This is a genomic window from Rhodocyclaceae bacterium (assembly GCA_020248265.1).
GTDB lineage: Bacteria > Pseudomonadota > Gammaproteobacteria > Burkholderiales > CAIKXV01 > CAIKXV01.
The window spans coordinates 230687-287907 of sequence record JADCHX010000002.1; the positions used below are offsets into that span (position 1 = coordinate 230687).

Consider the following 57221-nt stretch of genomic DNA (forward strand, 5'->3'; position numbering starts at 1 on the left):
GGCCTCCGCTCCGGTCCTCGATCAATGGTTGATGGAAGCGTTCGCGCGCTGCACTCAGGCAGCCGGCGCAGGCGAAGCCTCGGCCGGCGCAGCCGCCGGTGCCGGGGCGCTGTCGCGCGGGCCCTCGCGGCGCGGCCGATCCCCACGATCACCGCGGTCGCGATCCCGGCCTTCCGCAGACGGCTTCGGCTCGCGCATCATCGGCGAGGGCGCGGTCACCGCTTCGGTCATCTTGACCGTAAGGTGGCGCAGCACCGCATCGTTGAACTTGAACGCGTGCTCCAGTTCGTCGAGCGTGGCCTGGTCGCACTCGATGTTCATCAGCAGGTAGTGCGCCTTGTGCATCTTCTGGATCGGGAACGTCAGCTGGCGCCGGCCCCAGTCTTCCTTACGATGGATGAGGCCACCCTTGCTGGTGATAAGGGTGCTGTAACGCTCGACCATGCCCGGAACCTGCTCGCTCTGGTCCGGGTGGACGATGAATACGACTTCGTAATGTCGCATTGATTCTCCTTGTGGGCTGTAGGGCCTCCCGGAATGCGACGCCGGTGAGGCAAGGATATCTTCGGATGTGCGTACCGCTCTGCCCGATCGGAAAACTTCAGAATTCAGGCAAGCCTTTGATTATGGCCGTTTCCGGCCGGATAGGCAACCGGGCATCGGGCCGGGCGGGTAGGGATCAGGGGTAGGCGTCACAGGGGTAGGGGTCAAGTCTTGAGTTTTGCATTGCACGACCGGCAAGTCGAGGGCATGCAAGAATCAAGACCTGACCCCAGCCGCCGCCCGCTGCCGCCGGCTCTCGAACAGGCAGATACCTGCAGCCACCGATACGTTCACGCTTTCCACCACGCCGAACATGGGGATGCGCATCAGTTCGTCGCAGCGTTCCCGGGTCAGCCGCCGCAGGCCCTCGCCTTCGGCGCCCATCACCCAGGCCAGCGGCCCGGTGAGCTTCGCGCCGAACAGGTCGCCCTTGCCCGCCTCGTCGGCGCCGATGCACCAGATACCGCGCGCCCTCAGCGCGTCGATCGCGCGCGCCAGGTTGGTCACGGTCACGTACTGAACCGTCTCGGCGGCACCGGAGGCGACCTTTTCCACCGTGGCGGTGATACCCACAGCGCGGTCCTTCGGCGCGATCACCGCATCGACACCCATCGCATCGGCCACGCGCAGGATGGCACCGAGGTTGTGCGGGTCCTGTACGCCGTCGAGCACGATCAGCAGCGGGTTCTGCGGCAGGTCCTCGACGAGGTCGTCGAAGTGCACGCTGCGCCGGCTGTCGCCATCGATACGCGCGACCACGCCCTGGTGGCGCGCCGAGCCGCCGGACAGCGCGTCGAGGCGCGCCGCATCGACCGCCATCGCGCGGACGGACTTCTCCGCCGCCAGCGCCAGCAGGTCGCGGGTGCGGCCGTCGGCGCGCTTCGCATCGACATAGAGCTCGCGGATCGACTGCGGTGCGGCGCGCAGCCGGGCGGTGACCGCATGCAGCCCGGACAGCGTCCGCAGCGGCGCGCTCATCGCCGCTTCTTCCCACCCTTCGACGCGGCAGCGGGCGGCGGCGCGCCAGCGGCCCTGCCCTCCTTCGCGTCCTTGCCCGCACGAGCGCCGCTGGCGGCGAGCGGCCCCTTCAACTGCGTGCCGGGTGCGAGTACGAAGTCGATCTTGCTGGTGGACAGGTCGACCCGCACCACCTGGACGCCGATGCGGTCACCGATCCGGTAGCGCTGGCCGGTGCGTTCGCCGAGCAACTGGTGGCGGATCGCATCGAAGTGGAAGTAGTCGGTACCCAGTTCGGAGATGTGCACCAGCCCGTCGACATGCAGGTCGTCGAGCGTCACGAAGGCGCCAAACGAAGTGACCCCACTGATCGTGCCGCTGAAGCTCTCGCCGACGCGGTCGAGCATGTAGAAGCACTTGAGCCAGGCCTCGACTTCGCGCGACGCATCGTCGGCCCGGCGCTCGACCTGGGAACAGTGCTGGCCGAGTTGTGTCCAGTCCATTCCGGTCGGCTTGTAGGTCTTCTTCTGCAGCACCGCCTTGATCGCGCGGTGCACCGACAGGTCGGGATAACGGCGGATCGGCGAGGTGAAATGCCCGTAGCCGTCGTAGGCAAGCCCGAAGTGTCCGATGTTGTCCGGGCTGTACACCGCCTGCGCCAGCGAGCGCAGCATCACCGTCTGCAGCAGCAGCCGGTCCGGCCGGTCGCGGATCTGCTCGAGCACCCGGGCATAGTCGCGCGCATGCGGCGACTCGCCGCCACCGATCGACAGGCCGAAGCCGCGCAGGAACTCGCGCAGCGACTCCAGACGGTCTTTCTTCGGGCCGGCATGGATGCGGTAGAGCATCGGATGGCTGTGGCTCGCGAGGAACTGCGAGGCGCAGACGTTGGCCGCCAGCATGCATTCCTCGATCAACCGGTGCGCATCGTTGCGCTCGACGGGCACGATCCGGTGGATCTTGCCGTTGTCGTCGAACTCCATCTTCGTCTCTGACGATTCGAAATCGATCGCGCCGCGCTGCGCGCGTGCCTTCAGCAGCACCCGGAAGACGGCTTCCAGCGCCTTCAGGTGCGGCACCAGGTCACGATAATTCTTCGCGTGCGCCATCGGGCTGCCGTCGAGGATCTCGGCCACCTCGGTGTAGGTGAGTCGCGCCTTCGAGTTCATCACGGCGTTGTAGAACTGATAGGCGAGCAGGCTGCCGTCTGCACCCACGTCGACCTCGCACACCATGCACAGCCGATCGACGTTCGGGTTCAACGAACACAGGCCGTTGGACAGCGCCTCGGGCAGCATCGGGATCACCCGGCGCGGGAAGTAGACCGACGTGCCGCGCGCCAGTGCCTCGGTGTCGAGCGCATCGCCCGGCTTCACGTAGTGGCCGACGTCGGCGATCGCGACGAACAGCTTGTACGCGGCATCGGGCACCGCCTTGCGACCGCTCAGGCCGCTGCCCGGCACGGCGGGCGCCTGCCCGTAGCCAGTCGCATCCTTCACCATGTCGCTGACCGTCTGCGCGATCGAACGGCGCGCGCGTTTGGCCGCCGGCTTGCCCGGATCGGGCCGCAGCACCGGCTCGCAGTACACCGCATCGTCGAAATCGCGCGCGGTCTCGCCGTCGATGGTCACCAGCGGCAGTTCGCGCAGGTCGACGCGGCCGCGCAGGTCGGTCTTGCGCGGCGCCTTCGGGAACTTGCCCGCGAGTGTCTCGACCTCGGCGGTGAACACATGCGGCAGGTCGTGCTTGCGCAGCGCGATCTCGATCTCCATGCCCGGATCGGCATAGTTGCCGAGCACCTCGACGATGCGCCCGATCGGCTGGCTGTGGCGCGACGGCTGTTCGATGATCTCGGCCACCACCACCTGCCCGGCCCTGGCCGGGAAAGAGTCGTCCGGCGAGACCAGGATGTCCTGGCTCACCCGGCGGTCTTCCGCGACCACGAAGCGCACTCCGTGTTCGACCACCAGCCGCCCGACCACGCGCTGGTTGGCGCGCTCGAGCACCTCGACCACCACCGCTTCACGCTTGCCGCGCCGCGGTGCCGCCACCTCGCGGCCGAGCACGCGGTCTCCGTGCAGCACCTTCTGCATTTCGGCGGGGCCGAGGAACAGGTCGCCGGTCGCATCGTCCGGCACCAGGAAACCGAAGCCATCCGGGTGGCCCTGCACACGGCCCCGGATCAGGTCCATCTTCGAGGGCAGCCCGAGCGCGCCGCGGCGATTGGCGATCACCTCGCCTTCGCGCTCCATGGCCGCCAGGCGGCGCGAGAATCCTTCGGCGGACTCCGGGGCGACCTCCAGGATTTCCGACAGCCGTTCCGGCTCCATCGGCACGCCCGCTTCGCGCAGGGCTTCGAGGATCTTGTCCCGCTCGGGAACGATGGTCGTGAAGACCGGTTTATTCGACGTCCGGAGTCCGGAGCGACGACGATATTGAGAGTTCAATTGACAAAGCCTGCGTGGTTGAATACATTCCTCGGCCGACATGCCGAGATGGCGGAATTGGTAGACGCACCAGGTTCAGGTCCTGGCGGTGGCAACACTGTGGAGGTTCGAGTCCTCTTCTCGGCACCATCGTTTCCCGGAGTGAGATCTCTCCGGGATCCGTAGGCAGGTCCAGCCAGGGTTTCCCTGGTGGACGGTGGCACCGGCGGCTCGGGCGTGAACCCGCCCGGCATCGATTCGACGAAGATCCAGCGCGCAGGGTAACACCTGCAGGCCGGTTGTCGGCTGCGCCGGCATGCATGTCCCGGCGCAGCGTTGGCTCGATCACCGGGCAGGAATCACCGGCAGCAGCAGGAAAGGCGCGTCGTCGGCCGGAAAATGCAGCGTATTGGCGCCGCCGAACACATCCATTGGCCGGTCGACCGGATCGTCATGGGTGAACGGGCCAACGCCTTTCATCGGGTATGCGGCGTTCGCGACGCCGAAATCGGTGCCGTCGAACGCATAGTCATGCCCGCGCACGGTCAACCCGAACCGGTAGCCCACCGGCACGACGATGCAGGTCGGCCAGATCTCGACATCCAGCGGCACCGGCACCCCGGGCTGCAGTGGCCAGGCCTCGTCGTGCGGATGCCATGGGCGCGACGGCGTACTCAGCGCCGGGTCGACCTTGCGCTGCGACGCGCGCAGCCAGCCGAGGCCGACCGGCGTGCGCGGATCGTTCGATCCGATGAAGGTGACCTCGCGACCGGACGGGTCGAACACCCGCAGCACCAGGAACACGTCGGCATCGCGGGTCGTCGACGACAGCCACAGGCGAGCGGCGACCTGACCGGTGATCTCGAGCGGCTCGGTCATCGCCGGAGAAAGGAAGGTGAGACCGTCGCCCATCGCCTCGTAGTCGAGCCTGCCGCCCCGCGCCGGCACGTCGGTAGACAAACCCATGCCTTGCGGATCGAGGTAGTACCGTGTGTACTGCGTGCGTGCGAGCGGCCATTCGTCCTCGCCGCGCAGCACGAACCGCTCGCCCGGGTGGCGCACGTTGAGCGAGACCTTCGGCTGCTGTGCCCACCCGGTGTCCTCGTCTTTCAGGAAGTGGCCGAAGAAGCGCTTCTGCAGCGCGATGCCGTAGTTGCTGTAGAAGTGCGTGAAGTGGGTGTCACCGTGCACCTCCAGCCACCTCTGCGACGAAGCGGCGCGCTGGAAGCCTTCGAAGTTGCCGCGGGTATGCAGCCCCATGCCGCCCCAGTTGGCGCAGGAGAGCATGGGCGTCTCCATCTTCTCGAAATCCGGCATGCGGGCGCGGTAGTAGTCGTCGACGAGCGTCCGGTTGCGTGCCTCGCCGCCGAGATCGACGCGATTGGCGGCCAGTTCGGCCTCGGACAGCGTGACCGGGCCGGCGACCGGATCGCCGGTCACCGCACTCTTCGCGCCGCGCTCGCCGACGCCGTACTGCACCGAGGTGACCTGCCGCCGGTACCACGAATCGAGGAAATCGCACAGGATGCCGCCGTGGCGGCAAAGTTCGCGGTAGTAGTCGGACGAGCCTTCCCAAAGGCACAGCGCAGCCAGGTGCTTCGGGCGCAGGCCGGCGACCTGCCACTGGTTCATCGCGTAGTACGAGATGCCGTTCACGCCGACCTTGCCGTTGCTCCAGCCCTGGGCGCCCGCCCACTCGATGCAGGCGGCAAGGTCGACCGCCTCGCGTGCCGACCAGCAGTCGATCACCCCCGGCGAGCAGCCGGCGCCACGCGAGTCGACCCGCACGCAGGCATAGCCGTCCGGCACCCACTTCTCGGGGTCGACCAGCTCCCAGGTCTGGTACTTGTTGCTGGAACCTTCGAGCACTTCCGGCGCCGACTTGACCAGCCGTGCCCAGTTGGCGGGGTAGCCTTCCTTGAATTCGAGTCCTTTCGCATAAGGGCCACTGCTCAGGATCACCGGATGATGCCCACCTCCGAGCGGGCGGAACACGTCGGCGCGCAGCACCACGCCGTCGTCCATGGTGATCGGTACGTTCCACTCCACCTGCATGCCGTCGCGCACTTCAACCTTCATCAGATCCATTGCTTGCCGTCCCCCGGAGTCCGTCCACTTTCCACTCAGATGCCGAACACCCGCTGCGCATTGGCGCCGCGGATCTTGTCGCGGAGCATCCCGGGCAGCGCATCGATGCGTGCCAGGATCCCCACCATGTCGCTGATGTTATGCGGATAGTCGCTGCCGAACAGCACATGATCCTCCCCGAACACCTCGACGGTGTCGCGCAGCGCCTCGTGCGAATAGAGCACCGAGTCGGCATAGATGCGCTTCAGGTAGGTACTCGGCCGCTCGGCGATGCGGGTGCGCGCCGACGCGATCACCTCGTGGCAGCGATCGAGCCGCGGCGCGAGGAAGGGCAGCGTACCGCCACCGTGCGCAACGATCAGCTTCAGGTTGGGGAGTCGATCGAAGAAGCCGTCGAAGATCATCCGGGTGACGGCCAGCGTCGAGTCGAAGGTGAAGCCGACCGATGCCGACAACTGGTACATCGCCATGTCCATCTCGGCACAGCCACAGGGCACGGTCGGGTGCAGGAACACCGGGAGCCCACGCCGGTCGATCTCGGCCCAGACCGGCGCGAACCGCTCTGCGGTCAGGGACTCGCCGCCGATGTTTCCGAGCACCATCACGCCGCAAGCACCGGCATCGATCGAGCGCGCAAGTTCCTCGATCGCGCGTTCCGGGTACTGGAACGGCAACGACGCGATCCAGCGCAGCCGCGACGGATGCTCGGACTGCGCCTGCGCGAAGCTGTCGTTGATCGCGCGTGCGGCGCGCGAACTGGCCGCCTCGTCGCCCCAGTAAACGTTCGGGCCGGTCAGCGACAGCACCGCCATGCCGACGCCGGCCTCGTCCATCGCCTGGATCCGCTGCCCGTAGTCGAACATGCACTCTTCCGGCGTCATGAACGCGATGCCGTCGTAGTGGATCACCTCTTTGCCGCCAGTGACCTGGCGGATCGTGAAGCGCGAGCCACTGTGCGCGCGGAACAGGGTCATCCATTCCTCGCACAGCATGTGGGAGTGGACGTCGATTGCCTGCTGCATGCTGCCTCCGGTACGAATGCGGCTGCAGCCCTGCGGAAGACCGCGCTGCACTGCCGTCGGTTATTCGGGCTTCACGCCTGCGTCGCGGATCACCTTGCCGAAGCGCACGATCTCGCTGCGGATGTAGTCGCCGAACTCGCGCGGACCGACGGCGAGGATCTCGGCACCCTCGGCGGTGATCTTCGACTGCACGTCGGCGAGCTTCAGCGCCCGCACCACCTCGGCATTGAGCCGGGCGACCATGTCAGGCGGCGTCTTCGCCGGTGCGACCACGCCCTGCCACGAATAGAACACCACGCCGGGGAATCCCGACTCGACCATCGTCGGAACCTCGGGCGCGACCGCCAACCGCTTCTCCCCGGTATGCGCGATCGCACGCAGGCGCCCGGCGCGCACGAAGTTCAGGCTGGTGTTGTCGAACAGCATCGCGATCTGCCCGCCCATCAGGTCGGGTACCGCCGGACCGCTGCCCTTGTAGGGCACGTCGATCAGCGAGATGCCGGCAGCGCTCTTGAAGAGTTCGGACGCCATGTACGACGGACTGCCCAGTCCCTGGGTGCCGTTGGCGATCTGCCCCGGCCGTGCCTTAGCGAGCGCGACCAGTTCCTTCGCGGTCTTCGCCGGCAGCGACGGATGCGTGACCAGCACCATCGCCACGCGCGCGATCAACGTGATCGGCGCAAAGTCGGCGACCGGGTCGTACGGAAGCTTCCGGTACAGGTGCGGGTTGATCGCCAGCGTCGTGCTCGTCGCGAGCAACATCGTGTGGCCGTCGGGCGCAGCGCGTGCCACGTACTCCGCACCGATCAGCGTGGCAGCGCCGGCGCGATTCTCGACCACCACCTGCTGGCCGAGCGTCTCGCTCATCCGGGCACCGATCACGCGCGCAATCATGTCGGTGTTGCCGCCCGGGGCGTACGGCACGACCCAGCGCACCGGCTTCGACGGAAAAGCCTGCGCCCCGGCGTTGCCCGGCATCGCGAGCGGCAGGCCGATCAGCAGCATCGCAGCCATCGCAACGGCGAGGGGGCTGGCAGGCGGGCGCGGACGCCGTCGCGGTGCAATCGGGCTGCGGCCGCTTGTGCCTGCAGGCGATTTCATTTCTACTCCCGACGTATGCATGACCAACTTCTTCCCGCCTTCACAGATACGCGATGAGTCTACCCGAACCCACCCGCTTCACCGTCAACGGTTCCGATCACTCGGTCAGCACCGAACCCGATACCCCGCTTCTGTACGTGCTGCGCAACGATCTCGACCTGAAGGGCGCGAAGTTCGGCTGTGGACTGGGCCAATGCGGCGCCTGCACCGTACTGCTCGACGGCCATGCGGTCAACGCCTGCGATACGCCACTCTGGGCCGCGGCCGGCAAGACAGTCACCACCGTCGAGGGGCTGGCTTCGGGCGGCGCGATGTCCCGGCTGCAGCAGGCATTCCTCGACGAACAGGCGGTGCAGTGCGGCTACTGCATCTCCGGCATGCTGATGTCGGCCACTGCCCTGCTCGAGCGCACGCCCGACCCCACGCTCGACCAGATCAAGGAGGCAATGGATCGCAACCTGTGCCGCTGCGGTACGCAGGCCCGAATCCTCCGCGCGATACAGCGTGCAGCCCGCACCGGAGCCCCGGCATGAGCGCCCCCCTCAAGGTACCGCCGATGCTGTCGGCGAACCCGCGGCTCGACCGCTGGGTGAAGTTCAACGAAGACCGCACCGTCACCGTGTTCACCGGTCGCGTCGAACTGGGCCAGGGCATCATCACCGCGATCACCCAGATCGCCGCCGACGAACTCGACCTGACGTTCGAACAGGTGCGTATCGTCGATGCCGACACCCGGCTCACGCCGGACGAAGGTCATACCTCCGGCAGCCGTTCGATCTCCGAAGGCGGCAGCGCGATGCGCTCGGCCTGCGCGGAGGTGCGGGCGCTGCTGCTCGCCGAGGCCGCGCGTCGCCTCGACATCCCCGCCGACCGGCTGGTCGTCGAGGAAGGCAGGATCACCGGCGCCGACCGTATCCGCGAAACCAGTTACTGGGACCTGCCGCATGCGGACCTGCTCGCGCGCGAGGCCACCGGGCAGGTACCGCCCAAGCCGGTCGCCCGCTACACCGTGGTCGGCCGCAACGCGCGCCGGCTCGACATCCCCGACAAGCTCACCGGCCAGCCGCGCTTCGTCGCCGACATGAAGCTGCCCGGCATGCTGCATGGCCGGGTCGCGCGTCCGCCGTCGTTCGGCGCGAAGCTGGTGTCGATCGACGAGGCCGCGATCCGCGCGATGCCCGGGGTGTTGGCGGTCGTGCGCGACGGCGATTTCCTCGGCGTGGTCGCCGAGCGCGAGGAACAGGCCGTGAAGGCCCGCAAGGCGATGATCGCCGGGTCGTGCTGGACCGAGCAGCCGATCCCGACCGATGCCGCAGACATATACCGCTTCATCGAGACCCGTGACACCACCGACACGGTGATCGTCGAGCGCCGCGACGCCGCCGCCCTCGCCCGGGCGGCAAAGACGTTCGAAGCGCGCTACTCCAAGCCCTACATTGCCCACGCCTCGCTCGGCCCTTCCTCGGCTCTGGCCACCTTCGAGGCCGGCGGCATCGAGGTCTGGACGCACAGCCAGGGCGTGTTCCCCCTGCAGCGCGAACTGGCCGAGGTGTTCAACCTGCCGGTCGAATCGGTGGTCGCGCACCACGTGGACGGTCCCGGCTGCTACGGCCACAACGGTGCCGACGATGCGGCACTCGACGCGGTGCTGCTCGCGCGCGCGGTGCCGGGACGGCCGGTGATGCTGCAGTGGATGCGCGACGACGAGTTCGCCTGGGAACCGCTCGGCCCGGCAATGGTGGTGAAAACCCGCGCCTCGGTCGACGGCGACGGCAACATCGTCGACTGGTCGCTCGACCTGTGGAGCAACGGGCATACCCAGCGCCCGGGCGTGGTAGTCACCACCGAACCGAGCGTGTCGCTGCTCGCTGCCTGGCACCTCGAGAAGCCGGTGCCGCGGATCCCGCAGGGCGATCCGGCGATGTCCGGCGGCGGCGGCATGGCACGCAACGCCGAAGTGATCTATGCGCTGCCCAACCAGAAGGTCATCGCGCACCGGGTCGAGGAACTGCCGCTGCGCGCCTCCACGCTGCGTGCGCTCGGTGCCTATGCGAACGTGTTCGCCGGCGAGTCGTTCATCGACGAACTGGCCGAGGCATGCGGCGCCGACCCGGTCGAGTACCGACTGCGTCACATGGAGAACCCGCGCGCCCGTGCGGTGATCGAGCTGGCCGCGCAGAAGGCCGGCTGGGTGCCGAACGAACGGAGCGACGGCACGAAGGGCCGCGGCATCGCGTTTGCCCAGTACAAGAACGGCTACGGTTACATCGCAATCGTCGCCGAGATCGTGCTCGAGCCCGAGTTCAGGGTCACGCGCATGGTGGCTGCGGTCGACGTCGGCCTCGCGATCAACCCGGACGGCATCCTGAACCAGACCGAAGGTGGCATCCTGCAGGCACTGAGCTGGACGCTGAAGGAACAGGTGCAGTTCGACCGAGAGCGCATCCTGTCGCGCGACTGGGAGACCTATCCGGTGCTGACGTTCTCTGAAGTGCCGCAGGTCGAGGTGCACCTGATCGACCGGCGCGACGAGGAGCCGCTCGGCGCCGGCGAGACGCCGACCGGGCCGACCGCTGCGGCGGTGGCCAACGCACTCGCCCATGCACTCGGCGTTCGCGTGCGCGACCTGCCGCTGACCCGTGACCGCATCATTGCGGCACTGGGATGAACATGACCCTGCGGGGATATCCTGCACGCCCGTGCGTCAGGCGCAAGGATCCTCGGGCTACTCCGGCTTGATGTTCGCCGCCTTGCCTGCCCTCTGGTACTTCTCGAAGTCGGATCGGATCAGTTTCGTCATCGCCGCGGCATTGAGCACCATCATGTCCATGCCTGCGCCGGACAGCTTGGTACGCAATTCGGGCAAGGCGGCGACCTTCAGCACGTCCGCCTCGATCTTCCCGGCGACCCCGGCCGGCGTCTTCGGCGGTGCCATGAATCCGTAGTAGGCCTCGAGCGAGAAGTCCTTCAGTTCCGGGATGCCCGACTCGCGCAACGTCGGGATCTCGGGCGCTGAGGACGAGCGCTGCGCACTGAGCACCCCGATCGGCCGCAGGCGCCCGGTCGCGAAGAACGGCACGGCCGGCGGCAGCGTCGCGACCACGATGTCGACCTGTCCGGCTACCGCATCGGCCACCGCCGGCCCGCAGCCGCGGTGCGGGATATGCATCGCGTCGATCTTCATCGCGAACTTGTACATCTCCATCCCGAAGTGGTGCGGGCTGGCGACGTTGCAGCTCGCATAGGAGAACTTGCCCGGCGCCTTCACCAGCATCGAGGTGAAGTCGCGCACGTTCTGTGCGGCGACCTTCGCCGGATTGACGGCGATCACCATTGGAGCGGACGTGACCATCGCGAGCGAGGTGAAGTCTTTGGTGAAGTCGAACGGCAGCTTCGAGTACACGACCTGGTTGATGATGTGGGTGTTCGTACCCAGCAGCAGGGTATAGCCGTCAGCCGGGGCGCGGTACACCACCTCGGCGCCGATCGAACCACCTGCACCCGCGCGGTTGTCGACCAGGACGGGCTGCTTCCAGAGCTCGGACAACCGCTCGCCGAACACGCGTGCGGTCGTGTCGGCGCCGCCCCCCGGCGTGAAGGTGACCACCAGGCGCACCGGCTTGGATGGAAACTCCTGAGCGAGTGCTCCACCAGCGGGCAAGGCAAGCAAGGCCAGCAGCAGCGCCGCCGAGGGCGACAGGCGTCGTGCGGATGAGACGTCAGGCTTGGTCATCGGTTTTCCACGAGCAAGAGATCCGGGACGAACGGTCTCGGACGAACAGCGGCGAAGCAAACGGCATTCCAGTTCATCAATGCCGGCGATTGCGTTGACTGCAGCAGCCTGCGGCCCGCTCAGCCGGCTGCGTCGAGCAGGCTCTCCGGATCCATCAGGTCGTAGCGCTCGAACGGCTGGTGGATCCAGGGGTTCTCCGGCAGGTAGTGCACGAAGTAGTCAGGCTTGACGATGGACACCGCCTTGTACCAGAGCACGGCCGTACGCACCTCCTCGGTGGAAGCGTATGCCTCTTCGAGGTGGCGCTTGACCACGTCGAGCGTGATGCCGGAATCGACGAGATCGTCGACCAGCAGGATGCGCGTGCCCAGGCGGGCGGTGGTCATGGTCAGGTGTTCGGCCACGCGGATATGCCCGCGCACCGTGCCGGCTTCACCGCCATAGGATTGGGTCGAGATGATGGCCAGCGGGATGTCGAAGATCCGCGACAGCGTGTCGCCCACCCGCAGGCCGCCCCGGGCGATGCAGACGATCTGGTCGAACGACCAGCCGGAACGCAGCACGTCGCACGCGAGGCGCTCGTTGTCGCGGTGGTAGTCATCCCAGGATATGTGAAGGTCGGCCATCTTGGCTGTCAGCAGGTACGTTGGACCGGAGCTGCGGATGCTCAGGCGTTGAACGGATGGCGCATCACGATCGTCTCGTCGCGGTCGGGCCCGGTGGAGATCAGGTCGATGGGCACGCCGCAGATCGCCTCGATGCGCTTCAGGTAGTTGCGCGCGGCCTCGGGCAACGCGTCGTAGGTGCGGATGCCGACGGTGCTGTCGCTCCACCCTGCGACTTCCTCGTAGATCGGCTCGCAGCGAGCAAGGTTCTCTGCACCGAACGGCAGGATGTCGACCTCGTGCCCGTCGATCCGGTACCCGACGTTGATCTGCAACGACTCCATGCCATCGAGTACGTCGAGCTTGGTCACGCACAGCCCGGACAGCCCGTTGATCTGGATGGCGCGCTTGATCGCCGCGGCATCGAACCAGCCGCAACGGCGCGGCCGGCCGGTGACCGAACCGAACTCGTTGCCACGAGCCGCGATGTGGCGGCCGATGTCGTCGTCGAGCTCGGTCGGGAAAGGCCCCGAACCGACGCGCGTCGTGTATGCCTTGGTGATACCCAGCACGTAGTGCAACAGGTGCGGCCCCATGCCCGAGCCGGTACCCGCAGCGCCGGCCACGCAGTTGCTCGAGGTGACGAACGGATAGGTGCCGTGATCGACATCGAGCAGCGTACCCTGCGCCCCCTCGAACAGGAGGTTCCTGCCGGCGCGGTGTGCGTCGTAGAGCATGCGCGGCACGTCGGCCACCATCGGCTTGAGCTTCTCGGCGAGCAGCATGGTGTCGTCCAGCGTCCGCTGGAAGTCGACCGTGGGTGCCTTGAAGTAATGCTTGAGCATGAAGTTGTGGTAGTCGAGCACTTCACCCAGCTTGGAGGCAAAGCGCTCGCGGTAGAAGAGGTCCTGCACGCGCAGCGCACGCCGGGCAACCTTGTCCTCGTAGGCCGGACCGATGCCGCGCCCGGTGGTGCCGATCTTGTTCTCGCCACGCGCAGCCTCGCGCGCATGGTCGATCGCGACGTGGTACGGCAGGATCAGCGGACAGGCTTCACTGATGCGCAGCCGGGAGCGCAGTTCGACGCCGGCGGCCTCGAGTTCGACGATCTCCTTGATCAGCGCATCGGGCGAGATCACTACGCCATTGCCGATGTAGCACTCGACGCCTTCGCGCAGGATGCCGGACGGGATCAACCGCAGCACCGTCTTGCGGCCGCCGATCACCAGTGTGTGCCCTGCGTTGTGGCCGCCCTGGAAACGCACCACCCCCTGCGCATGGTCGGTCAACCAGTCGACGATCTTTCCCTTGCCCTCGTCGCCCCATTGGGAACCGATCACAACGACGTTTCTGCCCATGAGTTCCGCCTCGAGATTCTTATGCAGTTGTTCGTTCGGTGCGCGGCGGAGCATACGCGCCGCGCCTGTCGCTAGATGGGTTCGACCAGCCAGCAGCCGTCGCGCAGGACCAGCGCCCGCCTGCAACGGAGCTCCGCTATCGGCCGCTGGTCTCCGGGCAGGTCCATCACGACGATTTCACCCGTCGCACGCAGCGCCTCGATCGCCGCCAGCAGCGCCGCGTCCGTGCCCGTCGGCGCGATTACCGCGCCGGTGGCGGGCTCGGCGCCGACGATGGTCGACACCTCGAGCAGATCGAGGCTGAAACCGGTCGCCGGGCGAGCCCGACCAAAGGCGCGACCGACCTCGTCATAGCGCCCGCCTGCCGCGATCGCGGTGGCATGTCCGGCAGTGTATGCCGCGAATACCACCCCGCTGTGATAATGATAGCCGCGCAGTTCGGCCAGGTCGAAATGCAGCGTCGCGGCACCCGGCGCCGTAGCATCGGCCATCGCGGTCAGTTCCCCCAGCGCGCGGGAAATCTCGGGCAGCGCCGGCAGTTCGCGCGCGGCCGCATCGAGCACGCTACGATCGCCATACAGTTCCGGCAGCCTGCGCAGCGCCTCCCGCCAGGGGGAGGCCACGACCTCGGTGAGCGCCCGGACTTCAGGCACGTCCTTGCCCTGCAGCGCGGCGAACAGCGCGGACTCGAGCGTAGCGTCGATGCCGGCGCGCGCGACGAGCGTACGGAAGACGGCCACGTGCCCGAGGTCGAGGTGCACGTCGGGGACCCCTGCCAGCGACAGTGCACGCAGCATCAACTGCTGCACCTCGACGTCGCTCTCGACCGACGCATGGCCGAACAGTTCCGCTCCCAGCTGGAGCAGCTCGCGCCGGGCATTGTCCGTCGCCGGCCTCGCATGCAGCACGCTGCCGCAGTAGGCGTAGCGGGCCACGCCTTCGCGCTGGGCAAGGTATGCGTCGATGCGGGCCACCTGGGGCGTGATATCGGCGCGCACACCCATCTGGCGCCCGGACAACTGGTCGACCAGCTTGAAGGTGCGCAGGTCCAGGTCGACGCCGGTTCCCACCCGCAGCGAGTCGACGTACTCGAGCAGCGGCGGCATCACCACCTGGTAGCCACGCGTGCGGAACAGCTCCAGCAGTCGGCCACGCAGCGACTCGACCCGCTGCGCTTCCGGCGGAAGAATGTCTTCGATGTGGGCGGGCAGCTGCCAGTTGCGCATGGTCTGGATCGATGGGCGTGACGGGACGATACCGGGCCTGCCCGCAGGATGCAGGCCGGCGCGGCGCGAACCGCCTATTCTAATGGACCCAGTACAAGATCAGTACGCCAGCCAGCATCGAGGTGAGCCCGACGAAGCGCAGCTGGTTGTCGGGCAGGGACACCAGCCGGGTGAAGGTCTCTCGCCACAGCCTCGGGGCGAGGAAGGGCAGCAGCCCTTCCAGGACCAGCATCAGCGCGATCGCCAGCAGCAGTAAGGTACCCGGCTCCATGCAGGCTCAGCCGCCAACAGCTGTCCGGCTTGTCACTTCTGGGGCGAACCGGGCGAACGGAAGTAGCGGAAGAACTCCGAATTGGGCTCCAGGACGAACACGTTGTTCCGGCCGGCGAAGCTGCGCTTGTAGGCCTCGAGGCTCCGGTAGAACGCAAAGAACTCCGCATTCGACTGGAACGCCGCGGTGTACAGCGCCGATGCCTTCGCATCGCCCTCGCCGCGTATCCGCTCCGCGTCGCGGAAGGCCTCGGCGAGGATGATCTCGCGCTGCCGGTCACCATCGGCACGGATCTTCTCGCCCTCCGCCGCCCCGGTCGACCGCAGTTCGTTCGCCACGCTCTTGCGCTCGGCTTCCATGCGCCGGTAGACCGACTCGCTGACCTCCTGCGTGTAGTCGACCCGCTTGATGCGCACGTCGACCACCTCGATGCCGATCGCCCGGCCATCCTTGTCGGCGCGCTCGCGGACCATTTCGGTGATCTTCTGGCGCTCGCCCGAAATCACGTCGTTGACCGTACGCGAGCCGAATTCCGACCGCAGCGCAGAGTTGATGGTCTGCGACAGGCGGTTGACTGCGGCTGCCTCGTTGCCCTGCACGGCGATGAAATACTGTCGCACGTCGACGATGCGCCACTTCACGAACGAATCGACCAGCACGTTCTTCTTCTCGGACGTCTGGTAGCGCTCGGGTTCGGGCGCATCGATCGTGAGGATGCGCTTGTCGAAGTAGCGCACCGAATCGAGGACCGGGATCTTGAACTTCAGCCCGGGCGATTCGACTACCTGCGCGATCGTGCCCAGGCGCAGCACGATGGCCGTCTGCCGCTGGTCGACGACGAACACGCTCATGCTCAAGGCGATCAGCACGATCAGGGCGACCACGAGGGTCAGGGATACGGTCGGCTTCATTGACGCTGCTCCCTCTCGCGGCTGCGGAACGCATCACGAGAGCGTGCGGTTTCGGGGGACGCCGCGGCCGGTTCGGTCGGGGCGGGCTTCGCAGCGGCTGCCGGCGTCGCGGTCGGGTCGCCGGGGTTCACCGCCGGCGCCGTGGCACCGACCGAGGCGATCAGCTTGTCGAGCGGCAGGAACAGCAGGTTGCTGCCCTGGCGCTGGTCGACGACGACCTTGGTCGCATTGGTCATGACCGTATTCATCGCATCGATGTAGAGACGGTCTCGGGTGACCCGGGGCGCACGGTTGTACTCTTCGACCACCAACCGGAAGCGGGTTGCCTCGCCCTCGGCCGTGGCGACCACGCGCTGGCGATATCCTTCGGCCTCCTCGGCCAGGCGCGCTGCCGCGCCCCGCGCCCTGGGAATCACGTCGTTGGCATACGCCTCGCCTTCGCTCTTCTGACGCTCGCGATCCTGCCCGGCACGCACCGCATCGTCGAACGCGGCCTGCACCTGCTCTGGCGGCTGCGCCGACTGCATCGTCACGTTGCTGATCAGGATGCCCAGGTTGTAGCGGTCGAGCAGGCTCTGCATCACCTTCAGCACGTCGGCCTGTACCCCGCCGCGGTCTTCGTAGAGCACGGAATCCATGCGGCGCACACCGACCACCTGGCGGATCGCGGTCTCGGCCGCCTGCAGCACCGACTCGTCGGGGTTGCGCACGTTGAGCAGGAAATCTCGGCCGGAGGAAAGCGTGTACTGCACGGCGAACTGGACGTCGACGATATTCTCGTCGTCGGTGAGCATCAGCGACTCGCGCAGCACCTTGTTGCGCGGGTTGTTACGATAGCCGATTTCAACGGTACGCACGCCAGACACGTTCACTACTTCGGCGCGTTCGATCGGCCAGGGCAGGTGCCAGCGCGGTCCCGGGTTCGTCTCTTCGACGAACTTGCCGAAGCGCAGCACGACGCCACGCTCGGCCGGCCCCACGATGTAGACCCCGCTGGAGATCCAGCCGAGGACCACGATCGCGGCGACCAGTAGCCCGCCATTGCGCCACTGTCCGGAAGAAAGGCCGCCCCCTCCGAACCCGCCGCCGGATGCCCCGCCGACTTCGCGCGGCCCCTGCTTGCGGTTGCCGAGCATGTCGTTGAGCTTGCGGCTGAAGCGCCGCCAGAGTTCGTCGAGGTCAGGCGGCCCCTGGTTGTTGCCCCCGCCTCCGCCACCCCCGCCGCTGCTTCCGCCGCCGCGCTTTCCCCACTGGTTGTCGTTCAAGCCCATCGTTACCTGCTCCCGGCGCCTGTGGCGGCGCCTCCCGGACCACTGGTCCACGTTTCCGCATCGACGATCGCCGGTGCGGGCAGCAGTGCCTTCCCGTTCATCGGCGCGTCGCCCCTCTCATCCGGTTCGAAGCCCGGCTCACGTTCAGCACGATCGAAGAAATCATCCAGGGCCACCCGGAGCAGGTCTACCCCTGCACCGGTGAGGGCCGACAATGAGACACTGGTCAGCCCGCCGAGTTCATCGTGTACCACCTTCGGATCGATCGATACCAGATCGATCTTGTTGTACACCAGCATCTGCGGCACGCCGTCGGCACCGATTTCGGCCAGCACCCGGTTCACTTCACGGACCTGCCGATCGCGGTCGTTGCTGGCGAAATCGACCACGTGCAGCAACAGGTCGGCCTGCGCAGTCTCGGTCAGCGTCGCGCGGAAAGCAGCCACCAGTTCGTGCGGCAGGTCGCGGATGAATCCCACCGTGTCCGAAAGCACGATATTGCGCCCGGCTGGCGAAAACATCCGCCGGCTGGTCGTGTCGAGCGTGGCGAACAACTGGTCGGCCGCATAGGTCCCGGCGTGAGTCAGCGCATTGAAGAGCGTCGACTTGCCTGCGTTGGTATACCCGACCAGAGACACAGAAAGCGCCGCACCGCGCGCGCGCGCGCGCCGCTGCGTGGAGCGCTGACGTTCGACCTTGTGCAGCTTTTCCTTCAGGACCTTCACCCGCTTGCCCAGCAGCCGGCGGTCGGTCTCGAGCTGGGTCTCACCCGGCCCGCGCAGGCCGATACCGCCCTTCTGCCGCTCCAGGTGCGTCCAGCCACGGACCAGCCGTGTAGCGAGGTGGTCGAGTTGCGCCAGTTCGACCTGCAGCTTGCCTTCATGGCTGCGTGCGCGCTGCGCGAAGATATCGAGGATCAGCGTCGTGCGGTCGACCACCCGGCAACAGAGTGCCCGCTCGAGGTTGCGCTCCTGGACGGGGGATAATTCGTTGTTGAATATGACCACCGAAGCGTCGAGTTCGGAGCGCAGCGTGGCGATCTCGGCGACCTTGCCCGATCCGGCATAGGTGGACGGATCGATCCGGTTGCGGCTGCCGCCGACCACGCCGGCCACCTCGAGCGCGGCCGATGCCACGAGTTCGCGCAATTCCGCGAGGCTCTCGTCGTAGTCGCGCTCTGAGGACCCGAGTGCGACCAGCAGCGCTCGGCTACCCGTATCTGGCCGTTCGAACATCCGTCGGCTATCGGCTCGGCGGGTTGGGCAATGCCGGACTCAGCTGTCCGCCGGCGGATCGTACTGGATGCTGACCGCGCGGGCAGGCACCACGGTGGATATGGCGTGCTTGTAGACCATCTGCGTGACCGTGTTCTTGAGCAGCACGACGTACTGGTCGAACGACTCGATCTGGCCCTGCAACTTAATGCCGTTCACAAGGTAGATCGAGACCGGCACATGCTCTTTGCGGAGCGTGTTCAGGAAGGGATCCTGCAGCAGTTGACCTTTAGCGCTCACGTTGCCTTACCTCGCTTATTCTTGACGAAACACTGTACTGGATTTTCCAGACCAAAGCCACCCGTTGCAGTGCAGCATGCGGATGTCCACCCGGCCCCTCTACTTCGGCGTGCGCGGCCTGCCCTCGTAGGGGTTCGTGCCACTCTTGAACTGTATGCGCAGCGGCGTTCCTTCGAGCTTGAACGTGGTGCGGAACATGTGTTCGAGGTAGCGCCGGTAGCTTGCCGGCACCGCATCCAGCGTGTTTCCATGGATGACCACGATCGGCGGATTCATGCCGCCCTGGTGCGCATAGCGCAGCTTCGGGCGCGAGAATCCGGAACGTGGCGGATTCTGCTTCTCGACCGCAGCGAGCAGCGCACGCGTGAGCTTCGGCGTCGGCAGCCGGAGCATGGCCGCGCGAAATGCAGCATCGACCGCAGGCAGGAGCGCGTTGAGCCCGGTACCCCGCCGGGCCGAAACGTAAAGGGTACGGGCGAACGACAGGAAGCCCAGGCGCCGCTCGATGTCGTCTTTCACGCGGCCGCGCGCTTCGGCAGGCAGCCCGTCCCACTTGTTGACGACAACGACCAGCGCACGGCCGGCTTCCAGGATGTAGCCCGCGATGTGTGCGTCCTGGTCGCTGACCGAATCGCGTGCATCGAGCACCAGCACGGCCACGTTGCAGTCGTCGATCGCCTTCAGGGTCTTGATGACCGAGAACTTCTCGATCACCTCGTCGACCCGCGCGCGCCGGCGCATGCCCGCAGTGTCAACCAGCGTGTAGCGTTTGCCCCCGCGCTCGAAGTCGGCCGGTATGCTGTCGCGGGTGGTGCCCGGCAGGTCGAAAACGAGCATCCGCTCCTCGCCGAGCAGGGCGTTGGCGAGTGTCGACTTTCCCACGTTCGGCCGGCCGACGATCGCGATGCGCGGCGCCTGCGGTGCTTCCGGTTCGGAAGAGAGCGGCTCCGGCTCATCCTCGGGGAACCGCGCCAGCACGTCGGCCAGCAGGTCACCGACGCCCTCGCCGTGTGCCGACGAGATCGTCCATGGCGAACCCATGCCTAGCGACTGGAAATCTGCACCCGCGATCGCGTCCTGGATGCCCTCGGCCTTGTTCACCGCCAGCCACACCGGGCGCCCGGTCACCCGCAGCCGTGCGGCAATCTCACGATCCAGCGGCGTCAGCCCGGTGCGATAGTCGACCAGGAACAGGATCGCGTCCGCCTCGTCGATCGCCTGCTCGGTCTGCCGCGCCATCTCGCGCACGATGCCCTCGCGCACGACCGGCTCGAAGCCACCGGTATCGACCACCAGGAACTGCCGGCCGCTGAACGATCCACGTCCATAGTGCCTGTCCCGGGTCAGGCCGGGGAAATCGGCCACCAGTGCATCGCGCGACTGGGTCAGCCGGTTGAAGAGTGTGGACTTTCCGACATTGGGGCGGCCGACCAGGACCAGGGTAGGTTGCATCGGGTCAGGCGACCACGCCCATTGCGTACACACCGCCACTGCGGGTCTGGATCACGAAGCCGCGATCCACCGGCCGGGCTTCGATCGAGATCGCGCTACCGTCCGTCGGGATCCTGGCCATGAAGCTGCCGTCTTCGGGATCCAGCAGGTGCACGAAGCCCTGGTAGTCGCCGACCACCAGCGCCTGGCCGATGATCCGCGGCGCGCCCACGTTGCGCAGCTGCAGTGCTGCCTGGCGCCACAGGCTGGCACCGCTGGCACGGTCGAGCGCATGTATCACGCTGCGGTCGTCCACCACGTACACCGTGCGTGAACCGAGGGCCAGCCCGGCGATGCTCGAAATGTCGCGAGACCAGGCGAGCGTACCGCGCTGTGCATCGAAGCAGGCGACGCGCCCCTGAAAGGCCGCCGCGCACACCTCATTGTTGTCGAAGGCCGGGACGCTGGTGATCTCGACCACGCGTTCGAGTTCGGTAGCGCCGCGTGGCAGCGCCACTGCGACGTCCAGCCCGACCAGGCCTGTCTTGAGGTCGAGGCCGACCAGGCGACCATTGCCGAAACCGGCGAACAGCGCACCGCGCGAAACGGTGAAGCCGACGTGCGTGCGCACGGACAGGGTCGGTGCCGCACCGCGCTGGTAAACCCAGCGCTGCCGGCCGGTATCGGCCTCCAGGCCCCAGATCCGGGAGTCGCCGGTGCGCACCAGCACCAGACCGTCGGTGATCAACGGTGCGGCGAGAACCTCGCTCGAAAGGCGGACCTCCCAGGCGAGCTTGCCCGCCTGCGTGTAGACCTGCACCTCGCCGTTCTGCCCGCCGACCGCAACCAGGCCGTTGCCCGCACCCACACCGCCGGCTGTCGGCCGGATTACCTGCTGGCGCCAGCCGAGCTTGCCGGTGGCCGATTCGAACGCAGCCAGATTGCCGTCGGTGCCAATCGCGAAGACCATCCCGCCATCGACCGCGGGCGTGTACACGTAGCGCCCGGAACTGCCGACGTTGCCCTGCCATAGCACGCGCAAGGGCAGCTTCGCCTGGAACGGCACCAGCACCGCCGGACGCAGGCGCGGATCGACCTTGCGTCCGAACAGGCTGTCGTATGCCCCGCCCACCGTGCCACAACCAGCGAACGCGGCCGGCGCAAGGGTTGCAGCCGACAGCGCACGCAGCAGGCTGCGCCGCGCCGGGCGCGCGAGGGCTGGTGATGCGGTCTTGGTGGATATCGTCCGGCGCATGGGGTTCACCTCGCCTCGCCCAGCGCATCGAGCTTCAGCTGAACCAGATTGCGGTACGGACTCTTCTCTTCGAGCTTGTCGAACGCGAGCTGGTACGCATTACGCGCGGCATTCGCATCGCCCTGCGCGAGCAGCACATCCCCGCGCAGGTCGAGAAAAAGCGCATCGAATGCGCTGCCGCGCTTGGTATCGAGCACGCGCAGCGCGGCCACGAGGTCGCGGTCGTCGACCAGTACCGCCGCGAGCCGCAGCCGCGCGAGGTCGCGGAACTCGTCCTGCTTCGCGTTGGCGATCGCCCATTCGAGACGGGTGCGCGCCGCCTTGGTGTCGCCACCCTCGAAGTCGAGCCGGGCCGCGATCAGTGCCGCGAGCACCGCATACCCGGTGCCAGGATACTTGTCGGTGAGTTGGGCGGCTGCCTCCCGGACCCTGGTCTGGTTGTTGCCCTGCAAGCCCTCCTGGACTGCGAGGTAGAGCAGCGACGCCCCTTCGGTCTGCCGGTTCTGGTACCAGCGCCAGCCGGACAGGCCGGCGGTCGCCAGCGCCACCACGACCACTACGACCGTGACGAGGTTGCCGTGGCGCTCCCACCACGTCTTGATCGCGTCGATCTGTTCCTGCTGTTCCAGGTCGAAATGGGCCATCGGGCTTCCGGGTCGGTTGGGTCGGTTGGGTCGGTGATGCGGAGGAGTTGGATACTGGGTTGGGACGCCGGCGCTGCGCGGGACGGCGCCCGGCAATGACGGCGCCAGCAGGCGTCAGTGTCGTTCGGCCAGCAGCGCGGCGACCGCATCGGGCGCGAGCAACTGCTGTTCACCGGGGATGCGCAGCGGCTTCAGGCTGACCTTGCGTTCGGCCAGTTCAGACTCGCCGACGATCAACGCGTAGCGCGCACCGCTCGCATCGGCGCGCTTCATCTGGGCGGCAAACTTGCCACCGCCACCATGCACGACCACGGTATGGCCGCGGTCGCGCAACCCCTCGGCCACTTCGACTGCAAAGACCGCCGCGGCGTCACCCTGATGCACCACATAGGCTGCCGGCGGCGGCGCCTCGCGTAGTGCGGTAGTACCCTCGATCAGCGCAAGTATGCGCTCCAGACCCATCGCGAAACCACAGGCTGGCGCCGCACGCCCGCCGAGCTGTTCGACCAGCCCGTCGTACCGGCCTCCAGCACAGATCGTGCCCTGCGCGCCGAGCCGGGTGGTCACCCACTCGAACACCGTGCGGTTGTAGTAGTCGAGTCCGCGCACCAGCCGCGGGTTCAGGGTGAAGGCGACTCCGGCGCCGGCCAGCCGTGCTTGCAGCCCGTCGAAGTGGACCGCCGACTCGGCGTCGAGCATGTCGACCAGCTTCGGTGCACCGGCCACCATCTGCTGCATCGCCGGGTTCTTGGTGTCGAGGATGCGCAGGGGATTGGTATGCAGCCTGCGCAGGGCCTCTTCATCGAGCAGGTCTCGATGCTGCTCTAGGTAGGCGACCAACCGCCCGCGATGGGCCGCACGCGTGGCTGCATCGCCGAGCGAATTGAGTTCCAGCGAAATGTCGGTCAGCCCGAGCTCGCGCCAGAGCCGTGCGCAGAGCACGATCTGCTCGGCATCGATATCGGGACCGGCGAAGCCGATCGCCTCGCAACCGACCTGGTGGAACTGCCGATAGCGCCCCTTCTGCGGCCGCTCGTGACGGAACATGGGCCCTTCGTACCAGAGCCGCTGCGGCGTACCGTAGAGCAGGTTGTGCTCGATCGCCGCGCGTACGCAGGCGGCCGTCCCTTCCGGGCGCAGCGTCAGGCTTTCACCGTTCAGTTCGTCACGGAAGGTATACATCTCCTTCTCGACGATGTCGGTGACTTCGCCGATGGTGCGCACGAACAGTTCGGTGCGCTCGAGCACCGGCGTGCGCAACTCGCTGTAGCCGTAGCGTGCGAGCACACCCGAGACGCACTCGACGAGGCGACGGTAGCGCGCGGCTTGCGCCGGTAGCAGATCGTTCATGCCGCGTACGGCTTGGAGGGAAGTACCCATCGGGGACGGTTCTGTTCGGTCGCCGGTGGCGACGGCAAAGCCGCCGAGTATAGCGCGCCCGGAGGTCAGGCCTCGGCGGCTGTCGTGTTGCGTACCGAATAGTGGGAACGGACGTATTCGTCGACGATTGCCTTGAACTCCGTCGCGATGCCGTCTCCCTTCAGGGTCACCGTCTTGCGCCCGTCGACGAACACCGGCGCGACCGGCGTCTCGCCCGATCCGGGCAGACTGATGCCGATGTTGGCATGCTTGCTCTCGCCGGGCCCGTTCACCACGCAGCCCATCACGGCCACGGTCATCGTCTCTACCCCGGCATACTGGTCGCGCCACACCGGCATCTGCGCGCGCAGGTAGCTCTGGATGCCGTCGGCGAGTTCCTGGAAGAAGGTGCTGCTGGTGCGGCCGCAGCCCGGACAGGCGACGACCATCGGCGTGAATGAACGCAAGCCCATGGTCTGCAGGATTTCCTGCGCGACGATCACCTCGCGCGTGCGATCGCCATGCGGCTCGGGCGTCAGCGACACGCGTATGGTGTCGCCGATGCCTTCCTGCAGCAGCACCGCCATCGCGGCGGTCGATGCGACGATCCCTTTCGAGCCCATGCCCGCCTCGGTCAGCCCGAGGTGCAGCGGGTAATCGCAGCGCCGCGCCAGTTCGCGATAGACCGTGATCAGGTCCTGTACCGCGCTGACCTTCGCCGACAGAACGATGCGATCGCCCGGCAGGCCGATCGCCTCGGCCTCGCGTGCGCTGTCGATCGCCGACACCACCAGCGCCTCGCGCATCACCGCCGAGGCCTCGGCCGGCCGGGGCAGCTGGGCGTTCTCGTCCATCAGCCGCGCCAGCAGCGCCTGGTCGAGGCTGCCCCAGTTGACGCCGATGCGTACCGGCTTGCCGTAGCGGATGGCCACCTCGATCATCGTGCCGAACTGTTCGTCACGCTTCGTACCACGACCGACGTTGCCCGGGTTTATCCGGTAGGCATCGAGCACTGCGGCGCACTCGGGGTACTGGGTGAGCAGCCGGTGCCCGTTGAAGTGGAAGTCGCCGACCAGCGGTACGTTGCAACCCATCGCATCGAGCCGGGTGCGGATCGCCGGGACCTGCGCCGCGGCCTCGGGGCTGTTGACGGTGATCCTCACCACTTCGGACCCCGCACGCGCAAGCTGCGCCACCTGCATCGCCGTGCTCTCGGCATCGGCGGTGTCGGTGTTGGTCATCGACTGGACCATGATCGGCGCATCGCCTCCGATCCGCACATGGCCCACCCTGACCTGCCGCGTCGGCCGGCGCGCATCTGCACCGACTGCCTCTGCCCCGGAAGACGTTCCACCGACATTCGACATCACCACCCCCTCCAGATCCGATACCCGACTCTACCTCACCGCGGCGGCCGACGAATTCAGTCGAGCGTGAACCGGGCGACGTCGACGCGGGTGTACGGGCCAAGGTCGACTTCGCGGTCGCCATATGCGAGGCGGACGCTGCGCGCGTTGCCGACCACCAGAGACAACGGCGGCTCGCCCTGCACCACCTGCGACGAGCCCGGCGGATTGAGTTGAGAGAGTATCAGCCGTCCGCGTGCGTCCTTTATCTCGACCCACGACTCCCTGTCGAACGAAAGGCGCACCGTACGCGGCCCCGGGCTGAAGGTAGTGCCGATGTCGGAAGGTAGCGACGAAGACGCACCGACGGGGGCCGGCAGCGCGCCGGACGAACCCGCACCGGGTGCCGCAGGGATCGACGGTACGGGCGATGCAGCAGCAGGATCGCCCCCTGCGTCGCCCGGGGCAACTTCGGTCGCCACGGCTGGCTGCACAGGCACCGCCACCCCGGACTGCACGACCGGCGGCGAGGCGGCGTCGCGCACGGCCTGCACCGGTATGTCCAGGAACCGGGAAGGCCCCAACCATTCGAACGCGAGGAAGCCGACCACCACTGCAGCGACCAGCGCGGCTAGCGAATGCAGGCGGCGCGATGGCTGATCGCCAGTCCGCAACGGGATAGTGGTCGGCGGCGGCTGCCGCATGGCACCTTCGCGCGTGCCCGCCTGCGGAAGCACGACGGCGGGCTGAACCGGCAGGTGCTGGTCGAGCGCCAGCAGCACCTGTGCCGGATCGACCTTCACCAGCCTAGCATAGCTGCGGACAAAGCCTCGGATGAACATCGGCGAAGGAAGGCGGTCGAACGCATCGGCCTCGAGCGCCTCGACCTGGCGCATCGACAGCTTGAGGTAGTTCGCCACATCTCCGACCGACAGCCTGCAGCGCTCGCGTGCCTGCGCAAGCATCACCCCGGCCGAACACATGGCCGGTGCATCCGCCGCCGGCGTGTCGGGCTGGGTGGCGGTGACCGCCGCCGCGCCGTCGCGCGAGAGGGCATCTTCACGCTCGGCGCTGCCGGCGGCGTGCAGGTCGTGGAGCTTCGGGTCTTCGCTCGTATCCATGTTCATCGCCCACCTTGCTGGGTCAGCAACTGCGTCTCCGGCGCGCCCGGGAAGAGGCGCCGCAACTGTTGCGCGTACAGTGCCTCGGCCTGCCGGTCATTGAGCGCCCGCTCGAGACGCACACCGAGCCACAACACCTCGGCGGTAGGTGCCGCAGCCTGCATGTAGCGGTTCAGGAACACGCGCGCCTCCGGCAGGCTTCCGCTGGCGAACGAAAGTTCGGCCAGGTTGAACAATGCAACCGGCTGGTTGCTTCGCACACCCAGCGCCTGCTCGAAGAAACGCCTGGCTTCGGCATTGTCTCCGCGCCGGCGGGAACACACGCCGGCGTTGACCAGCGACCGGTCGACGTTGGTGTACAGCGGGCTGCGCACTGCCACCATGAAGAACCTGATCGACTCGGCATGCCGGCCCCGCTCGCACAGGAACCAGCCGTAGTTGTTGTTGATATCGGGGTCGGAGCCGGCCAGGCGCAGGGCACGCTCGAAATTCACGATGGCCTGCCCGTCTTCCTTGAGCGACATGTTGATCAGGCCGAGCAGGTTGTGGGCCTGCGCATTCTCAGGGTCGAGTTTCGCCGCGGAGTTCGCCTCGTCGAGTGCCGGTCCGACGGAACCCCGGGAAAAGTACAAAGACGCGAGTTCAACGCGCAGCCGGGCGGCTTCCTTCGGATCGGGCTTCTGCTCCGGCGTCTGCGGCTGGGGGCCTGTACCGACGTTCTTGCTGGCTGCCGTCGAAGCAGCAGACGCAGCAGGCCCGCCGAGTATCGATGAGGTGCAGCCTCCGAGCAGGAGGCCGCAGGCGCACAACGACAGCATGGCAGCCAGCCGCACGAACCCATCGCCGGAGCGCCGCACTGGCAGACTGCGCGCGCTCAATGGACCGCTCCCTGTCGGCGAATCACGCGCCGCGTCCGGTCCTGGACCTGCCCGGCGAGTTGCCCGCAGGCCGCATCGATGTCGTCGCCACGGGTCTTGCGAGTGGTCGCAATCAGGCCGGCGGCATGCAGCACCTCCGCAAAGCGCCGAACCGCATCGGGCGGCGAGCGGCGGAAGCCGGATTGCGGGAACGGATTGAACGGTATGAGATTGATCTTGCAGGGCACCGACGAGACGGTACGCACCAGTTCGCGCGCCTGTTCGACCGAATCGTTGACGCCCTCGAGCATCACGTACTCGAACATGATGAAGTCGCGCGGCGCATAGTCGAGGTAGCGCACGCACGCGGCCAGCAGCTCGCGGATCGGAAAGCGTTTGTTGATCGGTACCAGCCGGTCGCGCAAGGCATCGTTGGGAGCATGAAGCGACACGGCGAGCGCAACCGGGCATTCGCGCGCCAGGCGGTCGATCTCCGGCACCACGCCGGAGGTGGAAAGCGTGACCCTGCGGCGCGAAAGTCCGTACGCGCGATCATCGAGCATGATGCGCAGCGCGGTCACCACGTTGCGGAAATTCGTCAGCGGCTCGCCCATACCCATCATCACGACATTGCTGATGATGCGTTCCGGGTTCTCCTTGGCCTCGGCCGCAGCTGCGCGGCGCTCGATCGCGCCCAGTTCGCGGTTGGCCATCCACAGCTGACCGATGATCTCGGCCACGCTCAGGTTGCGGTTGAAGCCCTGCGCACCGGTCGAGCAGAAAGCGCACTCGAGCGCGCAGCCGACCTGGCTGGAGACGCACAGCGTGCCACGGTTCACCTCGGGAATGAATACGGTTTCGATCGCGTTGCCGCTGCCCGAAGCCAACAGCCACTTGCGCGTGCCGTCACTGGCCGTGCTGTCGGAGAGGATAGGCAGCGGTGCGATCTCGGCGGTGTCGGCGAGTTTCGCGCGGAACGACTTCGCGAGATCGGTCATCCTGCCGAAATCGCTCTCGCCGGCCTGGTGAATCCAGCGCATCAGTTGCTCGGCACGAAACGCGCGCTCGCCCATCGTCGCGCTGTGCGCGACCAGTCCCTGCAGATCGAAATCGAGCAGGTTGACCTTCATCAGCGGGGATGAATCTCCAGGCCGGGGAAGAAGAACGCCACTTCGATCGCAGCGTTTTCGGCGCTATCGGAGCCGTGTACCGCGTTGGCGTCGATGCTGTCGGCGAAGTCGGCCCGGATGGTGCCTTTGTCGGCCTTCTTCGGATCGGTCGCGCCCATCAGCTCACGGTTCTTCGCAATCGCGCCTTCGCCCTGAAGCACCTGCACCATCACCGGACCGGACGTCATGAACTTCACCAGGTCGCCGAAGAACGGGCGTGCGCGATGGACGTCGTAGAACGCACCGGCCTGGGCATCGGACAATTGGGTCATGCGCGCGGCAATCACGCGCAGCCCTGCCTTCTCGAAGCGGGAATAGATCTCGCCGATCACGTTCTTCGCAACTGCATCAGGCTTGATGATGGAGAGAGTGCGTTCTACAGCCATTTGAATCTCCTGGATTTCATTGATCGTTTGTCGCAGACAAACATCTGGCCCGCGGCATCTGGAAGCAGGACTACACGACCTTGCTGCGGGGTCTGCGCGCAGCCAGGCCGCGGCTGGACCGAAGCGACGATCGGACGTGGTGCCGACAAGCGCCGCTTCGACCCTGCGATGCGGGACGCGCTGACAACGTTACCGACCGGACCGCCCGAAGGCTACCAGAAACGTTCTGCAGAATAAACCCTAAGAGTCCGTTTTTCTTACCTTTTTTGCTGTCCGAGTCAGGACGCGAAACGTGCCTGCCGGCTACGGCTCCGACCCCCATCGGTGCTACGATCGGGATAGAGGCTCGGGCGTGGCCGCCGAAAGAGTGCACTGGCGGGCGGACCTTGGCCGACCGCTGGCGACTTTCGCTGTCCACCCCCGCTGCTGTCCTGCCGTTCAAGGAGACGACCCATGGCGTCCGCCCCGCCCAGTGCTCTGGCTGCATCCGACGAAGCGGCCGAGATCCGGCGCCGGGCGCTGCGCCGGCTCGTGATCGCCGTACTGATGCTGACCGCAGCCTTCGGCGCGCTTCTGGCCTACGAACAATTGAAGTCTCCCCGGATGATCACGCCGGCAGCCAAACCGTCCCCAACTGCCACGTTGCCGGTAACGAAACGGTTGATCGAGCCCGCGCCGGACGCAGCGCCTGCCTCAGAGACGACAGCGCCGGCGCCTTCCGCAACAGCCGCTGCGGAAGTATCGAACGCGCCGCCGCCACCGCCGCCGCCAGAGGTGATCAACACCGAACCACCGACATCGAAAGCGGGCCCTGCGCCCCGGTTCGCGCCGACACGACCGGAAACCTCCGTTTCGAAGGTTGCCAGCACGACGGTGCCGCCACCTGCCGCGGCTGCGGCGCCGGGCACCGCCGCGGCGCCCGCTGCCGCGCTCCGCCAAGCCCCATCCCCCCCCCAGCCCGGCGCTGCCTCACCGGCGGCAAAGACGGATGCATCCCGCACCTATGTCGTCCAGCTCGGTGTATTCACGTCGCCGCAGAATGCCGAGGCGCTGCAACGCAAGCTGACCGAAGGCGGCGTCTCCACGTTCACCGAAACCCGCGTGCTGATCGGCCCGTTCCGGGACCGCGCCGAAGCCGACCGTTCGATGGAGATCGTGAAGAAACTCGGGCTCGGCGCAGTAGTGATGCCGGCGCGCCCGTGATCCCTCGCGCGCAGTCGAGCGGTCGGCGCCCTGCAAGCCACCCATCGCACTACTGCTCGATACGGATCTTGCCTTCGCGGATCAGCCGCTCGTAGAGAACGAACTCCTTCTTCTGGAACTCCAGGAACTGCTGCGAGGTCGACACGATCGGCTCGAAGCCCTGGGTCGACAGACGCTCGCGCGCTTCCGGCCCCTGCATGATCTTCGACAACGCGCCGGTGAGCGTGGCCACCACTTCCTTCGGCAGGTTGGCTGGCCCGTATACGCCGTGCCACGAGTACATTTCGAAGCCGGGGAAGCCCTGCTCGATCATCGTGGGCACGCCCGGCAGCACCGCCGAGCGTTTCGCCGCGGTCACGCCGAGTGCGCGCACCTTGCCGGCGAGGATCTGCGGACGGGTGGCTATCATCGTGCCGAACATGCCGGCGATATGGCCGCCCTGGATGTCGACCAGCGCCGGCCCGGCGCCCTTGTAGTTGATGATCTCGAACCGGCTACCGCTGGCGTTGCGGAACAGCTCCATCGCGAGGTGCCCGGCCGATCCGATGCTCTCGGTGCCGGTGTTGATCAGCCCGGGACGCTTCAGGATCAGCGCGGCGAACTCGCGCGCATCCTTCGCCGGGATCGCGTTGTTCACGATCAGCACGGTCGGCCCTTCCGACACCCGGGTAATGTGCGTGAAGTCCGTCCACGTGTCGTAGGGAAGCTTGGGCAGCAGCGCGGCATTGATCACATGGACCGAGGCCTGGACCAGGAGTACCTGCCCGTCGGGTGCGGCTTTCGCGACCAGATCGCTGCCGATGGTACCGAAACCGCCGGGCCGGTTCTCGACGATGAACGGCTGACCGAGCGTCGCCGTCAGCCGTTCCGCCAGCAGGCGGCCGACGAAATCGACTGCGCCACCCGGTGCGAACGGCACGACGATGCGGACGGTGCGCGAAGGATACGCCTGCGCCGATGCGCTGCCAGCGGGCAGCAGGCCGGCGACTGTCGCCGCCAGGGCCAGCAAGGCAGCTGCGCGCATTGCCGGCAGACGGCCGCGCGGCCGGCGCGCGTGGCCAGAGGAGGATTGCGCTGGATCGAAGGCTACGGTGCGGTCACGCATGCGGCAACTCCATGGTTCAGTCTCGACTGATGGAAAAGACTGGTGCATCTCGTACGTTGCACCAGCGGGACCCTGCAGGTCAATATGTGGCGGGATAGCTTCCGCCGTCGATCAGCAGGTTCTGCGCAGTGATGTAGCCCGCATGCGCGGAGCAGAGGAAGGCGGCGTAGGCGCCGAACTCCGCGGGATCACCGAAGCGGCGCGCTGGCACTCCCGCTTCGCGCGCCTGCCACAGCGCATCGAACCCGGGGCCGTCCGGCCCGACCAGGCCCGCCACGTGCCGCCGCTGTGCGTCGGTCGCGAACAGGCCGGGCAGCAGGTTGTTGATCGTCACGTTGTACTGCACGGTCTGCCGGGCAAGGCCGGAGGTGAAGCCGACCAGCCCGGAGCGCGCACCATTCGACAACCCGAGCTCCTGCTGGGGAATCTTCACGCTGCGCGACACGATGTTCAGGATGCGGCCGAAGCGGCGCGCCATCATGCCGTCGACGGTCAGGCGCATCATCTCGATCGGCCCGAGCATCATCGCGTCCATCGCGGCGATCCAGTCGTCCCGGCTCCAGTGCCGGAAATCGCCGGGCAGCGGACCATCGGCATTGTTCAACAGGATATCCGGCTCAGGACAGGCTTCGAGCGCCGCTGCGCGGCCTTCCGGCCGGGCCAGGTCAGCGGCCACGGCGGTCACCTGCACCGCCGGACACTCGCTGCGGATGGCAGCAGCGGCCTCGGCCAGCGGGCCCGGCGTGCGGGCCACCAGCGTGACGTCGACACCCTCGCGCGCGAGCTGCATCGCGCAGGCACGCCCCATTCCGCGGCTGGCGCCGAAAAGCAGTGCCCTGCGTCCTGCGATGCCAAGATCCATCGTGCGGCTCCGGTGACGATCGACGCGTGAATCATCGCATGCGAACCGGCGCGTGCGCCCGCCGTGCGCCGCGGATCAGGCGGGAAAGACTCCGGTGGACAGGTAGCGGTCGCCGCGATCGCAGACGATGGTCACCACGACCGAGCGCGGAACGGCCGCAGCAGTGGCCAGGGCAACGGTCATCGCACCCCCGGCGGAGATGCCGGCGAAGATGCCCTCCTGCGCAGCCATCCGGCGCGTCGTCTCCTCTGCTGCGTGCTGGCTGACAGTCTCGATGCGATCGATGCGGCTGCGTTCGAAGATCGAGGGCATGTACGCCTCGGGCCATTTCCGGATGCCAGGTATCTGGGCGCCCTCCGCCGGCTGTACGCCCACGATCTCGATGGCCGGATTGCATTCCTTCAGATACCGCGACACGCCCATGATGGTGCCGGTCGTACCCATGCTGCTCACGAAGTGCGTGACCTGGCCCGCGGTATCGCGCCAGATCTCCGGCCCGGTCGACTCGTAGTGCGCGAGCGGATTGTCCGGATTGCTGAACTGGTCGAGTACGATGCCGCGGCCCTGTGCCTGCATCTGCAGCGCGAGGTCGCGCGTTGCCTCCATCCCGCCGGCCTGTGGCGTGAGGATGATCTCGGCGCCATAGGCGCGCATCGTCTGCCGGCGCTCGATGCTGGCGTTCTCCGGCATGATCAGGACCATCCGGTAGCCGCGCATCGCGGCGACCATGGCGAGGGCGATCCCGGTGTTGCCGCTGGTACCCTCGATCAGCGTATCCCCGGGACGGATCCGGCCGCGCGCTTCGGCACCACGGATCATCCACAGCGCGGGCCGGTCCTTGACCGACCCCGCAGGGTTGTTGCCCTCGAGCTTGCCGAACACCACGCCGCCGCCGGCAGCGGGCATACGCAACAGCTGCACCAGCGGCGTATCGCCGACCGCCCGCTCGAGTTCGACGACGCCGGCCATCTCTGGAACGATCAGGCCTGGCGCCGGGACGACGCGCCCGACGCCGGTTCGGCCAGCTGCACGGGTGCCGCATCGACAGACATCCGGGCGGCGACGGCCCGGAAGTTCTCGCCGACGACGATCAGCGCCGGCCCGCCGCTCAGGCGGGACGCTGCTGCACCGAGCGTGGCAAGCGTGGCCGGGAGCACCTGCCGTGTCGGCAGAGATGCCTGTTCGACCAGGACCGCCGGCGTCGCCGGGTCGCGCCCGGCGCCGATCAGCGCGGTGCCGATCGCCGCCGATTCATGCGACGCCATGTAGATCACCGCCGTGTCGGCCGCCGCCGCCGCATGCAGCCAGTTCGAGCGGTCCTCGCCTTCGCCCACGCGCGGAGTGACGAAGGTGACGCTGCGCGACACCCCGCGCGCGGTCAGCGAGCGCAGCGTATCGGCGCTCGCCGCCAAAGCCGAGGTCACGCCGGGCACCACCTCGATCTCGACGCCCGCCGCGAGCAGCGCATCGATCTCCTCCTGCGCGCGGCCGAACAGCATCGGGTCGCCACCCTTCAGCCGCACGATGTTGCGGTGGGTTGCTGCCGCATCGACCAGCCGCCTGTTGATGAAGCGCTGCGCGGTGGAATGCCTGCCACAACGCTTGCCGACGGCCACACGCTCCGCGCCCGCGGCGATGTCGATGATCGCCGGATTGACGAGCGCATCGTGGAACAGGATGTCTGCCTGCAGCAGCAGCCGGAACGCACGCAGGGTCAGCAGGTCTGGAGCACCCGGACCGGCACCGACCAGCCAGACCTTGCCGGTCATGCCGAGGCCCCTGCAGCGCCTGCCGATGCCGTGCGGTCGAACGGTGCGGCCCGATCGCCCGCGCCCTGGTAGACCTCATCGAATGCCGCGAACTCGGACAGTGCCGCCGCAAGGTCTTCCCCCTCGCGCAGTTCGAAGCTGTCGAAACCGCAGCGTGCGAGGTAGAACAGCACGTCGCGGGTCAGCGGACCGATCGCACGCAGTTCGCCGCGCCAGCCATGCCGCTCACGCAGCAGGCGGGCGATCGAGAATCCGCGCCCGTCGGTGAACGACGGGAAGTTCACCGCCACCAACGACAGGCAGTCGACGTCCCCGGCAATGAGGGCGGGATCGTCGCCCGGCTCCAGCCGTACGCCGACCCGGCCCTGCCGCTCGAGCAGGATGAACCGGGCATCGAGCCAGACCTGAAGCGGCACCAGCAGGTCGATGCCGGCGGGAACATCGCCGACGCCGCCCACCAGCACACACCACGGATCGACCGTGACGACTGCCTGCCTACTGATCAGCGAGTGCATAGACATTCCGCTTGAAGGCTTCGATACCCAGCCGCTGCACGGTATCGATGAAGCGCTCGGCATCCGAGTCGCGTTCGCGCAGGTAGACCTCGATCAGCCGCTCGATCACATCGGGCACGTCGGCCCGGGCAAAGGATGGCCCGATCACCTTGCCGAGCGAGGCTGTCGGCCCCTGGCTGCCGCCGATCGAGACCTGGTACCACTCCTGCCCGTTCTTGTCGACGCCGAGGATGCCGATATGGCCGACATGGTGATGTCCGCAGGAATTCATGCACCCGGAGATGTTCAGGTCGAGGTCGCCGACGTCGTGCAGGTAGTCGAGGTCATCGAAACGCTCCTGGATCGCTGAGGCGACCGGGATCGACACCGCATTCGCGAGCGAGCAGAAGTCGCCGCCCGGGCAGGCGATGATGTTGGTGATCAGCCCGCGGTTCGCGGTCGCCAGGCCGAGCGCCCCCAACCTGGTCCACAGCGCGTGCAGCGACTCGCGTTCGACGTCGGCGAACACCAGGTTCTGTTCATGGGTCACCCGAAGCTCGCCGAAGGTGTAGCGCTCGGCCAGGTCGGCGATGCCGTCCATCTGGGCGGCCGTGATGTCGCCCGGCGGCACCCCGGTCTTCTTCAGCGAGATGGTCACCGCGGCATAGCCGCTGACGCGGTGCGGATGCACGTTGCGCGCGACCCAGCGTGCGAAGGCGGTGTCTTCGCGCAGTTGCCGCTCGTGCACGGTGGATACCTGTGGCAACGCCCGGTAAGCGGGCCGCGTGAAGCGGGCCTCGACGCGCGCGATCTCGGCTGCGGGGAGCGTGCCCGGCCCGCCCTCGAGGAACGACCACTCGTGCTCGACCTGCCGCTGGAATTCGGCCACGCCCAGTTCCTTCACGAGGATCTTGATGCGTGCCTTGTACTTGTTGTCGCGTCGGCCGTGCAGGTTGTACACGCGCAGGATCGCATCGAGGTAGGTCAGCAGGTCGGCCGCCGGCAGGAACTCGCGGATCACATGGCCGACGATCGGTGTACGCCCGAGGCCGCCGCCGACCACCACCGTGAAGCCGGGCTTGCCGTCGTAATCGAACAGCGCCTTCAACCCGATGTCGTGCACCATCACGGCCGCCCGGTCTTCCGGCGAACCCGACAGTGCGATCTTGAACTTGCGCGGCAGGAAAGCGAACTCCGGGTGCAGCGTCGACCATTGCCGGATGATCTCGGCATACACCAGCGGATTGAGCACCTCGTCGGGTGCGACCCCGGCGAAATGGTCGACCGTCGTGTTGCGGATGCAGTTGCCGCTGGTCTGGATCGCGTGCATGTCGACGTCCGCCAGCTCGTCGAGGATGTCGGGCACCCGCTCGAGCGCAGGCCAGTTGAACTGGATGTTCTGGCGCGTGCTGAAGTGCCCGTAGCCGCGGTCGTACTCGCGGGCGATGCGCGCGAGGGTGCGCAACTGGCCAGCCTTGAGCATGCCGTACGGGATGGCGACGCGGAGCATCGGCGCATGGCGCTGCACGTACAGGCCGTTCTGCAGTCGGAGCGGCCGGAACTCATCCTCGCTCAGCGTGCCCGCGAGGAAACGCTCGGTCTGGCGCCGGAACTGCAGGGCTCGCTGCCGGACGATGCTGCGGTCGATCGTGTCGTACTGGTACATGCGCGGTCGGACCGGCCGCGAGGCCGCCCCATGTCGGACGGAAGGTTGTGATTCTCGCCGCCCTGGAACATGAGGAGAACGAATATAATCCGTTATCGTTATCTCTCCGATCGTATATGGGACGACTCGATGAACTTCCAGCAACTGCGCACCGTTCGCGAAGCCGTACGCCATGACTTCAACCTGACGGCCACCGCCGCCGCCCTGTTCACCTCCCAGCCGGGGGTCAGCCGCCAGATCCGCGAACTGGAGCAGGAGATCGGCGTCGAGATCTTCCAGCGCTACGGCAAGCGGCTGCTCGGCCTGACCGCGCCCGGCGAGACCGTGCTCGAGATCATCGAACGCCTGCTGCACGAGGCGGACAACCTGAAGCGGGCCGCGGAGGAACACTCCAACCAGCGCGGCGGCCACCTGATCGTCGCCACGACGCACACGCAGGCGCGCTACGTACTCCCGAAGGTGGTCGGCGAGTTCAAGCGCGAGTATCCGGACGTCAAGCTGGCACTGCAGCAGTCGCGGCCGGCACAGATCGCCGAGCAACTGCTGGGCGGCCGGGCCGACATAGGCATCGCCACCGAGTCGCTGCTCGACTACCCGGAACTGGTCGTGATGCCCGGCTATGAATGGCGCCATATGGTGGTGGTTCCCGACGGCCATGCCCTGCTCTCGGCGTCGTCGCTGACGCTGGAGGCGCTGTGCGCCTGGCCGCTGATCACCTACGATCCGGGATTCACCGGCCGGCCGCACATCGACGCGGCCTTTGCACGGGCGAAACTGCGTCCGGAGATCGCGCTGACCGCACTAGACTCGGACGTGATCAAGACCTATGTCGAACTGGGACTGGGCGTGGGCATCATCGCCTCGATGGCCTTCGACGCACGCCGGGATGGCGGCCTTAGGACGATCGAGGCCGGCCACCTGTTCGAAGCGAACCTGACCCGGGTGGCGCTGCGGCGGGGCACCTACCTGCGCGGCTTCATGCTCACCTTCCTCGAACGCTTCGCAAGCCACCTCACGCCCGCCTACGTGCGCCAGGCGATGGCGGGCGATGGGGCGGCATCGCGCTGATGCCGAGTTGATGCAGAGCGGTTGCCGCGGGGCGGCGCCAGACTGCATACTCGCAGCACGACGGTCAGGCCAGACGGTCGCCTTCTGCTGCAGAGGACCTGCGCGTTGAGCGGAACACGGAACATCCCCAGCCCCGCAACCTGCCATGTCTCCACGCGCGGCCGGCCGGCTGCGCTGACCGGAGCCCTCATGGCCCTGGTCTGGGCGGCCGCACCCAGCCATGCGCAGTCGCCGCAGGGCTATCCGTCGCGGCCGGTCCGCGCGATCGTCCCCTTCGCACCGGGTGGCGCCAACGACGTGGTGGTCAGGCTGGTCGGCAACAAGCTCTCAGAACTCTGGAGCCAGCCGGTGGTGGTCGAGAACCGCCCGGGCGCCGGGGCCACCCTCGGCATGGAAGTGGTCGCCCGGTCGGCGCCGGACGGCTATACGCTGGGTGCGGGCAACCAGTCGAGCCTCGTGATCGGCCCGCTGCTCAACCCGAAGGCGGGATACCACCCGCTGAAGGATCTCGCCCTGATCGGAAGCACCGCGCTGACCGCCTATGTGCTTGCGGTGAACCCGAGCGTGCCCGCAAAGACAGTGTCCGGGCTGGTGGCGCTCGCCCGGGCCAAGCCGGGCTTCCTGTCCTACGGCACCGCCGGGTCGGGCACGATCTCGCATATCGCGACCGAGATGCTGCTCGGCGCCACCGGCACGCGCATCCTGCACGTGCCGTACAAGGGCGCAGGACCCTATCTGAACGCGCTGCTGTCCGGCGAGATCGACCTTGCGCTGGTGGCACTGCCAGCGGCGGAGGCATTCGTGCGCAGCGGCCGCCTGCGCCTCATCGCCGCCGCTGGCGCGAAACGCGCCGCAGCGGCGCCGGCGCTACCGACCCTCCTCGAGTCGGGCATCGACATTGCCCCGGTCGAGGGCCGCTATGGCCTCGTCGGGCCGGCCGCACTGCCGAAAGAACTGGTGTCACGCATCAACGCGTCGATCGGACAGGCGCTGGCCGCCCCCGACCTGCGCCGGCGGCTGATCGACGGCGGCTTCGAACCCCTGTCCGATACGCCGGAACAGTATGCCGCGTCGGTCCGGCTCGAGATCGACACGTTCAGCCGCATCATCCGACAGCACGGCATCAAGCCGGAGAGCTGAGCCCGCCCGGTGCGCGGTCGAACGTCAGCGTCAGCTATCGGCTGCCGTGCGAGTGTCCTTGCCGCTTGCGGCCAGCCGCTCGGCCAGTTCCGCGAGTCGCCCCTCCTGCGCCAGCGCCCGCGCCTCCAGGCTCGACAGGGCAAGCACGATCGGATCGTCGAGGTCACGGGTCAATGCATACGCGGCGAAGCCCTGGTCCGGGCTCGTACCGTCGGCCGCGATCACCCGCGCCGGGATGCCGACCGCCGTCGCCAGCGGTGGCACTTCCTGCACGACCACCGCGTTCGAACCGATCTTCGCGCGATGGCCGATCCGGATCGGACCGAGGATCTTCGCGCCAGCGCCGACGATCACGCCGTCACCGAGCGTCGGATGCCGCTTGCCCTTCTTCCACGAGGTACCACCCAGTGTCACGCCGTGGTACAGCGTGCAGTCGTCTCCGATCTCGGCGGTCTCGCCGATCACCACGCCCATGCCATGGTCGATGAAGAACCGGCGCCCGATGATCGCCGCCGGATGGATCTCGACGCCGGTGACCGCGCGCGAAAGATAGGCGAGGAAGCGTGCTGGCCAGCACAGGCGCCAGCCCCAAAGTCGATGCGCGAGGCGGTGCAGCAGCAGCGCGTGCAGTCCCGGATAACAGGTCAGCACTTCCCATGCGTTGCGTGCGGCCGGATCGCGCTCGAAGATGACCGAGATGTCTTCACGCAGGTGTCGAAACATGGGAGCAGCCGCAGGCGCCTTGCGAAGGGCAGGAGATTGTATCCTCGCCCGACGGGCACGACGCCGACTCGGCATCGGCCCTGCCCTGGAGGATGACCGAATGGCCGTGCAGCGATTCCAGCAGCTTGCCCACTGGGGCGCCTACACGGCGGTGGTCGAGGACGGCCGCTTCGTGCGCGCCGAGCCGTTCCTCCGCGATGCGCATCCGTCGCCGATGCTGGAAGCCTTGCCCGAGCTGGTGTATTCCGACCACCGGGTACGACGCCCTTCGGTGCGCGAGGGCTGGCTGTCCGGGCGCGACCGCAACCGCAGCGGCCACGAGCGTTACGTCGAGGTCGACTGGGATACCGCGCTGGGTCTGGTCGCCGGCGAGCTGGCGCGCGTACGCGGCGAATACGGCCCTCAATCGATCTTCGGCGGCAGCTATGGCTGGTCGTCCGCCGGCCGCTTCCACCATGCCCGCTCGCAGGTGCGCCGCTTCCTCTATTCCGGTGGCGGCTCGGTCGACCAGCTGGGCAACTACTCCTGGGGCTGCGCGCAGTTCTTCCTGCCGCACGTGATCGGCACCTTCGCCCCGGTGACCGGACGGGTCACCGACTGGAACTCGATCGTCGGGCATACGAAGCTGATGGTCGCCTTCGGCGGCCTCGGGCTCAAGAATGCGCAGGTCGCCTCCGGCGGCTCCGGCGAGCACACGCTCGAGACCTGGCTGCGCAAGTCGAAGGCTGCCGGCATCGAGTTCGTCGTGGTCAGTCCGACACGCAGCGATGCGCCCGCCTTCCTCGATGCGCGCTGGATCCCGATCCGTCCGAACACCGATGCCGCGCTGATGATGGGCATGGCGTTCGAACTCGTCGCGCGCGGCACGCACGACCGCGCGTTCCTCGCGCGCTGCTGCACCGGCTACGAGCGCTTCGAGGCCTACCTCACCGGGCGCAGCGACGGGCTGGCGAAGTCGCCGGAGTGGGCGGAGGCGATCTGCGGCGTGCCGGCCGCGGACATCCGCGCACTCGCCCGGCGCCTCGAGGGCGTGCGTTCAATGCTTACCCTCACCTGGTCGCTGCAGCGGGCGCACCGCGGCGAACAGCCCTACTGGATGGCGATCACGCTGGCCTCGATGCTCGGCCAGGTCGGGCTGCCCGGCGGCGGCTTCGCGTTCGGACACGGCTCGATCCAGGGCGTGGGCGCGCCGCGCGACGTCCGCGCCGCGTCGCCGGAACTGCCGCTCGGCCGCAACCCAGCGGGTGCGCATTCGATCCCGGTCGCACGCCACACCGACCTGCTCGAGAACCCGGGCGCCAGCTACGACTTCAACGGCGAGCGCAAGACGTATCCCGACATCCGGCTTGTGTACTGGGCCGGCGGCAACCCGTTCCACCACCACCAGGACCTCAACCGCATGCGCCGCGCCTGGCAGCGGCCCGAGACCATCGTGGTACACGAGACACACTGGACGCCGACCGCGAAGCACGCCGACATCGTGCTGCCGGCGACCACCTCGCTCGAGCGCAACGACATCGGTGGTGCCTCGCGCGATCGCTACATCATCGCCATGCAGCGCGCGATCGACCCGCAGCATCAGGCGCGCGACGACTTCGACATCTTCCGCGACCTGGCGGCGCGCAACGGCCATGAAACGGCTTTCACCGAGGGCCGCGATGCCGACGGCTGGATCCGGCTGATGTACGAGCGTACGCGCGAGGCGAACGGAAAGATCGGCGTGCAGCAGCCAGCGTTCGAGGAGTGGTGGCGCACCGGCTGGTACGAGGTGCCGCCGCCGGCGAAGGACTTCGTCCTTTTCGAGGCGTTCCGTGAAGACCCTGCCGCCCATCCGCTGTCCACGCCGTCCGGGCGGATCGAGATCACCTCCGAGCGCATCGAGGGCTTCGGCTACGACGACTGCCCGGCCCACCCGACCTGGCTCGCGCCGGTCGAATGGCTAGGCGCGGCCGGGGCCTCGACGCACCCGCTGCACCTCGTCACCAACCAGCCGATGGACAAGCTGCACAGCCAGGCCGATTTCGGGCCGCTGGCTCGGGCGAAGCGCATCGGCGGTCGGGAACCGATCCACATGAACCCGGCCGACGCGCAGGCACGCGGGCTCGTGCACGGCGACCCGGTGCGGGTGTTCAATGGGCGCGGCGCCTGCCTCGCATCGGTGGTGCCCGACGATGGGGTCGTCCGGGGTGCCGCGATCATGGCCACCGGGGGCTGGTACGACCCGCAGGATGAAGGTCCGGACCCACTGGAACTGCGTGGCAACCCGAACGTGCTGGCCCCTGATCTGGGTACCTCGAAGCTTGCACAGGGTTCCAGCGCGCTGTCGATCCTCGTCGAGGTAGAACGCTGGGCAGGCCCGGTCGCGCGGCAGGCTTGACGCAGTGCCTGCGCGCTGCCTATCGTGACGGCCGCCCCCCCTCGAACGGAGCATCGCCATGCCAGCAGCCCTCGCCGTGCGCCACGACAGCAGCATCGCCGACCTCGAAGCGGCGATGCGCGCCCACGTCGGCCGGCATGCCGAGAAAGTTCCCGACTGGGACGCTTTCCCTGCCAGCCGCGGCTTCCCTGAACTCGACCGGGCACAGATGCGCTTCATCGGTGCCGGCGGCTCGCCCAAGGTGGGCGACCCGAACACCCTGCCCGCCGACCATTTCACGATGAGCATGGTGCACCAGCCGGTCGGCAAGTACGCGGTGCTGCATGCGCACGAGATCGAAGAGGCCTTCCTGGTTCTGTCGGGCGTGCTCACCGCCACCTGGCAGTACGACGACGAGATCATCGAGGCGAAGCTCGGCCCGAAGGACATGGTGCTGCACATGGCCGACCGGCCGCACGGCTTCCGCAACGACGGCTACGAACCAGTGCTGGTGTCGATCATGCTTGGCAAGGGACGCCCGGAGATGCCTCGCTACCTGTTCCATCCGAAGACTCATGGCAACGAGTTGTCCGCCCGCTACGGTGCCGGGCCCGCGCAGACCCACAGGCTGGACTTCTCCAGCGACGATCCGCGCCATCGGGAGTTCGCGCGGCATGTCGTGCGCTACAGCCAGCAGCGGCCCGAGTGGAACGATGCAGGATTCGCCCGGCTGGCATACATTGGCGCCGGCGGCGCCCCGGCGGGCACCTATCGAAAGGACCTGATCCACCTCCCGCAGGGACGCGGCGTACAGTCCTACGTGCGCGACGTAGAGGACGCGTACCTGGTGCTGGAAGGCGTGATCACCGTCGGCTGGGAAGAAGACGGCCGCAGCGTCGAGCAGCGACTCGGTCCGAAGGACGTGATGCTCAACCCGGCCGGACGCCGGCACTGGTTCCGAAACGACGGTTTCGCCGATGCCGAGTTCATGATGGTCGTGGGAACGCCGAAACCGGAAGACGTGCGTTTCGTCGGGACGGTGCCAGCATGAGCAGCGTCATCGGACGCGCTGCCCTGCACGCCCTCGCCGCCGTGCTGCTCATCGCTCCCGCGCTCGTGCGGGCGCAGGCGGGCTGGCCGAGCAAGCCGATCACGCTGGTGGTCACCGTCCCCGCTGGCGGCTCCATCGATGCCGTCGCGCGTATCGTCGGCGAGGAGATGTCGCGTGGCCTGGGCACGCCGGTGCTGGTCGAGAACCGCGCCGGTGCCGCCGGCAGCATCGCGGCGGGAGTCGTCGCCAGGGCTGTGCCCGACGGACACACGGTGCTCGTATCGGGCACGAACACGCTGACGCTGAACCCGATCCTGCAGAAGAAAGACGAGAACTGGGTCGATCCCATCAAGGGCTTCGCGCCTATCGGAACGTCATCGCGGACCAACTACGTGCTGGTTGTCGGGCCGCACATCAAGGCCACCACCGTAGAAGAGTTCATCGCCTTCGCGCGCAGGAATGACGGCAAGCTCACCTATGCCTCGTCCGGCAGCGGCAGCCTGATCCATGTCGCCACCGAGATGTTCAACGCGGCCATCGACGTCAAGGCTGTGCACATTCCCTACAAGGGCCTCGCCCCCGCCGTGCAGGACCTGCTGGCCGGACGCATCGACTACATGTTCGATTCCGCGACCCTGGTCGAGCAGATCCGGGCCGGTCGGGTGCGCGCGCTGGCGGTGATCGGGCCGCAGCCGCTGCAGGCCATGCCGGAACTGAAGGCCCTCTCCGCGCATGGCGTGAAGGGCCTGGAAGTGCTCAGCGGCTGGTACGGCTGGTTCGCTCCGGCCGGCACGCCGCCTGAGGTCGTGCGCCGCCTGAACGCGGAACTCGCGCGCATCGTCACGATCCCGAGGGTGCGCGAACGGATGCTCGCCCAGGGTACCGAACCGTTGACGATGTCACCGGAGGATTTCACGAAGCGGCTGGCCGATGACATCCGCCGCTTCGAACCCGTGCTGAAGAAGATGGGCATCAGCGTCTACTGACGCAGGCCTGCAGGGGGTATTGCCGGATGCGCAGCCGCGCCGCCGGAACCGAGGGAGGAGACACACATGGATCGTCGTTCAGCGCTGAAGGCTTCCGGCGCACTGCTCGCGCTCGCGGCAACCGGCTGCAGCAGCATGCCCGGCATGGGCAACTGGATTCCGCTGTTCGACGGCGGCAGCATCGACGCGTTCAATCAGATCGGAAAGGCAAACTGGCGCGTGGTCAACGGCGTGCTCGAGGCCGACCAGGGCCCCGGGTTCCTGGTCTCGAAGCGCTCGTTCGACAACTTCCGGATCAGCGCCGAGTTCTATGCGAACGCGGACACCAACAGCGGCATCTTCATCCGCTGCCAGGATCCGGCGAAGATCACAGCGACCAATTCGTACGAAGTCAACATCTGGGACCAGCGCAAGGATCCGACCTACGGTACTGCTGCGATCGTGGACTTCGCCAAGGTTTCGCCGCCCTATCCGCAGGCCGGCGGGCGCTGGAATACGTTCGAGATCACCGCCGATGGCCCACGGCTGGTCGTCGTCTTCAACGGCCAGACTACCGTCGACATCCGCGACACGAAGTACGCACGCGGACCGATCGCGCTGCAGTCCTCGGGCGGGCTGATCCGGTTCCGGAAGGTGCTGGTGCTGCCGATCTGACGGTCGTGCCTCGACGCGCGGAGGGAGCTGCCGGCTCCGTTCGTGTCCCCCGCCCCCGGGCGCGCGTGCGCCCGGGGGCTCCTCCTTTACCTCACTCCGCCGGCAGCCCCCTCCGCGCGTCTGCTCTACCACCGTGCCTTATTGAGAGTAGTGGGGCGCGTGCGACGGCAGGTGCGTATCCCGACCGCCGAACGGTTGCATGGTTCCTCTCTCACCACAGCACCGGCGCTGATCGAGGCGAGGGGCCACCTGGCGGAGCGAGGTAAAGGAGGAGCCCCCGGGCGCGCCAGCGCCCGGGGGCGGGGGACACGAGCGGAGCCAGGTGGCCCCTTGCCTCGATCCGGCACTGCGCGAACCGCCAGGTGGCCCCTCGCCTCGATCCGGTAGAGCAGCTACGCAGCCGCCGCCAGCGACGGCCGCATGCGATACCCGTACTGCCGGTCGAGCCCGAGCCGCCGCACGATCTCGACGCCTTTCGCCAGCGGCTCACCCTCCAGGTTGCGCAGCGGCCTGCGCAGGCTGCCGGCAGGAAGCCCGCAGGCGTGCATCAGCGACTTCAGCGCAACCGGGTTGATGTACGAGTAGACGTAGTGCCAGAGCGGCAGCAGCCGCAGGTAGGTCTCGCGGAAGGCTTCCGCCTCGGCATAGCTTTTCCAGGGCGCCGAGATCGTCGCCAGTTCCGCCGGTGCGAGGTTGCCGGTCATGTTGGCAGTGCCATGGCCGCCGAGCGACATGGTCGGCAGCACCAGGCCAAGGTTGGGCGAATCGCAGCACATGATCGACACGTCGGGACGCCCGGCGATGACCTGCGCGACCTGGCCGACGCGCGTCGTCGACTCTTTGTGCACGACGTAGTTCGGATGCTTGAAGATACGCAGCAGGTTGTCCCAGTGCAGGTCGGTCTTCACCCGCGGCGGGTTGTTGTAGATGCCCAGCGGCAGGTCGGTCGCATCGGCCACCTCGAGGAAGAACGCCTCGGCGTCGGCCTCGGAGGCGCAGATGTAGGATGGCGCCGCGAGGATCGCGCCGTCGGCGCCGTTGTCGCGCGCGAAGCGCAGGTTGGCGATCGTCGCTTCGGTGTTGTTGCCGGTGCAGCCATAGAAGAAATCCATCGCACTGGTTTTCATCTTCGCGGTCTCGACGATCAGGGCCTTCTTCTCTTCCGGCGACAGCATCGAGGCCTCGCCGGTCGACCCCATGAACAGGATCGCGCGGGTGCCATGGCGCTGCTGGAAATCGAGCAGCGTGCGGAACGCGCCGAAGTCGATCGAGCCGTCCTCGTTGAAGGGGGTGATCAGCGCGACGAACGAACCTTCGATGCGGCGACGGGACATGGCAGGCTCCGGCGGGGGTGGCTGGACGTGGCGCCAGTGTACTGCAGGCTCATCCGTCGACAAGCCACCGGAACACGCGCCCCGCTTCGCCGGGCCGGGCTTCGAACGGTCCGGCCACGGCGACACCCGGCACGCACGCCAGTTCGCCGCCGATGCGCAGCAGCGGCCAGCGATCGCGCTGCCACGGCGGCACCGACGACTCCTGCCACAGGTTCTTCAGCGTTCGCCGCATCGGCGGTTCACCGATGGCCATGCGCGGCGCCGGGCCACCCGAACGGGTGCGCGCGTCGATGGTCAGCACCGCGCCACGCAGCAACCGCTGCGCGATGCCGGCGCCAAGGGCAGGCTCGGCCACCAGCATGCCGCCGAGCGCCGGCAGCACCATCTTGGCCCGGCGGTTCCAGGCCACTGCACCGCTCGCGGCATCGGCCGGGTGCGGACGATCGAGGTACAGACGGTCGCGGTAGCGGCGCAACGTGACGCCATCGAACACGACCTCGACCGCGCGCTCCGGCCCGGCTTCGCAGGCCTGCCTGATCGCCTCGGCGAGGCGCCGCTCCGGCGGCATCGGCACGCCGTGGCGGCGCAGCCACTCGCGCAGCAGTTCGCGCGCCCGGCCCTCGCCGATCGCCGCGACCACGCCCAGCGACACCCCGGCTGGCCGGACCGGGCTGCCTTCGAGCGCCGCGTGCAGGTCCTCCGCCGCGATCGCCTCGACCAGCTGCGCCGAGGCTGCGAGCAGCCGGCCGCTGCGTGCGAGTGAGGCGCGTGCCGACGCAAAGCGCTGCTCGAGCAGCGGCATCACAGCGTGCCGGATGAAGTTGCGATCGAACGCGGTGTCGGCGTTGCTCTCGTCCTCGATCCACGACAGCCCCTGCTGCCGGGCACAGGCCTCCAGCGCTGCGCGCGGCAGGTCGAGGAACGGACGCAGCATGCGCGGCCTCCCGGCCGCGGGGTCGACCTCCGATCCCTCGGGCATGCCGGACAATCCGCGCAGCCCTGCGCCGCGCAACAGTTGCAGCAGCACCGTCTCGGCCTGGTCGTCGCGGTGATGGCCGAGGGCGATCCAGTCGGCGGGCTGCGCTGCGAACACCCGCTGGCGCTGCTGCCGCGCCGCCGCCTCGATGCCGAGGCCGGACGCCCGGTCGACCACCACCCGGGCGACAGACAGCGGCACCTGCAGGCGCCGGCATTGCGCCCGGCAGAAAGACGCCCAGCGATCTGCATTCGGACTCAGCCCATGGTGCACGTGCACCGCCGACAGGCGCACACGCCCTGCGTGCGCCAGCGCGGCAAACGCATGCAACAGCACCACCGAGTCGACGCCACCGGACAGCCCGACGCAGACCGACGGCAACCCGGACGCGCCATCGGGTGCGCTGGCCTGCTCAAGCGCGCGGGCAACCGCCCCGTGCACCCGGGCGAGCGGGTCAGCCGACTTCGACCTCGCGGAATTTGCCATAGCCCATGAGCCGATCGAAGCGCCGCTCGAGCAACTGGTCGACGGGTCTGGCGCGGATGCTCTTGATCGCATCGGCCAGCGCACGCTTGAGCGTGACCATCATCTGGTCGGGGTCGCGATGTGCGCCGCCGGCCGGTTCGGACACGATCTTGTCGACCAGGCCGAGCGACTTCAGGCGCGAGGCGGTGATGCCGAGCACCGCCGCTGCGTCGGGTGCCTTGTCAGCGCTCTTCCAGAGGATCGATGCGCCACCCTCGGGCGAGATCACCGAGTAGGTCGAGTACTCGAGCATCAGCAGCACGTCACCCACCGAGATGGCGAGGGCACCGCCCGACCCGCCTTCGCCGATCACCGTGCACACGATCGGAACGTTCAGCCTGGCCATCTCGAACAGGTTGCGCCCGATCGCCTCGGACTGGCCGCGTTCCTCGGCACCCACGCCCGGGTAGGCACCGGGCGTGTCGATGAAAGTGAACACCGGCAGTTCGAAGCGCTCCGCCAGGCGCATCAGACGCAACGCCTTGCGATACCCCTCCGGCCGCGGCATGCCGAAGTTGCGCAGGATCTTCTCTTTCGTGTCGCGGCCTTTCTGGTGCCCGATCACCATGCACGGCTGATCGTCGAAGCGGGCCAGCCCGCCGATGATCGCCGCGTCGTCGGCATAGGTACGATCGCCGTGGAGTTCCTGGAAATCGGTAAACAGTCGCTCGATGTAGTCGCGCGAGTACGGGCGCTGGGGGTGCCGCGACACCTGCGAGATCTGCCACGGAGACAGCTTCGCGTAGACCTGCCGGGTGGCCGCAGCACTCTGCCGGCGCAATGCGGCGATCTCGTCGGCGGGATCGGAGGCGGTGCCGTCGGGCGCGAGATCGTGCGCCACGAGCAGCGCTTCGATCTGCGCTTCGATCTCGGCGATCGGCTTCTCGAAATCGAGGAAGGTCTGTTTCATCGCCGGCAATGATAGCCGATCGCCGGGACCTTCATCCGCGCCCATCGGCTAGAATCCGCGGCCAACCCAACGCGCGCAGTCCATGAACCCGATACTGGCTTTCGACATCGAAACCATCCCCGACATTGCCGGGCTGCGCGTGCTGCACGGGCTGTCGGATGCCCTGTCCGACCAGGATATCGTCGACATGGCGCACCAGAAACGACGACAGAGCCACGGCACCGACTTCCAGCCGCTGCACCTGCAGAAGGTGGTGGCCATCTCCTGTGCGCTGCGCGAAGGCGATCACTTCCGGGTGTGGTCGCTCGGACAGCCGGAAGACAGCGAAGCGACACTGGTCCAGCGCTTCTTCGACGGCGTCGAGAAGTACCTGCCGCAACTGGTGTCGTGGAACGGCGGCGGCTTCGACCTGCCGGTGCTGAACTACCGCGCACTGGTCAACGGCGTCACTGCACCGCGCTTCTGGGATCTCGGCGACGACGACCGCGAGTTCAAGTGGAACAACTACATCAGTCGCTACCACATGCGGCACCTCGACCTGATGGACCTGCTGGCGATGTACCAGCCGCGCGCGTCCGCACCGCTGGACGAACTGGCGAAGTTGTGCGGGTTCCCGGGCAAACTGGGTATGGACGGCAGTCAGGTGTGGGGGGCGTTCCGCGACGGACGCCTGCCCGAGATCCGCGCCTACTGCGAGACCGACGCGGTCAACACCTACCTGATGTACCTGCGCTTCCAGCATCTGCGCGGCACGCTGGTGCCGGCGGTCTACGAGCAGGAGATCGTGCGGGTACGCTCGACGCTAGGCCGAACCCCCGGCGCGCACTGGCAGGAGTTCCTGGCGGCATGGCCTGCCTGATGTGCGCGTCCGCCACGCTGCCGGCTGCCGCGCGATGAGTACCGCCCGTTCCTTCGGCCGGCGTGGCACTGCGCCCTCGGGTGCCTCGGTTGCTACGGTCGACCTGTCCACCCTGCCCCTGGTGGAGATCGAGTCGCTCGACCAGGACGGCCGGGGCATCGCGCGCCTCGACGGCAAGACCCTGTTCGTCGACGGTGCCCTGCCCGGCGAGCGCGTACGCATCTCTTCCTACATGCGCAAGCCGACCTACGAGTTCGCGCAGACGATGGCCATCGAACGTGCGTCGGCCGAACGCATTGCCCCACGGTGCCCGCACTTCGGGGTCTGCGGCGGCTGTGCCATGCAGCATGTCCAGCCCAGGGCCCAGGTGGCGACCAAGCAGCGGGTGCTCGAAGACGCGCTGATGCACATCGCGAAGCTGCGCCCCGGCATGATGCTCTCGCCGATCCACGGACCGACCTGGCACTACCGCTACCGTGCCAGGCTGTCGGTGCGGCTGGTGGCGAAGAAAGGCGGCGTGCTGGTCGGCTTCCACGAGAAGCGCAGCAGCTTCATCGCCGACATGCGCGAATGCCACGTGCTGGCACCGGTGGTGGCCGACCTGCTGGTACCGCTGCGCGCGCTGGTCGAGGGGCTGTCGATTGCCGACCGGATGCCGCAGATCGAAGTGGCGGTGACCGATCCCCGGACCCGCGCCGTCGGTGCCGCGCCGCTGCCCCATTGCGCGCTGGTGTTCCGCAACCTGGCGCCACTGACGCCGGAGGACGAAGCGCTGATGCGCGCTTTCGCCGACACCCATCGGGTGCAGGTATTCCTGCAGCCCAAGGGGCCGGACACCGCGTACCCGCTGCATCCGGCAGAGCCTGCACTGCTCGAGTACCGGCTGCCGGAGTTCGGTGTCGGCCTGCAGTTCTCGCCGACCGAGTTCACCCAGGTCAACCATGCCATCAACGAAGTGCTCGTGCGCCGCGCGACAGGCCTCCTGGCCCCGCGGCCGGGCGAGCGTATCGCCGACTTCTTCTGCGGACTGGGCAACTTCTCGCTGCCGATCGCGAGCCAGGGCGCCGATGTGGTCGGCGTCGAGGGCGCGAAATCCCTGGTCGCGCGCGCGGCGTCGAACGCCGCACGCAACGGCTTGTCCGCGCGTACGCGTTTCGAGGCGGGCGACCTGTTCAAGGCCGATGCCGACACGCTGGCAGCGCTCGGCCGGTTCGACAAGTGGCTGGTCGACCCGCCGCGCGACGGTGCGCTGGCGCTGATCAAGGCGATCGGCGAACCGACCGCCGCCGGCGTCGTGGTGCCGCCACCCGCGCGCATCGTCTACGTGTCATGCAACCCGGCGACGCTGGCGCGCGACGCCGGGCTGCTGGTGCACACCAAGGGCTACGTTCTGCGCGCGGCGGGCGTCGTCAACATGTTCCCGCACACCGGGCATGTCGAGTCGGTCGCATGGTTCGAGCACGACCCGACCGCGGCGCTATCCGCTGCCCTGCCCGACCAGTTGCCACCGAAATGAAAACGGCCCGCCGAAGCGGGCCGTTCTCGACCAGGACCCTTGGGCTTCAGTCGCGATTGCCGGTGAAGGCCATCAACAGTTGCACCAGGCCCGAGAAGATGTTGTAGATGCTGATGTATAGGCTCAACGTGGCAGACACGTAGTTCGTCTCGCCGCCGTGGATGATGCCGCTGAGCGTATAGAGGATGAGCATCGTCGAAAGCAGCACCACCACCGCCGAGATGGTCAGCGACAGCACCGGCATCTGCAGGAACACGTTCGCGACGATCGCGATCATCGCCACGATGACGCCGACCATCAGGAACTTGCCCATGAAGCTGAAGTCGCGCTTGGTCACTGTGGCGATCGCAGCCATGCTGAAGAAGGACACGCCGGTGCCCGCCGCCGCCATGGCGATGATCTGGCCACCGTTCGACAGGCCGAGCGCCGACTGGAGCAGCGGTGCGAGCAGCAGGCCGAGCATGAAGGTGAAGCCGAGCAGCAGCGCCACGCCCAGACCGCTGTCCTTGTTCTTTTCGATCGCGAATACCATGCCGTAGAACACGGCCAGGATCACCACGAAGCTCATGATCGGGTTGGTGCGCATGATCCCGAAGTCGAGCTGCATGCCGATCATCGCTCCGATCAGCGTCGGGATCATCGTCAGCGAGAGCAGCATGTAGGTGTTGCGGAGCACCCGGTTCTGCGAGACCGAAAGTTCCCCTGCCTGGGCCGGGATCCGGAGTTCTGGTTGCATGTGTTCCCTCCTGGGAAAGTGAAAGCGGATTGCTACGACGATTCAGACCCTGGCTTGCGCCGGAAGTTCCGTATCATGACAAAGGTTCAGGTGGTCGGTCTACCGTGATCAGTGTCCATGCCTCCCCAAAGCGGCTGGTGGCGCCATGGGCCGGAATTGAGTAGCCTTCCGGCCGACGGATGTACGGAAGCGTGGCCGAGTGGTTTAAGGCAGCGGTCTTGAAAACCGCCGTGGGGGAAACTCCACCGTGAGTTCGAATCTCACCGCTTCCGCCGGAGGATTGTCCTACCCTGCTGATTCTACAATCTATTTTCGTCGCGCCAAGGGCTCTCTCCAACGACTGCGCGCTCAAGTTTCGACCGACCCGGCCGATACAACTGAAGTTACGGCGGCATCCGGCGCTGCAGAGCAACGGAGCGAGAGTTGACGATGCCGAATGATGACTGGGTAGCAACCGGCGAATACCCGGCCCTGGCCGCGATGCGCCAGAGCCTGAAAGATGCATTGCGCCTGCAGACGGTCGCCAAGCTGCTGTCGCGAAGGGCCTTGCGATCGGTGTACCAGCCGATCGTGAGCCTGGCAAACGGACAGATTCTGGCGCATGAGGCGCTGATCCGGGGACCGGTGGGCACGGAACTGGTCAATCCCGATGCGCTTTTCGCCGCGGCGGCCGCCGAAGGACTGACGCTCGAGCTCGAACAGGCCTGCATCGCCACAGTCGCGAGGTACTGGTCGCCGCCGGTGAACGACCAGCGGCTCTTCGTCAACCTCAGCGCAGAAACGATCCTGCACCAGGCGGGCAGGCAGTCCGTGTCCGGGATCGTCTCGGCCCTGGAGGCAGCTCAGGTGTCGCCGGCCGTGCTGGTCATCGAGGTCACGGAGCACGAACGCGTGACCGACGTGGCCAGACTGGTGGCCGTGGCCGACGAGTTGCGGGCGCTGGGCCTGCGCTTTGCGCTCGACGACTTCGGCGAGGGGCACTCCAACCTGCGCCTGTGGTCGGAGTTGCGGCCGGAGTTCGTGAAGATCGACAAGTACTTCGTGCGCCAGATCGACTTGCACGCCAAGAAGGTTCAGACGATCAAGGGTCTGGCCCGGCTGGCAGAGGTGTTCGGCTCCAGGCTGGTGGCCGAGGGCGTCGAGACCGACCTCGAACTGCGCATCGTGCGCGACCTGGGCATAGAACTCGGCCAGGGCTACTTCCTGGGCCGGCCTCAACCGGAGCCCGTCGCGGGGGTGCTGCCGGAAGCAGCTGCCGTGCTGTCGAGTGCGGTGATCGCGGTGCTGCCCGAGATCACGCGCGCCGCAGGAGCGGAGTTGACGGTCCGTCGCCTTGCGTTGCATGTGCCGCCCCTGCCCATGCAGGCGACCAACGACGAGGTGGCCCAAGCGTTCGCCGAAGACCCCGCCCGCCGCGCAGTCGCACTGGTCGACGGAACGCGCCCGGTCGGATTGATCAGCCGCCAGGCCTTCGTCGACCGTTACGCGAAGCCTTTCCACAGGGAGTTGTATGCGCGCAAGCCCGCGATGGCCTTTGCCAACTCCACGCCGCTGATGCTCGACCAGCACACAGGCATCGAAGGGCTGACAGCAGTGCTGACATCGTCGGATCAGCGCTACCTGACGGACGGATTCATCCTTACGGACGCTGGACGCTACATGGGGCTCGGCACGGGCGAACAGCTCGTGCGTATGGTAACCGAGGTACGCATCGAAGCGGCACGCCACGCCAACCCGTTGACCTTCCTGCCCGGCAACATCCCCACCACTGAACACATCGACCGCCTGATGGGCAGCGGATCGAGTTTCGTCGCCTGCTACTGCGACCTGAACGACTTCAAGCCGTACAACGACCACTATGGTTACTGGCGCGGCGACGAAATGATCCAGCTGGTGGCGCGCACCCTCATCGCGAACTGCGACGCGCGCCGCGACTTCGTCGGTCACGTGGGCGGCGACGACTTCATCGTACTTTTCCAGAGCGACGATTGGCTGGCACGCTGCGAGCGCGTGGTGGAGACCTTCAACGCACTGGCATTGGAACTGTTCGACGAGGATGCGCGCGAGCGCGGCGGCATCGAGGCCGAGGATCGGCATGGCGTGAACAGGTTCTTCGGATTCACCACGCTCTCGATCGGCGCAGTGCCGGTACGGCGGGGTCGGTTCGACCGCGCCGATCAGGTCGCCTCGGCAGCCGCAGCAGCCAAGCACAAGGCAAAAGCCTCGAGGATCGGACTGGCAGTTGAAGCGCCTTGAGCGTGTGCTGCGCCGGCCACCGATGCAGCTGCGCACCCTGTGTGCCATTGCTCCGTCAATGAGCGCACCGCTCCTGCGAGCGGCCTAGCAGTCTGTCGAAAAGCCGTACATCTCGAGGCACTTTTCGACAAGTACTGCACGCCGCCTCAACGTCGCACCGGCAGTCGTATGTTCGACAGGTCACCACCCACGGTCAGCCCACCGGCGAAGCCACCAGACCGCACCGCAGCCTCGTAGTCGGCCGCGGTTATCGCTCCCTTGGGCAGGCGGTACGGTCCCTGCCGGTCCGCCTCCAGCGGCGGGATCAGGTGCGTGAGCATCAGGTGCTGCGCGCCCGAACGCTGGGCCATCGCGCCGAGGTCGGTGGCCGTACTCTGGCGATGATAGATCGGAGCGGGGAAACCGGTGCCACCGTCGGGTCCCATCACCGGGTGGATAGCCGAGTGCACGATGACCTGGGCGCCACGCGCCAGCGCCTCGACCTGCGAGGAAGTGGACGATGCGCGCGGCGGCGCTGGCGTGTCGTTGCCGGCATCCCCACCGATGACCACGCTGCCCGCCGGGGTGTCGACCCGATAGGACGCATGTCCCGCCACGTGCGCGGAGCGCACCGCCGTGACGCGTACATCTCCGCTCGACCAAACGACCTGGGGCGCGTCGGTCGACGCGAAGGTCCTGACATTGACCAGGTCGGCCGGGCCACCCACCGGCCGGGCCTTGTCTTCGGCGCGGCGCTGGGCGATCTCGCCCGACTGGATGTAGGCATCCGCGGTGTGCGCGACAAGCTTTGCGCAACTCATCACGAATCCGGCGCCGGCGGCAACATCGGCCGAGCAGACCACGTCGATCTTCGGCAGCTTGTACTCCTGCATCCAGCGCAGTTGCAGCAGATCGGCCAGCCCGTCGACATGGTCGGAATGCACGTGGGTGATGAACACAGCATCGACCTGCCCGGGCGTGACGCCTACCTGCGACAGTCGCATGGAAGTTCCCCGGCCCGCGTCGAACTGCAGGACCACGCCGCGACAGTCGTTCGCGTCGTCACCGTAGCGCACCATCGTGCCTGAACCGGCAAGGCCCCGGAAGGACGAGGGGCCGCCTTGAGTGCCGGTGAGCGTGATCACCATGCACGGTGCCGCCTGCACCAGCGCTGGCAGGCCCAGCACGGCGGACAGCGCGAATACGAACCTTGCGATGACCCGATTCATCGATACGCCCCCTGGCTGCGCGGGTCAGGCCCGCGGGAATGCAACGACGGAATGATACGCCGTGATCCGGGCGAGACCAGCCGGGTCGCCAGACGCAGCTCCGGATCCTCGATGAACGGCCCCGCGCCCGGATGACGGGCAGACGGAAGCCGTGGCTGTTGCCACCGCAGGAGAAATGGCACCATGTACACCTGCCAACCGAAGTGGACTTCGCATGCGCCTCCTGATCCTGCCGACCCTGTTCGTCGCCCTGGCCGCCTGTGCAGCGCAAGCAGCCGACCCATTCCCGGCGAAGCCGGTGCGCATCATCACCGCCTCGCCATCGACCACCGGCGACCTGCTCGCCCGGCAGCTCGCCCAGCAGCTCGCCGAACGCTGGGGGCAGCCGGTCATCGTCGAGAACCGCGCCGGCGGCGCAGGCGTGCTGGCGGCGGAGATCGCGGCACGCGCCTCCCCCGACGGCTACACGGTCCATCTCGGGCAACTGGGCTCGTTCGGCGCGGCGCCGAGCCTGCTCAAGAGCCTGTCCTACGACCCGATCAAGAGCTTCGCGCCGATCACCCGCTTCGCCCAGGTGTCGCAACTGGTCATCTCCCACCCGTCGGTACCGGCCACGACGCTGAAGGAGCTGATCGCCCATGCGAAGAACCCGGCAAGCCGCATGAACTACGGGTCCGGCGGCGTGGGCACATCCGGTCACCTGACACTGGAAATGTTCAAGAGCGCCACCGGCGTCGACATCCTGCACGTGCCCTTCCGCGGCGTGGGCGCGGCACTCACCGCGATAATGAGTGGCGAGGTTCAGCTCGCCGTGATCCCCGTGCCCGTCGCGCTGCCGCAGGTCCGGGCGGGGAAGGTGCGGGCGTATGCGATCACCTCCGAGCGACGATCCGCATCGGCGCCGGAGATTCCCACAGCGGCCCAGGCCGGCCTGCCGGCTTTCGAGTCGACGACCTGGTTCGCGATGTTCGCGCCGGCCCGGACACCCGCGCCGATCATCACCCGCCTGAACCGCGACATGGTCGACATCATCGGCTCGCCCGCGATGGCCACCTGGCTCAACGCGCAGGGCGCCGAGCCGGTGCCGGGCACGCCGGCCGAACTGGCAGCCTTCGTGGCCGCCGAGATCGCCAAATGGGCACGCGTGGTCAAGGCCGCAGGCATCACGCCGGAGTGACCGGCCAAGCCAATCGCGCGAGCCTTCGTCCCCGTCGGCGGGTACACTCCGGGCCGCCGGATTGCGTGAAGACCGGCGGCGCCGGCCCGTTCCACCGCCCTGTTCTCCAGCGAGCGCGGGCATCGCCGGTCCCGCATGGCCGCGTGCCCGATCACAGGACTCTTGCCCGATGAACAGCCCCCTCGACGTATCTCTGTTCGCGCGCGCCGCCAAGCCGATCACCAGCTATCGCAAGTACTGGGCTGCCCGCTTCGGCACCGCGCCCTTCCTGCCGATGAGCCGGGCCGAGATGGACCAGCTGGGCTGGGACAGCTGTGACATCATCATCGTCACCGGCGACGCCTATGTCGACCACCCCAGCTTCGGCATGGCGGTGATCGGCCGCACGCTCGAGGCCCAGGGCTTTCGCGTCGGCATCATCGCGCAACCGGACTGGCACAGCGCCGATCCGTTTAAGGTGCTGGGCCGGCCCAACCTGTATTTCGGCGTGACCGCCGGCAACATGGATTCGATGATCAACCGCTACACCGCCGATCGCAAGATCCGCAGTGACGACGCCTACACCCCGGGCGACATCGGCGGCAGGCGCCCGGACCGCGCATGCACCGTCTACTCGCAGCGCTGCCGCGAGGCCTACAAGGATGTGCCCATCATCATGGGTGGCATCGAGGGCAGCCTTCGCCGCATCGCGCACTACGACTACTGGCAGGACAAGGTGCGCCGCTCCGTCGTGGTCGATGCCAAGTGCGACCTGCTGCTCTACGGCAATGCCGAACGCGCGCTGGTCGAGATATCGCATCGACTCGCCGCGAAGGAGCCGGTGGCACAGATCACCGACGTGCGCGGCACCGTCTTCATCCGCCGCAGCACGCCCGAAGGCTGGTTCGAGATCGATTCGACCGAGGTGGACCAGCCCGGGCGCGTGGAAGACCACATCAACCCTTACATGACCACCGCCGAGCAGGCGCAGGCACAGGGCGCGACCTGCACCCAGTCGGAGGGCGCGCCGCCCGCCAGTGCTGGCGGTGGCACCCTGCCCGCCGGGACCCAGCGTCTGAACTTCGTGCCCAACCCCGCGCTGGCTGCGCGACGCAAGCTCCCGCCGCGCAGCCGCACGGTGATCCGCCTGCCCTCGTACGATCAGGTCAAGTCAGACCCGGTGCTCTATGCCCATGCCAACCGCGTGCTGCATCTCGAGACCAACCCGGGCAACGCCCGCGCGCTGGTGCAGGCCCATGGCGATCGCGATGTCTGGGTGACCGAGCCCCCCATCCCGCTGACCACCGCCGAGATGGACCATGTGTTCGACCTGCCCTATGCCCGCAGCCCGCATCCGTCGTATGCCGACGAGAACGGCAGCCACGAACACGGCACGAAGATTCCCGCCTGGGAGATGATCCGGTTCTCGGTCAACATCATGCGCGGCTGCTTCGGCGGCTGCACCTTCTGCTCGATCACGGAGCACGAAGGCCGCATCATCCAGAGCCGCAGCGAAGACTCGGTGATCCGCGAGATCGAGGACATCCGCGACAAGGTGGGCGCCTTCACCGGCGTCATATCCGACCTCGGCGGCCCCACGGCCAACATGTACCGCATCGGCTGCAAGAGCCCCGAGATCGAATCGGCCTGCCGCAAGCCCAGTTGCGTCTATCCCGGGATCTGTCCCAACCTCAACACCAACCACGGCCCCCTGATCCGCATGTACCGGCGGGCGCGCGCGCTCAAGGGCATCAAGAAGATCCTGATCGGCTCGGGCCTGCGCTACGACCTGGCCGTAGAATCGCCGGAGTACGTGAAGGAACTGGTGCAGCACCACGTGGGCGGCTATCTCAAGATCGCGCCCGAGCACACCGAGCAGGGCCCCCTGTCGAAGATGATGAAGCCTGGCATCGGCACCTACGGCCGCTTCAAGCAGATGTTCGACCGGTTCTCCGCCGAGGTGGGCAAGAAGCAGTACCTGGTGCCGTACTTCATCGCGGCCCATCCGGGCACCGCCGACGAAGACATGATGAACCTCGCGCTGTGGCTCAAGCACAACGGCTTTCGCGCCGAC

The 57221-nt window shown here is 67.4% G+C and carries 51 protein-coding genes and 2 tRNA genes (2 of these 53 running past the window's edge); 16 read left to right on the plus strand and 37 right to left on the minus strand.

What is annotated here, in order from left to right; translation table 11 throughout:
* The 4 genes from priB to rnr form a co-directional block, all read right to left on the minus strand.
* Positions 1-152, minus strand: partial view of a primosomal replication protein N gene (gene priB, locus ING98_01925; protein ID MCA3100608.1) — the 5' end (the start) only. 346 nt of this gene lie to the left of the window's left edge; only the first 152 of its 498 coding nucleotides appear in the window; the start codon lies at positions 150-152; its stop codon lies off the left edge, out of view.
* Complete coding sequence (rpsF, locus tag ING98_01930) at positions 55-504, minus strand: 30S ribosomal protein S6 (GenBank protein MCA3100609.1); 450 nt, start codon at positions 502-504, stop codon at positions 55-57. Before rpsF ends, priB begins: the two co-directional genes overlap by 98 nt.
* Positions 505-759: 255 nt before the next feature.
* Positions 760-1521: a 23S rRNA (guanosine(2251)-2'-O)-methyltransferase RlmB gene (gene rlmB, locus ING98_01935; protein MCA3100610.1), complete on the minus strand. Its 762-nt coding sequence runs from the start codon at positions 1519-1521 to the stop codon at positions 760-762.
* The gene (gene rnr, locus ING98_01940) at positions 1518-3830 is read right to left on the minus strand and encodes a ribonuclease R (protein ID MCA3100611.1); all 2313 of its coding nucleotides are present in this window, start codon (positions 3828-3830) and stop codon (positions 1518-1520) included. The genes rlmB and rnr overlap by 4 nt, the downstream gene beginning before the upstream one ends.
* Positions 3831-3989: 159 nt before the next feature.
* Here rnr and ING98_01945 point away from each other — a divergent pair.
* Positions 3990-4076, plus strand: a tRNA-Leu gene (locus tag ING98_01945).
* 195 nt (positions 4077-4271) lie between these two features.
* Here the strand turns inward: ING98_01945 and ING98_01950 are convergent.
* From ING98_01950 to ING98_01960, 3 genes are all read right to left on the minus strand, one after another.
* Positions 4272-5981, minus strand: a complete 1710-nt coding sequence (locus ING98_01950; protein MCA3100612.1) for a CocE/NonD family hydrolase — start codon at positions 5979-5981, stop codon at positions 4272-4274.
* 68 nt (positions 5982-6049) lie between these two features.
* Positions 6050-7036 (minus strand): amidohydrolase, encoded by a 987-nt coding sequence (locus ING98_01955; GenBank protein ID MCA3100613.1) that lies wholly within the window; start codon positions 7034-7036, stop codon positions 6050-6052.
* A gap of 60 nt (positions 7037-7096) precedes the next feature.
* A complete protein-coding gene (locus tag ING98_01960; protein ID MCA3100614.1) occupies positions 7097-8050 on the minus strand; it encodes a tripartite tricarboxylate transporter substrate binding protein in 954 nt (317 codons plus the stop codon).
* 140 nt (positions 8051-8190) lie between these two features.
* Between ING98_01960 and ING98_01965 the strand changes: the two genes are divergently transcribed.
* Positions 8191-8670: a (2Fe-2S)-binding protein gene (locus ING98_01965; GenBank protein ID MCA3100615.1), complete on the plus strand. Its 480-nt coding sequence runs from the start codon at positions 8191-8193 to the stop codon at positions 8668-8670.
* Positions 8667-10805 (plus strand): xanthine dehydrogenase family protein molybdopterin-binding subunit, encoded by a 2139-nt coding sequence (locus ING98_01970; GenBank protein ID MCA3100616.1) that lies wholly within the window; start codon positions 8667-8669, stop codon positions 10803-10805. Before ING98_01965 ends, ING98_01970 begins: the two co-directional genes overlap by 4 nt.
* Positions 10806-10862: 57 nt before the next feature.
* Here the strand turns inward: ING98_01970 and ING98_01975 are convergent, their stop codons facing one another.
* The 18 genes from ING98_01975 to ndk form a co-directional block, all read right to left on the minus strand.
* Positions 10863-11870 carry a tripartite tricarboxylate transporter substrate binding protein gene (locus tag ING98_01975; protein ID MCA3100617.1) on the minus strand — a complete coding sequence of 336 codons (1008 nt, stop codon included), beginning with the start codon at positions 11868-11870 and terminating at the stop codon, positions 10863-10865.
* A 119-nt stretch (positions 11871-11989) separates the two neighbouring features.
* Positions 11990-12496, minus strand: coding sequence for a phosphoribosyltransferase (locus tag ING98_01980; GenBank protein MCA3100618.1), 507 nt, complete (start codon positions 12494-12496; stop codon positions 11990-11992).
* A gap of 41 nt (positions 12497-12537) precedes the next feature.
* The gene (locus tag ING98_01985) at positions 12538-13833 is read right to left on the minus strand and encodes an adenylosuccinate synthase (protein ID MCA3100619.1); all 1296 of its coding nucleotides are present in this window, start codon (positions 13831-13833) and stop codon (positions 12538-12540) included.
* Between the two features lie 71 nt (positions 13834-13904).
* The gene (locus ING98_01990; protein ID MCA3100620.1) at positions 13905-15059 is read right to left on the minus strand and encodes an ATP phosphoribosyltransferase regulatory subunit; all 1155 of its coding nucleotides are present in this window, start codon (positions 15057-15059) and stop codon (positions 13905-13907) included.
* Between the two features lie 79 nt (positions 15060-15138).
* Positions 15139-15330 (minus strand): DUF2065 domain-containing protein, encoded by a 192-nt coding sequence (locus tag ING98_01995; protein ID MCA3100621.1) that lies wholly within the window; start codon positions 15328-15330, stop codon positions 15139-15141.
* Between the two features lie 32 nt (positions 15331-15362).
* The gene (gene hflC / locus ING98_02000; protein ID MCA3100622.1) at positions 15363-16241 is read right to left on the minus strand and encodes a protease modulator HflC; all 879 of its coding nucleotides are present in this window, start codon (positions 16239-16241) and stop codon (positions 15363-15365) included.
* The gene (hflK, locus tag ING98_02005; GenBank protein ID MCA3100623.1) at positions 16238-17512 is read right to left on the minus strand and encodes an FtsH protease activity modulator HflK; all 1275 of its coding nucleotides are present in this window, start codon (positions 17510-17512) and stop codon (positions 16238-16240) included. The genes hflC and hflK overlap by 4 nt, the downstream gene beginning before the upstream one ends.
* A 2-nt stretch (positions 17513-17514) precedes the next feature.
* The gene (hflX, locus tag ING98_02010) at positions 17515-18747 is read right to left on the minus strand and encodes a GTPase HflX (protein ID MCA3100624.1); all 1233 of its coding nucleotides are present in this window, start codon (positions 18745-18747) and stop codon (positions 17515-17517) included.
* A 39-nt stretch (positions 18748-18786) separates the two neighbouring features.
* On the minus strand, positions 18787-19026 hold the full coding sequence (gene hfq, locus ING98_02015; GenBank protein ID MCA3100625.1) for an RNA chaperone Hfq: 240 nt from the start codon (positions 19024-19026) through the stop codon (positions 18787-18789).
* A 99-nt stretch (positions 19027-19125) separates the two neighbouring features.
* Entirely contained in the window at positions 19126-20478 is a 1353-nt protein-coding gene (gene der, locus ING98_02020; protein ID MCA3100626.1) for a ribosome biogenesis GTPase Der, read from the minus strand.
* A gap of 4 nt (positions 20479-20482) precedes the next feature.
* A complete protein-coding gene (gene bamB / locus ING98_02025; protein MCA3100627.1) occupies positions 20483-21712 on the minus strand; it encodes an outer membrane protein assembly factor BamB in 1230 nt (409 codons plus the stop codon).
* 5 nt (positions 21713-21717) lie between these two features.
* Positions 21718-22356: a tetratricopeptide repeat protein gene (locus tag ING98_02030; GenBank protein MCA3100628.1), complete on the minus strand. Its 639-nt coding sequence runs from the start codon at positions 22354-22356 to the stop codon at positions 21718-21720.
* A gap of 114 nt (positions 22357-22470) precedes the next feature.
* A complete protein-coding gene (gene hisS / locus ING98_02035) occupies positions 22471-23736 on the minus strand; it encodes a histidine--tRNA ligase (protein ID MCA3100629.1) in 1266 nt (421 codons plus the stop codon).
* Between the two features lie 65 nt (positions 23737-23801).
* Positions 23802-25082 (minus strand): flavodoxin-dependent (E)-4-hydroxy-3-methylbut-2-enyl-diphosphate synthase, encoded by a 1281-nt coding sequence (gene ispG / locus ING98_02040; protein ID MCA3100630.1) that lies wholly within the window; start codon positions 25080-25082, stop codon positions 23802-23804.
* Positions 25083-25138: 56 nt separating this feature from the next.
* The gene (locus ING98_02045) at positions 25139-26182 is read right to left on the minus strand and encodes a helix-turn-helix domain-containing protein (protein MCA3100631.1); all 1044 of its coding nucleotides are present in this window, start codon (positions 26180-26182) and stop codon (positions 25139-25141) included.
* 2 nt (positions 26183-26184) lie between these two features.
* Complete coding sequence (gene pilW / locus ING98_02050) at positions 26185-27060, minus strand: type IV pilus biogenesis/stability protein PilW (GenBank protein ID MCA3100632.1); 876 nt, start codon at positions 27058-27060, stop codon at positions 26185-26187.
* On the minus strand, positions 27057-28169 hold the full coding sequence (gene rlmN, locus ING98_02055; GenBank protein MCA3100633.1) for a 23S rRNA (adenine(2503)-C(2))-methyltransferase RlmN: 1113 nt from the start codon (positions 28167-28169) through the stop codon (positions 27057-27059). The genes pilW and rlmN overlap by 4 nt, the downstream gene beginning before the upstream one ends.
* Positions 28169-28594, minus strand: a complete 426-nt coding sequence (ndk, locus tag ING98_02060; protein ID MCA3100634.1) for a nucleoside-diphosphate kinase — start codon at positions 28592-28594, stop codon at positions 28169-28171. Before ndk ends, rlmN begins: the two co-directional genes overlap by 1 nt.
* 453 nt (positions 28595-29047) lie before the next feature.
* Between ndk and ING98_02065 the strand changes: the two genes are divergently transcribed.
* Entirely contained in the window at positions 29048-29797 is a 750-nt protein-coding gene (locus ING98_02065) for an SPOR domain-containing protein (GenBank protein MCA3100635.1), read from the plus strand.
* Positions 29798-29846: 49 nt separating this feature from the next.
* On the opposite strand, the gene ING98_02070 is transcribed toward ING98_02065, so the two are convergent.
* From ING98_02070 to ING98_02095, 6 genes are all read right to left on the minus strand, one after another.
* A complete protein-coding gene (locus ING98_02070; GenBank protein MCA3100636.1) occupies positions 29847-30902 on the minus strand; it encodes a tripartite tricarboxylate transporter substrate binding protein in 1056 nt (351 codons plus the stop codon).
* A gap of 79 nt (positions 30903-30981) precedes the next feature.
* Positions 30982-31764 carry an SDR family oxidoreductase gene (locus ING98_02075; GenBank protein ID MCA3100637.1) on the minus strand — a complete coding sequence of 261 codons (783 nt, stop codon included), beginning with the start codon at positions 31762-31764 and terminating at the stop codon, positions 30982-30984.
* A gap of 75 nt (positions 31765-31839) precedes the next feature.
* Positions 31840-32733 (minus strand): cysteine synthase CysM, encoded by an 894-nt coding sequence (gene cysM, locus ING98_02080; protein ID MCA3100638.1) that lies wholly within the window; start codon positions 32731-32733, stop codon positions 31840-31842.
* 11 nt (positions 32734-32744) lie between these two features.
* Positions 32745-33533, minus strand: a complete 789-nt coding sequence (gene cobA / locus ING98_02085; GenBank protein MCA3100639.1) for a uroporphyrinogen-III C-methyltransferase — start codon at positions 33531-33533, stop codon at positions 32745-32747.
* Positions 33530-34048, minus strand: a complete 519-nt coding sequence (locus ING98_02090) for a DUF934 domain-containing protein (GenBank protein ID MCA3100640.1) — start codon at positions 34046-34048, stop codon at positions 33530-33532. The genes cobA and ING98_02090 overlap by 4 nt, the downstream gene beginning before the upstream one ends.
* A complete protein-coding gene (locus ING98_02095; protein MCA3100641.1) occupies positions 34029-35693 on the minus strand; it encodes a nitrite/sulfite reductase in 1665 nt (554 codons plus the stop codon). Before ING98_02095 ends, ING98_02090 begins: the two co-directional genes overlap by 20 nt.
* A gap of 129 nt (positions 35694-35822) precedes the next feature.
* Here ING98_02095 and ING98_02100 point away from each other — a divergent pair, with 129 nt between their 5' ends.
* Entirely contained in the window at positions 35823-36761 is a 939-nt protein-coding gene (locus ING98_02100) for a CysB family HTH-type transcriptional regulator (protein MCA3100642.1), read from the plus strand.
* 189 nt (positions 36762-36950) lie between these two features.
* Positions 36951-37901: a tripartite tricarboxylate transporter substrate binding protein gene (locus ING98_02105; GenBank protein ID MCA3100643.1), complete on the plus strand. Its 951-nt coding sequence runs from the start codon at positions 36951-36953 to the stop codon at positions 37899-37901.
* 30 nt (positions 37902-37931) lie between these two features.
* Here ING98_02105 and cysE read toward each other — a convergent pair whose 3' ends face one another.
* Positions 37932-38624 (minus strand): serine O-acetyltransferase, encoded by a 693-nt coding sequence (cysE, locus tag ING98_02110; protein ID MCA3100644.1) that lies wholly within the window; start codon positions 38622-38624, stop codon positions 37932-37934.
* Positions 38625-38724: 100 nt separating this feature from the next.
* On the opposite strand from cysE, the gene ING98_02115 reads away from it, so the two are divergent.
* The 4 genes from ING98_02115 (at position 38725) to ING98_02130 (ending at position 43671) form a co-directional block, all read left to right on the plus strand.
* The gene (locus ING98_02115; GenBank protein ID MCA3100645.1) at positions 38725-41001 is read left to right on the plus strand and encodes a molybdopterin-dependent oxidoreductase; all 2277 of its coding nucleotides are present in this window, start codon (positions 38725-38727) and stop codon (positions 40999-41001) included.
* A 58-nt stretch (positions 41002-41059) separates the two neighbouring features.
* A complete protein-coding gene (locus ING98_02120; GenBank protein ID MCA3100646.1) occupies positions 41060-42031 on the plus strand; it encodes a cupin domain-containing protein in 972 nt (323 codons plus the stop codon).
* Positions 42028-43017, plus strand: a complete 990-nt coding sequence (locus ING98_02125) for a tripartite tricarboxylate transporter substrate binding protein (protein MCA3100647.1) — start codon at positions 42028-42030, stop codon at positions 43015-43017. The genes ING98_02120 and ING98_02125 overlap by 4 nt, the downstream gene beginning before the upstream one ends.
* Positions 43018-43083: 66 nt before the next feature.
* Positions 43084-43671: a DUF1080 domain-containing protein gene (locus ING98_02130; protein MCA3100648.1), complete on the plus strand. Its 588-nt coding sequence runs from the start codon at positions 43084-43086 to the stop codon at positions 43669-43671.
* 392 nt (positions 43672-44063) lie between these two features.
* Here the strand turns inward: ING98_02130 and ING98_02135 are convergent, their stop codons facing one another.
* The 3 genes from ING98_02135 to ING98_02145 are packed head-to-tail and all read right to left on the minus strand — an operon-like array spanning position 44064 to position 47416.
* Positions 44064-45005, minus strand: coding sequence for a 4-hydroxy-tetrahydrodipicolinate synthase (locus tag ING98_02135; GenBank protein MCA3100649.1), 942 nt, complete (start codon positions 45003-45005; stop codon positions 44064-44066).
* A gap of 49 nt (positions 45006-45054) precedes the next feature.
* Positions 45055-46467, minus strand: coding sequence for a tRNA lysidine(34) synthetase TilS (tilS, locus tag ING98_02140; protein ID MCA3100650.1), 1413 nt, complete (start codon positions 46465-46467; stop codon positions 45055-45057).
* The gene (locus ING98_02145) at positions 46436-47416 is read right to left on the minus strand and encodes an acetyl-CoA carboxylase carboxyltransferase subunit alpha (protein ID MCA3100651.1); all 981 of its coding nucleotides are present in this window, start codon (positions 47414-47416) and stop codon (positions 46436-46438) included. The genes tilS and ING98_02145 overlap by 32 nt, the downstream gene beginning before the upstream one ends.
* Positions 47417-47498: 82 nt before the next feature.
* Between ING98_02145 and ING98_02150 the strand changes: the two genes are divergently transcribed.
* Positions 47499-48275 (plus strand): 3'-5' exonuclease, encoded by a 777-nt coding sequence (locus ING98_02150; GenBank protein ID MCA3100652.1) that lies wholly within the window; start codon positions 47499-47501, stop codon positions 48273-48275.
* Positions 48276-48309: 34 nt separating this feature from the next.
* Positions 48310-49791 (plus strand): 23S rRNA (uracil(1939)-C(5))-methyltransferase RlmD, encoded by a 1482-nt coding sequence (rlmD, locus tag ING98_02155; protein ID MCA3100653.1) that lies wholly within the window; start codon positions 48310-48312, stop codon positions 49789-49791.
* Between the two features lie 46 nt (positions 49792-49837).
* Here the strand turns inward: rlmD and ING98_02160 are convergent, their stop codons facing one another.
* Positions 49838-50527: a Bax inhibitor-1/YccA family protein gene (locus ING98_02160; GenBank protein ID MCA3100654.1), complete on the minus strand. Its 690-nt coding sequence runs from the start codon at positions 50525-50527 to the stop codon at positions 49838-49840.
* 185 nt (positions 50528-50712) lie between these two features.
* Here ING98_02160 and ING98_02165 point away from each other — a divergent pair.
* Together ING98_02165 and ING98_02170 are read left to right on the plus strand one after the other, a co-directional pair.
* Positions 50713-50799, plus strand: a tRNA-Ser gene (locus ING98_02165).
* 151 nt (positions 50800-50950) lie between these two features.
* Positions 50951-52783: an EAL domain-containing protein gene (locus ING98_02170; protein ID MCA3100655.1), complete on the plus strand. Its 1833-nt coding sequence runs from the start codon at positions 50951-50953 to the stop codon at positions 52781-52783.
* A gap of 146 nt (positions 52784-52929) precedes the next feature.
* Here ING98_02170 and ING98_02175 read toward each other — a convergent pair whose 3' ends face one another.
* Positions 52930-53991, minus strand: coding sequence for an MBL fold metallo-hydrolase (locus ING98_02175; GenBank protein ID MCA3100656.1), 1062 nt, complete (start codon positions 53989-53991; stop codon positions 52930-52932).
* Between the two features lie 214 nt (positions 53992-54205).
* On the opposite strand from ING98_02175, the gene ING98_02180 reads away from it, so the two are divergent.
* Both ING98_02180 and ING98_02185 read left to right on the plus strand, forming a co-directional pair.
* Positions 54206-55168: a tripartite tricarboxylate transporter substrate binding protein gene (locus tag ING98_02180; protein ID MCA3100657.1), complete on the plus strand. Its 963-nt coding sequence runs from the start codon at positions 54206-54208 to the stop codon at positions 55166-55168.
* A gap of 169 nt (positions 55169-55337) precedes the next feature.
* Positions 55338-57221: the 5' portion of a YgiQ family radical SAM protein gene (locus tag ING98_02185; protein ID MCA3100658.1), read on the plus strand. It continues 426 nt past the right edge of the window; 1884 of the gene's 2310 nt are visible here — the first part of the coding sequence; the start codon lies at positions 55338-55340; the stop codon falls past the right edge of the window.

Bases quoted from the DNA above. Each gene is read 5' to 3' on its own strand.
- cysM (MCA3100638.1), bottom strand. From the start codon at position 32,733: ATGGCCGGCGTCGTCGAACTCGAGCGGGCGGTCGGCGATACGCCGCTG.
- der (MCA3100626.1), bottom strand. From the start codon at position 20,478: ATGCAACCTACCCTGGTCCTGGTCGGCCGCCCCAATGTCGGAAAGTCC.
- tilS (MCA3100650.1), bottom strand. From the start codon at position 46,467: ATGGCAAATTCCGCGAGGTCGAAGTCGGCTGACCCGCTCGCCCGGGTG.
- ING98_02135 (MCA3100649.1), bottom strand. From the start codon at position 45,005: ATGTCCCGTCGCCGCATCGAAGGTTCGTTCGTCGCGCTGATCACCCCC.
- ING98_01975 (MCA3100617.1), bottom strand. From the start codon at position 11,870: ATGACCAAGCCTGACGTCTCATCCGCACGACGCCTGTCGCCCTCGGCG.
- ING98_02095 (MCA3100641.1), bottom strand. From the start codon at position 35,693: ATGTACCAGTACGACACGATCGACCGCAGCATCGTCCGGCAGCGAGCC.
- ING98_01965 (MCA3100615.1), top strand. From the start codon at position 8,191: ATGAGTCTACCCGAACCCACCCGCTTCACCGTCAACGGTTCCGATCAC.
- ING98_01995 (MCA3100621.1), bottom strand. From the start codon at position 15,330: ATGGAGCCGGGTACCTTACTGCTGCTGGCGATCGCGCTGATGCTGGTC.
- ING98_02100 (MCA3100642.1), top strand. From the start codon at position 35,823: ATGAACTTCCAGCAACTGCGCACCGTTCGCGAAGCCGTACGCCATGAC.
- rnr (MCA3100611.1), bottom strand. From the start codon at position 3,830: ATGGAGCCGGAACGGCTGTCGGAAATCCTGGAGGTCGCCCCGGAGTCC.
- ING98_01990 (MCA3100620.1), bottom strand. From the start codon at position 15,059: ATGCGCAACTGGCAGCTGCCCGCCCACATCGAAGACATTCTTCCGCCG.
- rlmD (MCA3100653.1), top strand. From the start codon at position 48,310: ATGAGTACCGCCCGTTCCTTCGGCCGGCGTGGCACTGCGCCCTCGGGT.
- ING98_02075 (MCA3100637.1), bottom strand. From the start codon at position 31,764: ATGGATCTTGGCATCGCAGGACGCAGGGCACTGCTTTTCGGCGCCAGC.
- ING98_02030 (MCA3100628.1), bottom strand. From the start codon at position 22,356: ATGGCCCATTTCGACCTGGAACAGCAGGAACAGATCGACGCGATCAAG.
- rpsF (MCA3100609.1), bottom strand. From the start codon at position 504: ATGCGACATTACGAAGTCGTATTCATCGTCCACCCGGACCAGAGCGAG.
- ING98_02150 (MCA3100652.1), top strand. From the start codon at position 47,499: ATGAACCCGATACTGGCTTTCGACATCGAAACCATCCCCGACATTGCC.
- cobA (MCA3100639.1), bottom strand. From the start codon at position 33,533: ATGACCGGCAAGGTCTGGCTGGTCGGTGCCGGTCCGGGTGCTCCAGAC.
- ING98_01980 (MCA3100618.1), bottom strand. From the start codon at position 12,496: ATGGCCGACCTTCACATATCCTGGGATGACTACCACCGCGACAACGAG.
- hflK (MCA3100623.1), bottom strand. From the start codon at position 17,512: ATGGGCTTGAACGACAACCAGTGGGGAAAGCGCGGCGGCGGAAGCAGC.
- hflC (MCA3100622.1), bottom strand. From the start codon at position 16,241: ATGAAGCCGACCGTATCCCTGACCCTCGTGGTCGCCCTGATCGTGCTG.
- ING98_02115 (MCA3100645.1), top strand. From the start codon at position 38,725: ATGGCCGTGCAGCGATTCCAGCAGCTTGCCCACTGGGGCGCCTACACG.
- ING98_02045 (MCA3100631.1), bottom strand. From the start codon at position 26,182: ATGGATACGAGCGAAGACCCGAAGCTCCACGACCTGCACGCCGCCGGC.
- ING98_01955 (MCA3100613.1), bottom strand. From the start codon at position 7,036: ATGCAGCAGGCAATCGACGTCCACTCCCACATGCTGTGCGAGGAATGG.
- ING98_02125 (MCA3100647.1), top strand. From the start codon at position 42,028: ATGAGCAGCGTCATCGGACGCGCTGCCCTGCACGCCCTCGCCGCCGTG.
- ING98_01970 (MCA3100616.1), top strand. From the start codon at position 8,667: ATGAGCGCCCCCCTCAAGGTACCGCCGATGCTGTCGGCGAACCCGCGG.
- rlmB (MCA3100610.1), bottom strand. From the start codon at position 1,521: ATGAGCGCGCCGCTGCGGACGCTGTCCGGGCTGCATGCGGTCACCGCC.
- hisS (MCA3100629.1), bottom strand. From the start codon at position 23,736: ATGGGTACTTCCCTCCAAGCCGTACGCGGCATGAACGATCTGCTACCG.
- ING98_02065 (MCA3100635.1), top strand. From the start codon at position 29,048: ATGGCGTCCGCCCCGCCCAGTGCTCTGGCTGCATCCGACGAAGCGGCC.
- ING98_02160 (MCA3100654.1), bottom strand. From the start codon at position 50,527: ATGCAACCAGAACTCCGGATCCCGGCCCAGGCAGGGGAACTTTCGGTC.
- ndk (MCA3100634.1), bottom strand. From the start codon at position 28,594: ATGGCTGTAGAACGCACTCTCTCCATCATCAAGCCTGATGCAGTTGCG.
- ING98_02145 (MCA3100651.1), bottom strand. From the start codon at position 47,416: ATGAAACAGACCTTCCTCGATTTCGAGAAGCCGATCGCCGAGATCGAA.
- ING98_02180 (MCA3100657.1), top strand. From the start codon at position 54,206: ATGCGCCTCCTGATCCTGCCGACCCTGTTCGTCGCCCTGGCCGCCTGT.
- cysE (MCA3100644.1), bottom strand. From the start codon at position 38,624: ATGTTTCGACACCTGCGTGAAGACATCTCGGTCATCTTCGAGCGCGAT.
- ING98_01985 (MCA3100619.1), bottom strand. From the start codon at position 13,833: ATGGGCAGAAACGTCGTTGTGATCGGTTCCCAATGGGGCGACGAGGGC.
- hflX (MCA3100624.1), bottom strand. From the start codon at position 18,747: ATGTTCGAACGGCCAGATACGGGTAGCCGAGCGCTGCTGGTCGCACTC.
- ING98_02090 (MCA3100640.1), bottom strand. From the start codon at position 34,048: ATGCACTCGCTGATCAGTAGGCAGGCAGTCGTCACGGTCGATCCGTGG.
- ING98_02105 (MCA3100643.1), top strand. From the start codon at position 36,951: ATGGCCCTGGTCTGGGCGGCCGCACCCAGCCATGCGCAGTCGCCGCAG.
- rlmN (MCA3100633.1), bottom strand. From the start codon at position 28,169: ATGAAGGTCAACCTGCTCGATTTCGATCTGCAGGGACTGGTCGCGCAC.
- ispG (MCA3100630.1), bottom strand. From the start codon at position 25,082: ATGTCGAATGTCGGTGGAACGTCTTCCGGGGCAGAGGCAGTCGGTGCA.
- ING98_02120 (MCA3100646.1), top strand. From the start codon at position 41,060: ATGCCAGCAGCCCTCGCCGTGCGCCACGACAGCAGCATCGCCGACCTC.
- ING98_02130 (MCA3100648.1), top strand. From the start codon at position 43,084: ATGGATCGTCGTTCAGCGCTGAAGGCTTCCGGCGCACTGCTCGCGCTC.
- bamB (MCA3100627.1), bottom strand. From the start codon at position 21,712: ATGCGCCGGACGATATCCACCAAGACCGCATCACCAGCCCTCGCGCGC.
- ING98_01950 (MCA3100612.1), bottom strand. From the start codon at position 5,981: ATGCAGGTGGAGTGGAACGTACCGATCACCATGGACGACGGCGTGGTG.
- ING98_02070 (MCA3100636.1), bottom strand. From the start codon at position 30,902: ATGCGTGACCGCACCGTAGCCTTCGATCCAGCGCAATCCTCCTCTGGC.
- ING98_01960 (MCA3100614.1), bottom strand. From the start codon at position 8,050: ATGGCTGCGATGCTGCTGATCGGCCTGCCGCTCGCGATGCCGGGCAAC.
- ING98_02175 (MCA3100656.1), bottom strand. From the start codon at position 53,991: ATGAATCGGGTCATCGCAAGGTTCGTATTCGCGCTGTCCGCCGTGCTG.